Origin of the sequence: Spirosoma aerolatum, from assembly GCF_002056795.1 — a bacterium.
Classification (GTDB): Bacteria; Bacteroidota; Bacteroidia; order Cytophagales; family Spirosomataceae; genus Spirosoma; species Spirosoma aerolatum.
The window spans coordinates 57,672-115,342 of record NZ_CP020104.1 but is presented as its reverse complement, the minus strand read 5'-3'; the positions used below and the strand labels follow the sequence as shown (position 1 = coordinate 115,342).

49 protein-coding genes (2 of these 49 cut by a window edge) are annotated in these 57,671 nt (G+C 47.3%); 32 read left to right on the top strand and 17 right to left on the bottom strand.

Going from position 1 to position 57,671, the window contains the following annotated elements:
• The 4 genes from atpD to udk all read left to right on the top strand — a co-directional run.
• Positions 1-1,254, top strand: the 3' portion of a protein-coding gene (atpD, locus tag B5M13_RS00490) for a F0F1 ATP synthase subunit beta (RefSeq protein WP_080053799.1). 273 nt of this gene lie to the left of the window's left edge; 1,254 of the gene's 1,527 nt are visible here — the last part of the coding sequence; its start codon lies off the left edge, out of view; it ends in the stop codon at positions 1,252-1,254.
• A 114-nt stretch (positions 1,255-1,368) separates the two neighbouring features.
• Positions 1,369-2,004 (top strand): hypothetical protein, encoded by a 636-nt coding sequence (locus tag B5M13_RS00485; protein WP_080053798.1) that lies wholly within the window; start codon positions 1,369-1,371, stop codon positions 2,002-2,004.
• Between the two features lie 80 nt (positions 2,005-2,084).
• Positions 2,085-2,330, top strand: a complete 246-nt coding sequence (gene atpC / locus B5M13_RS00480) for an ATP synthase F1 subunit epsilon (RefSeq protein WP_080053797.1) — start codon at positions 2,085-2,087, stop codon at positions 2,328-2,330.
• Between the two features lie 152 nt (positions 2,331-2,482).
• On the top strand, positions 2,483-3,100 hold the full coding sequence (gene udk, locus B5M13_RS00475; RefSeq protein ID WP_080053796.1) for a uridine kinase: 618 nt from the start codon (positions 2,483-2,485) through the stop codon (positions 3,098-3,100).
• A 17-nt stretch (positions 3,101-3,117) separates the two neighbouring features.
• On the opposite strand, the gene B5M13_RS00470 is transcribed toward udk, so the two are convergent.
• Positions 3,118-4,173, bottom strand: coding sequence for a 2Fe-2S iron-sulfur cluster-binding protein (locus B5M13_RS00470; RefSeq protein WP_080053795.1), 1,056 nt, complete (start codon positions 4,171-4,173; stop codon positions 3,118-3,120).
• A 182-nt stretch (positions 4,174-4,355) separates the two neighbouring features.
• On the opposite strand from B5M13_RS00470, the gene nadA reads away from it, so the two are divergent.
• The 7 genes from nadA (at position 4,356) to B5M13_RS00435 (ending at position 12,377) form a co-directional block, all read left to right on the top strand.
• Positions 4,356-5,345: a quinolinate synthase NadA gene (gene nadA / locus B5M13_RS00465; RefSeq protein ID WP_080053794.1), complete on the top strand. Its 990-nt coding sequence runs from the start codon at positions 4,356-4,358 to the stop codon at positions 5,343-5,345.
• A gap of 88 nt (positions 5,346-5,433) precedes the next feature.
• Entirely contained in the window at positions 5,434-6,774 is a 1,341-nt protein-coding gene (locus tag B5M13_RS00460) for an AAA family ATPase (protein ID WP_080053793.1), read from the top strand.
• A 2-nt stretch (positions 6,775-6,776) separates the two neighbouring features.
• On the top strand, positions 6,777-7,529 hold the full coding sequence (locus B5M13_RS00455) for an HNH endonuclease family protein (protein ID WP_080053792.1): 753 nt from the start codon (positions 6,777-6,779) through the stop codon (positions 7,527-7,529).
• Between the two features lie 3 nt (positions 7,530-7,532).
• Positions 7,533-9,125: an L-aspartate oxidase gene (nadB, locus tag B5M13_RS00450; RefSeq protein ID WP_080053791.1), complete on the top strand. Its 1,593-nt coding sequence runs from the start codon at positions 7,533-7,535 to the stop codon at positions 9,123-9,125.
• A gap of 42 nt (positions 9,126-9,167) precedes the next feature.
• The gene (locus tag B5M13_RS00445) at positions 9,168-10,541 is read left to right on the top strand and encodes a glutamine synthetase family protein (protein ID WP_080053790.1); all 1,374 of its coding nucleotides are present in this window, start codon (positions 9,168-9,170) and stop codon (positions 10,539-10,541) included.
• 107 nt (positions 10,542-10,648) lie between these two features.
• Positions 10,649-11,689, top strand: coding sequence for an aminoglycoside phosphotransferase/kinase family protein (locus B5M13_RS00440; protein WP_080053789.1), 1,041 nt, complete (start codon positions 10,649-10,651; stop codon positions 11,687-11,689).
• A gap of 100 nt (positions 11,690-11,789) precedes the next feature.
• Positions 11,790-12,377: an RNA polymerase sigma factor gene (locus B5M13_RS00435; protein WP_080053788.1), complete on the top strand. Its 588-nt coding sequence runs from the start codon at positions 11,790-11,792 to the stop codon at positions 12,375-12,377.
• Positions 12,378-12,575: 198 nt separating this feature from the next.
• On the opposite strand, the gene B5M13_RS33205 is transcribed toward B5M13_RS00435, so the two are convergent.
• Positions 12,576-12,740 (bottom strand): hypothetical protein, encoded by a 165-nt coding sequence (locus B5M13_RS33205; protein ID WP_155297150.1) that lies wholly within the window; start codon positions 12,738-12,740, stop codon positions 12,576-12,578.
• Between the two features lie 36 nt (positions 12,741-12,776).
• Here B5M13_RS33205 and B5M13_RS00425 point away from each other — a divergent pair, with 36 nt between their 5' ends.
• The 10 genes from B5M13_RS00425 (at position 12,777) to B5M13_RS00380 (ending at position 21,541) form a co-directional block, all read left to right on the top strand.
• Positions 12,777-13,328: a periplasmic heavy metal sensor gene (locus tag B5M13_RS00425; protein WP_080053786.1), complete on the top strand. Its 552-nt coding sequence runs from the start codon at positions 12,777-12,779 to the stop codon at positions 13,326-13,328.
• Between the two features lie 48 nt (positions 13,329-13,376).
• Entirely contained in the window at positions 13,377-14,201 is an 825-nt protein-coding gene (locus tag B5M13_RS00420; protein WP_080053785.1) for a YHYH protein, read from the top strand.
• Positions 14,202-14,205: 4 nt separating this feature from the next.
• The gene (locus tag B5M13_RS00415) at positions 14,206-14,760 is read left to right on the top strand and encodes a toxin-antitoxin system YwqK family antitoxin (protein WP_170061070.1); all 555 of its coding nucleotides are present in this window, start codon (positions 14,206-14,208) and stop codon (positions 14,758-14,760) included.
• Between the two features lie 208 nt (positions 14,761-14,968).
• The gene (locus tag B5M13_RS00410) at positions 14,969-15,655 is read left to right on the top strand and encodes an SCO family protein (RefSeq protein ID WP_080053783.1); all 687 of its coding nucleotides are present in this window, start codon (positions 14,969-14,971) and stop codon (positions 15,653-15,655) included.
• A gap of 73 nt (positions 15,656-15,728) precedes the next feature.
• Positions 15,729-16,577, top strand: a complete 849-nt coding sequence (locus tag B5M13_RS00405) for a TIGR01459 family HAD-type hydrolase (protein WP_080053782.1) — start codon at positions 15,729-15,731, stop codon at positions 16,575-16,577.
• 202 nt (positions 16,578-16,779) lie between these two features.
• Positions 16,780-17,019: an acyl carrier protein gene (locus tag B5M13_RS00400; RefSeq protein ID WP_018617787.1), complete on the top strand. Its 240-nt coding sequence runs from the start codon at positions 16,780-16,782 to the stop codon at positions 17,017-17,019.
• Between the two features lie 93 nt (positions 17,020-17,112).
• Entirely contained in the window at positions 17,113-18,363 is a 1,251-nt protein-coding gene (gene fabF / locus B5M13_RS00395) for a beta-ketoacyl-ACP synthase II (protein WP_080053781.1), read from the top strand.
• 3 nt (positions 18,364-18,366) lie between these two features.
• Positions 18,367-19,128, top strand: coding sequence for a ribonuclease III (gene rnc, locus B5M13_RS00390; protein WP_080053780.1), 762 nt, complete (start codon positions 18,367-18,369; stop codon positions 19,126-19,128).
• A 249-nt stretch (positions 19,129-19,377) separates the two neighbouring features.
• Positions 19,378-19,824, top strand: a complete 447-nt coding sequence (locus tag B5M13_RS00385; RefSeq protein WP_080053779.1) for an Hsp20/alpha crystallin family protein — start codon at positions 19,378-19,380, stop codon at positions 19,822-19,824.
• A 193-nt stretch (positions 19,825-20,017) separates the two neighbouring features.
• The gene (locus B5M13_RS00380) at positions 20,018-21,541 is read left to right on the top strand and encodes a Do family serine endopeptidase (RefSeq protein WP_080053778.1); all 1,524 of its coding nucleotides are present in this window, start codon (positions 20,018-20,020) and stop codon (positions 21,539-21,541) included.
• An 85-nt stretch (positions 21,542-21,626) separates the two neighbouring features.
• On the opposite strand, the gene gmd is transcribed toward B5M13_RS00380, so the two are convergent.
• Together gmd and B5M13_RS00370 are read right to left on the bottom strand one after the other, a co-directional pair.
• The gene (gene gmd, locus B5M13_RS00375) at positions 21,627-22,739 is read right to left on the bottom strand and encodes a GDP-mannose 4,6-dehydratase (protein ID WP_080053777.1); all 1,113 of its coding nucleotides are present in this window, start codon (positions 22,737-22,739) and stop codon (positions 21,627-21,629) included.
• A gap of 83 nt (positions 22,740-22,822) precedes the next feature.
• Positions 22,823-23,410, bottom strand: a complete 588-nt coding sequence (locus tag B5M13_RS00370) for an SPOR domain-containing protein (protein ID WP_245859632.1) — start codon at positions 23,408-23,410, stop codon at positions 22,823-22,825.
• Between the two features lie 120 nt (positions 23,411-23,530).
• Here B5M13_RS00370 and murB point away from each other — a divergent pair, with 120 nt between their 5' ends.
• The gene (gene murB, locus B5M13_RS00365; RefSeq protein WP_080053776.1) at positions 23,531-24,559 is read left to right on the top strand and encodes a UDP-N-acetylmuramate dehydrogenase; all 1,029 of its coding nucleotides are present in this window, start codon (positions 23,531-23,533) and stop codon (positions 24,557-24,559) included.
• A 101-nt stretch (positions 24,560-24,660) separates the two neighbouring features.
• On the opposite strand, the gene B5M13_RS00360 is transcribed toward murB, so the two are convergent.
• Both B5M13_RS00360 and B5M13_RS00355 read right to left on the bottom strand, forming a co-directional pair.
• Positions 24,661-25,575, bottom strand: a complete 915-nt coding sequence (locus tag B5M13_RS00360) for an ROK family protein (protein WP_080053775.1) — start codon at positions 25,573-25,575, stop codon at positions 24,661-24,663.
• A 152-nt stretch (positions 25,576-25,727) separates the two neighbouring features.
• Positions 25,728-26,402 carry an SDR family oxidoreductase gene (locus B5M13_RS00355; protein WP_080059738.1) on the bottom strand — a complete coding sequence of 225 codons (675 nt, stop codon included), beginning with the start codon at positions 26,400-26,402 and terminating at the stop codon, positions 25,728-25,730.
• Between the two features lie 152 nt (positions 26,403-26,554).
• Here B5M13_RS00355 and B5M13_RS00350 point away from each other — a divergent pair, with 152 nt between their 5' ends.
• Positions 26,555-27,286, top strand: coding sequence for an MlaE family ABC transporter permease (locus tag B5M13_RS00350; protein WP_080053774.1), 732 nt, complete (start codon positions 26,555-26,557; stop codon positions 27,284-27,286).
• Positions 27,287-27,387: 101 nt separating this feature from the next.
• On the top strand, positions 27,388-28,134 hold the full coding sequence (locus tag B5M13_RS00345) for an ABC transporter ATP-binding protein (protein WP_080053773.1): 747 nt from the start codon (positions 27,388-27,390) through the stop codon (positions 28,132-28,134).
• A 384-nt stretch (positions 28,135-28,518) separates the two neighbouring features.
• On the opposite strand, the gene B5M13_RS00340 is transcribed toward B5M13_RS00345, so the two are convergent.
• Positions 28,519-30,597: a helix-hairpin-helix domain-containing protein gene (locus B5M13_RS00340; protein ID WP_080053772.1), complete on the bottom strand. Its 2,079-nt coding sequence runs from the start codon at positions 30,595-30,597 to the stop codon at positions 28,519-28,521.
• Positions 30,598-30,750: 153 nt separating this feature from the next.
• Complete coding sequence (locus tag B5M13_RS00335; RefSeq protein ID WP_080059737.1) at positions 30,751-32,013, bottom strand: hypothetical protein; 1,263 nt, start codon at positions 32,011-32,013, stop codon at positions 30,751-30,753.
• A 208-nt stretch (positions 32,014-32,221) separates the two neighbouring features.
• Here B5M13_RS00335 and B5M13_RS00330 point away from each other — a divergent pair, with 208 nt between their 5' ends.
• Positions 32,222-32,851, top strand: coding sequence for a thymidine kinase (locus B5M13_RS00330; RefSeq protein WP_080053771.1), 630 nt, complete (start codon positions 32,222-32,224; stop codon positions 32,849-32,851).
• 17 nt (positions 32,852-32,868) lie between these two features.
• Positions 32,869-35,166, top strand: a complete 2,298-nt coding sequence (gene porZ / locus B5M13_RS00325) for a type IX secretion system anionic LPS delivery protein PorZ (protein WP_080053770.1) — start codon at positions 32,869-32,871, stop codon at positions 35,164-35,166.
• Positions 35,167-35,177: 11 nt separating this feature from the next.
• Here the strand turns inward: porZ and B5M13_RS00320 are convergent, their stop codons facing one another.
• The gene (locus B5M13_RS00320; RefSeq protein ID WP_080053769.1) at positions 35,178-37,610 is read right to left on the bottom strand and encodes an outer membrane beta-barrel family protein; all 2,433 of its coding nucleotides are present in this window, start codon (positions 37,608-37,610) and stop codon (positions 35,178-35,180) included.
• Between the two features lie 489 nt (positions 37,611-38,099).
• Between B5M13_RS00320 and B5M13_RS00315 the strand changes: the two genes are divergently transcribed.
• On the top strand, positions 38,100-39,080 hold the full coding sequence (locus B5M13_RS00315) for a pyruvate dehydrogenase complex E1 component subunit beta (protein ID WP_080053768.1): 981 nt from the start codon (positions 38,100-38,102) through the stop codon (positions 39,078-39,080).
• Positions 39,081-39,322: 242 nt separating this feature from the next.
• Entirely contained in the window at positions 39,323-39,652 is a 330-nt protein-coding gene (locus B5M13_RS00310) for a hypothetical protein (protein WP_080059736.1), read from the top strand.
• Between the two features lie 83 nt (positions 39,653-39,735).
• Here the strand turns inward: B5M13_RS00310 and nadC are convergent, their stop codons facing one another.
• Entirely contained in the window at positions 39,736-40,569 is an 834-nt protein-coding gene (nadC, locus tag B5M13_RS00305) for a carboxylating nicotinate-nucleotide diphosphorylase (protein ID WP_080053767.1), read from the bottom strand.
• A gap of 90 nt (positions 40,570-40,659) precedes the next feature.
• On the opposite strand from nadC, the gene B5M13_RS00300 reads away from it, so the two are divergent.
• The 4 genes from B5M13_RS00300 (at position 40,660) to B5M13_RS00285 (ending at position 46,857) form a co-directional block, all read left to right on the top strand.
• Positions 40,660-41,046: a hypothetical protein gene (locus B5M13_RS00300; protein ID WP_245859628.1), complete on the top strand. Its 387-nt coding sequence runs from the start codon at positions 40,660-40,662 to the stop codon at positions 41,044-41,046.
• A gap of 123 nt (positions 41,047-41,169) precedes the next feature.
• Positions 41,170-44,262: a protein translocase subunit SecDF gene (gene secDF / locus B5M13_RS00295; RefSeq protein ID WP_080053766.1), complete on the top strand. Its 3,093-nt coding sequence runs from the start codon at positions 41,170-41,172 to the stop codon at positions 44,260-44,262.
• A 166-nt stretch (positions 44,263-44,428) separates the two neighbouring features.
• On the top strand, positions 44,429-45,931 hold the full coding sequence (locus B5M13_RS00290; RefSeq protein ID WP_080053765.1) for an APC family permease: 1,503 nt from the start codon (positions 44,429-44,431) through the stop codon (positions 45,929-45,931).
• A gap of 107 nt (positions 45,932-46,038) precedes the next feature.
• Positions 46,039-46,857 (top strand): sulfite exporter TauE/SafE family protein, encoded by an 819-nt coding sequence (locus B5M13_RS00285; protein WP_080053764.1) that lies wholly within the window; start codon positions 46,039-46,041, stop codon positions 46,855-46,857.
• Positions 46,858-46,890: 33 nt separating this feature from the next.
• Here B5M13_RS00285 and B5M13_RS00280 read toward each other — a convergent pair whose 3' ends face one another.
• The 7 genes from B5M13_RS00280 to B5M13_RS00250 all read right to left on the bottom strand — a co-directional run.
• Positions 46,891-49,746, bottom strand: coding sequence for a M16 family metallopeptidase (locus B5M13_RS00280; RefSeq protein ID WP_080053763.1), 2,856 nt, complete (start codon positions 49,744-49,746; stop codon positions 46,891-46,893).
• Between the two features lie 63 nt (positions 49,747-49,809).
• Positions 49,810-50,202: a hypothetical protein gene (locus tag B5M13_RS00275; protein ID WP_080053762.1), complete on the bottom strand. Its 393-nt coding sequence runs from the start codon at positions 50,200-50,202 to the stop codon at positions 49,810-49,812.
• A gap of 68 nt (positions 50,203-50,270) precedes the next feature.
• Complete coding sequence (locus B5M13_RS00270) at positions 50,271-50,747, bottom strand: nitrate reductase associated protein (RefSeq protein WP_080053761.1); 477 nt, start codon at positions 50,745-50,747, stop codon at positions 50,271-50,273.
• 140 nt (positions 50,748-50,887) lie between these two features.
• Positions 50,888-52,342 (bottom strand): rubredoxin, encoded by a 1,455-nt coding sequence (locus B5M13_RS00265; RefSeq protein WP_080053760.1) that lies wholly within the window; start codon positions 52,340-52,342, stop codon positions 50,888-50,890.
• Between the two features lie 87 nt (positions 52,343-52,429).
• On the bottom strand, positions 52,430-55,921 hold the full coding sequence (locus tag B5M13_RS00260) for a nitrate reductase (RefSeq protein ID WP_155297148.1): 3,492 nt from the start codon (positions 55,919-55,921) through the stop codon (positions 52,430-52,432).
• Between the two features lie 68 nt (positions 55,922-55,989).
• Entirely contained in the window at positions 55,990-57,294 is a 1,305-nt protein-coding gene (locus B5M13_RS00255; protein WP_080053759.1) for a NarK family nitrate/nitrite MFS transporter, read from the bottom strand.
• A gap of 110 nt (positions 57,295-57,404) precedes the next feature.
• A protein-coding gene (locus B5M13_RS00250; RefSeq protein WP_080053758.1) for an alginate export family protein crosses the window boundary here: on the bottom strand, positions 57,405-57,671 show its end. 1,284 nt of this gene lie beyond the right edge of the window; 267 of the gene's 1,551 nt are visible here — the last part of the coding sequence; its start codon lies beyond the right edge, outside the window; the stop codon is at positions 57,405-57,407.

Genomic DNA, 57,671 nt, shown 5'->3' with positions numbered 1-57,671 from the left:
GGTATCCGTGGACGGCTGTTCAACGTAGTAGGCGAGGCCATCGACGGTATCCCACAACCTCAGTCGAAAGGCGCTGGTCTGCCTATTCACCGGGGTGCTCCCAAATTTGAGGATCTGGCCACATCGACCGAAGTCCTCTTTACAGGTATCAAAGTAATTGACCTGCTTGAGCCTTACGCCAAAGGGGGTAAAATTGGTCTGTTCGGTGGTGCCGGTGTAGGCAAAACCGTATTGATTCAGGAATTGATTAACAACATCGCGAAAGCGTACTCGGGTCTGTCGGTATTTGCCGGTGTGGGTGAGCGTACCCGCGAAGGAAATGACCTGCTCCGTGAAATGATCGAAGCCGGTATCATTAAATACGGTGAGGCTTTCAAACATTCGATGGAAGAAGGCGGCTGGGACCTGACCAAAGTAGATACCGAAGAACTGACTAAAAGCCAGGCTACTTTCGTATTCGGTCAGATGAACGAACCACCGGGAGCCCGTGCACGGGTGGCTCTGTCGGGTCTGACCATTGCCGAGCACTTCCGCGATGGTGATGGCGAAGGCGCTGGTCGTGATATTCTGTTCTTCGTTGATAACATTTTCCGATTTACCCAGGCTGGTTCGGAAGTATCGGCTCTGCTGGGCCGGATGCCATCGGCCGTAGGCTACCAGCCAACGCTGGCTACCGAAATGGGTGTCATGCAGGAGCGTATCACCTCGACCAAACGGGGTTCGATCACGTCGGTACAGGCCGTTTACGTACCAGCCGATGACTTGACTGACCCAGCTCCAGCTACCACCTTTGCTCACCTGGATGCTACCACCGTATTGAGTCGTAAAATCTCCGAGCTGGGTATCTACCCTGCCGTTGACCCACTCGACTCAACTTCCCGGATTCTGACCGCCGAAATCCTTGGCGACGAACACTACAACACCGCTCAGCGTGTGAAGCAGATTCTGCAACGCTACAAAGAATTGCAGGACATCATCGCCATCCTGGGTCTGGAAGAACTTTCGGAAGAAGATAAACTGGTCGTTGCCCGCGCTCGTCGTGTACAACGCTTCCTGTCGCAGCCGTTCTTCGTGGCTGAACAGTTCACTGGTCTGAAGGGTGTACTGGTTCCGATTGAAGATACCATTAAAGGTTTCAATGAAATCATTGACGGTAAATGGGATCATCTGCCTGAGGCTGCGTTCAACCTTGTCGGTACCATCGAAGATGCAGTAGCGAAAGGTGAACGAATCATGCGGGAAGCTGGTCAGTAACCATAAATTTAATGGTTCGAGCCTACAGTTAATTTAATGGTTAATTAACCGTAGGCTCGAAACGAAAACCTGTTCCTCAAGTCTAATAGTTGCAATCAAACTACATTCTTGATTATGAAAACGATTCGATTGAGCGCAGGTATCGTTCTACTGCCATTAACCCTCTTAACAGTCCAGGTAGCATCGGCTAACGATGGAACACCCATTGCTAAAACAACCTCTGTTATTCTGGTACAGGACAATACTGTGTTGGCCCATCTAGACAATGCAGTAGCCTCACTTACCAAAGGCGATAAGTCAGCTACGACTCAGGAATTACAGGCTGGCATTACCGGGCTGGAATCTCAGGCACAAACGCAGCCGACATCCTTTAAGGATAAGCTATTAGCTCAGGCAAGCAAATTAAAAGCCTTACTTCCATTGATACCGACAGGCGCTTTGGGTAACGGTGTGCTGAGTAAAGCCGTCAGTTTAGCTAAACTTGCGTCGGGCGGCAGTCAACTCGAAGGGATTTTGGCAGCCGGCTCGTTGCTTGGCAAAGGCAGTCAGCTAACCAGTGGGTTGTCCGGTATTGGTGGTGCTCTGTCGGCATTGGGCGGTAGTACTCAATCGTCAGGTCAGTCACTGGTATCCACAGCGCTGGCAACGGTTGGCAAGCTCGATCAGGGCGGTCTGGTAGCCAAAGCCGCTGAACCTGCCGCCAAGACCCAGGTAAGCAGTGTATTGAATTTCGTAAAAGGAGTCTTATAAGAGATGTATGATGTATGAGATATGATGTAAGTTTGTAGCTTATCATATTTCATACATCATACATCATACATCTTTTTTGTATGACATTAGATATCATCACTCCCGACCGTAAGGTCTTTTCTGGTGAAGCGAGTGCCGTTACGTTTCCCGGCAGCGAAGGCCAGTTTCAGGTGCTCAACAACCATGCAGCGATGGTGAGTACGCTGGACCGGGGGCTAATCGTGGTACAGACCACATCCGGGCAGGAAACATTTACTGTCGATGGCGGTGTCGTTGAAGTACTTCAGAATAAAGTGCTTGTACTGGCCGAATCCATTACAGCATAAAACCCATTCTATAAGCGTGCAATAAACCCCGCTTAACCTTCATCGAAAGCGTCCTGTTTGTCATAAACGGGTCGCTTTCTTTGTGTTGATGCCTTCTGGGCTTTTTCGTTTCGCTCATTCCTGTTTTCTTTGTTTGTATTCGTAACTTCATCATGAACTCAAAACCATTTATTGTCGGTATTACGGGCGGCAGCGCTTCCGGCAAAACCTCATTTCTGAAAGACATCCTAAATGCGTTTGACGAAGATGAAATTTGTCTGATTTCACAGGATAATTATTACCTCAGCCGGGATTTGATACCAGTCGATGACCAGGGTATTCATAACTTCGACCTACCCGAAACGATTGACCATCACCTCTACGCACAGCACATCGGCCAGTTGCATAATGGAGAGATTATAACGCAGAAGGAATACACGTTCAATAATCCATCTATTGTTCCTAAGATACTGACCTTCAAACCCGCACCGATTATTATTGTTGAAGGCATTTTTGTCTTTCATTTCCGCGAACTGGCCGACCAGATGGATTTAAAAATCTTCATCGACGCGAAAAACAGCATTAAACTTGAACGGCGAGTAAAACGCGATGCCGAAGAACGCGGTTACGACCTCGATGATGTAATGTACCGCTGGAAGTATCACGTAAAGCCAACCTACCGGCAATTCATCAAACCCTACCGCGCCGAAGCCGACATTGTTATTCCCAATAACCATCATTACAAAAAAGGGCTTGACGTAGTCATTGCCTATTTGAAAACAAAGGTATAAGGTGGTGCCTCACCACCTTATACCTCAATCACAACTCCATCACTCTCAGGATACCCCGTACAGGTCAGTACCCAGCCATCGGCCAGGTCGTGGTCAGTGAGTACGTCATTGATCGTCATGTGGACCCGTCCCGACAGGCAATGAGCTGCACAGGTCGAACAGCGCCCGCCCCGACAGCTATAGGGCAACATAACCCCTTCGTCTAAGGCCGCCTGTAAGATCGACTTGTAGGCAGGCACCTGAATTTCTATCTCTCTTCCATGAAAACGAAGCAATACCGTTCGGTCTTCTGCCACAATGGGCGGTGGGGCAATAACAACCGGCTCAACCAAGAAATTTTCGCGTCGGATCTGGCTTAGCTGAAATCCGCTGAAGATGAGCGTAAACTGCACCATACGCATATAATCGCCGGGGCCACAGATATAAAATCGGAGGGTATCGGGATTGGAACCGCCAAGTAATGTCGGAAGCAGTCGCTCAAGCATGACATTATTCAATCGACCACGGAGCCCTTCCCAATTGTCTGTCGGATTGCTCAGCAGGTGAAATATCCGAAATCGCTCAGGAAATGTTTGCTGTAAACCTGCTAAGGCTTCGTTGAAAATAATTCGTCGCTCGGTCGAGTTGCTATAGAGCAACGTTACCCTTCGGCCGGGCTCATTATACAATGCTTGTTTCAGCAAGGCAAAGAGCGGTGTGATACCACTGCCAGCACCAATTAACACCAGATCGCCACGCTGATTCGCATCCAGCGTAAATCGACCGGCCGGATGCAGACTCGTCAGCGCATCGCCAACCCGAAGTGTATCATGCAGATAGCGTGAGATTTCACCGTTTTCTACCCGCTTAATGGTCAGTTGCAACGGTTCGCCCGGAATCGAACTCAGCGAATACGACCGACGGACTTCGTGAGTATTCGTTCCTCTATCGCGGTGCGTAAGTAACAACGTCAGAAACTGTCCAGGCTGATAGTCAACCGATCGGCCGTCGACAGATTCAAGTATATAACTTCGGGTATCGTCCGTTTCGGAAATGATACGAACAATGCGAAGTTGCAACAAATCGTCAGTCATATAGTCTTAATCCTATACGTCAAAACTAATCAAATCAGGACGATTGTTTGAAAGCCCAAACGATTTCCTGAAATTCGTCGGCCAGTCCGCCGTTGCAGTGGATTCGGCATTGTTATGGTTTCACGCAGTGACATTTTCAATCCAACCGTTGTTTAGATTAAAAAACCGAGCATACACTACCAATGGAAGCACTCCTGGAAGAAGTTCAACGAGTCGGGTACGTCAATAAGCCCGTTGCTGAAGATATAGATTTAGTGGCCGAAATCAATCGGCTAAAAAAAGAGAAGAATGCCGTCATTCTCGCCCACTACTACGTTGATGGCGCCATTCAGGATTTAGCCGATTACATTGGTGATAGCCTGGGACTAAGCCAGCAGGCAGCGGCCACTCCTGCCGACATGATTGTGTTCTGCGGAGTCCATTTCATGGGCGAAACGGCGAAGATTCTTTCTCCCCAAAAGAAAGTCGTCATTCCCGATCTCAATGCCGGTTGCTCCCTGGCCGATTCCGCCCCAGCTGATAAATTTGCCGCCTTCAAAGCGCAATACCCCGACCACATCGTTCTGTCGTACATCAACTGCTCAGCCGACATCAAGGCGCTATCCGACATTATCGTCACCTCGTCGAATGCGCTGAAAATTGTGGAAAGCCTGCCGAAAGATCAAAAAATTATTTTCGCTCCCGATGCCAATCTGGGCCGCTACATCTCGAAAAAAACGGGCCGCGATATGGTACTTTGGGATGGTGCCTGCATCGTTCATATTGATATTTCACTCGAAAAACTTCATAGGCTACGGACTGAGTATCCAGACGCTAAATTTATCGCCCATCCCGAATGCCAGGAGCATATTTTGAGCGAAGCCGATTATGTGGGTTCTACGACGGCCCTGTTGAAATACGTAGTCGATAGTCCAGAGCAGACCTTCATTGTCGGAACGGAAGCGGGTATTCTGCACAAGATGAAACAGGCCGTACCGCATAAGAAAATTATTCCAGCTCCTGCCAGCCAGAACAATACCTGCGCCTGTTCCGAATGCCCATACATGAAGATGAATACGCTCGAAAAAGTGTACAATTGCATGCTCTATGAACAACCGGAAATCATTGTACCGGAAGATGTTCGCCTGAAAGCCTATGAATCCGTAGCGCGGATGCTGGAACTGAGCAAGTGAACAAATGTCAACTAGCATAATAAGGAGATTGAAAACTAATTGCCACAATTAGTTTTCAATCTCCTATTCTAAGCTTTAATAAACAGATATGGCTAATGAACAAAATATAACATCTGTGTATTTTAGATCATTATCGCTACGAGACATAAAATGTTTCAAAGGTGACAGTCTAATAAAGCTATCTAACAGGCAAGGTGAGCCTTCCCTTTGGACAGTCTTACTGGGGAATAATAACACAGGGAAAACTACGGCTATCAAAATTTTTGCAGCATTATCATACCCAGAAATACTTGCAGAATATCTAAGCAAATATAATTTAAAAAAATACAGCAGTCTGTTAAGAAGGAACGGGAATTTCAATTTCAATACACAAGTATTTTATAATTGGCTATCTAATAGTCAGAATAGACCTATGATAGGTCCTAACTTATTCTTTCCTTTTTTCGATTATAGCCTTTATATAAAAAGGATAAAAGAAAGAATAGATTTGAATAGTTTTGATTTAAAGAAAAATATAGCAGTCACTGATTATATTTTGAACAGTTTATTAAATTATCAAAACAATTTGACCATATATGCCTATGGCATTCAAAGAAGAATATCAGATATAAGCTTATCTGAAGCTTCACACGTTCACCCGACGGCTAACTTATTTGAGAGTGCAGAATTATTAAATGTTGAGGAGTGGATATTGCAGACGGATTACGCCACAAAGATTGGTAATGAAATAAATCGTAAAAAAGCCAAAACTCAATTTGCTAGGATTAAACATTTAATAGTCGACAGTCAAATATTGCCTGATATAAAAAATATAAGAATAAATTCCTCTGAAGACTTACAATCCTATGTTGAAGTAAATGTCAGTCAAAGTTGGGTGAAATTAAAAGATTTAGGGTACGGTTATCAAGCAACTATGGCTTGGGTAACAGACCTTGCCAAGCGAATGTTCGACCGTTATCCTGATCTTGAAAACCCTCTTCATGGGCCTGCTATTGTACTCGTTGATGAAATTGATCTTCACCTTCATCCAGAGTGGCAACGTAAGATTATCAAATATCTCAGTGATTTATTCCCCAATACCCAATTTATTGTCACGGCACATAGTCCATTAATTGTCCAGTCGGCCGAGAATGTCAATCTGATAATGCTGGAAAAAGACGACGAAACGGGTAGCATCAACATTCGTCAGCAATTTGGTTCCTTTCAGGGTTGGACAGTTGAAGAGATTCTGCGAGAATTGATGGATATGGGTGAGAAAACGCGGTCGGATCGTTATCTGGAGTTGATGCGGCAGTTTGAAGATGGACTATTAGCAGAGGATTACAACATCGTCAAGACCGCTTATGATGAATTAGATAAAATACTGTCGCCTTCGAGCCATCAGCGAAAAGTTTTGCAAATCCAAATGTCATCGCTGATTCCAGTCTGAAAATGATTCGATTAAAGCGTACAGACCCGCCGATAGAAATGACAGCAGACTGGATTATAGATCAGACTGCTAGATTTATTGCGAACAAAGAAATAAGAGTCTGGAATGTCGACTTTTTAAAGAAAGCTTTGCTTGACATGTCAGGTAATAAGTGCGCTTATTCAGAAATTCGATTACAGGAAGAAGGGAAGCTTATGGAAGTTGAGCACTTCCTCCCTAAAGCTTTGTATCCTGATCAGGTTTTAGACTGGAATAACCTTCTACCGTCCAGTCGTCATTGTAACAATGCAAAACGTGAACGAGACCCAAGTAGCATTCCGATTGTAAACCCAATCGATGACGAGCCTAAAGAGCATTTTTATATGCTTGACTATACGCTATTTGGTCGGACTCAAAAAGGTAAAAACGCCGTCATTGTCCTAAAATTAAACGACGACGAACACCTAGTCACCCCTCGCCGGGAAATTGGAATGGCTGTGCGAACAGAATTGTACCGACAATATGAACAAGTACATCGGCTGGCTGCTGATGGCCTTACCCCAAGCGAAGGTTTACGAATTACCGCTTCTCTCGAAAATTTAATGAAGCAGGGCATGCCCAAAGAACCTTACAGCGCTACAGTGGCAACCACAGTACTTGACGATCCACATTATCAATATATTAAAGACTTTTTAGCGACTAACAACTTGTGGTCTGAAGACTTACCCGCTTTAGAAGCAGAACTTGTTCGTTTACGACTAGACACCAAACTTTAATCAATGCCCCATCAATTTGATTTTCTGGTTATCGGCTCCGGTATTGCGGGCCTTAGTTATGCCACCAAGCTGGCAATGCATTTTGAAAAGGTAGAACAGCCCGTTCGCATCGGTGTTATCACCAAAGTACAGGCTGAAGAAACAAATACGAAGTATGCTCAGGGCGGCATTGCGGCCGTTTGGTCGGAAGATGACTCGTTCGAGAAACACATCGAAGACACAATGATAGCGGGCGATTTTCTGAGCAACCGCCACATTGTTGAGATTGTGGTACGCGAAGCACCCGGCCGTATTCAGGAGCTGATCGACTACGGCACCCGCTTCGACAAAGAGCACGGCGGTACCGATTACGATCTTGCCAAAGAAGGCGGTCATTCTGATTTTCGGATTCTTCATTTCAAAGACATTACCGGTGCCGAAATTGAACGGGCTCTGCTCGAAAAAGCGGCCTCGCTGAAATCAATTGAAATCTTCACGCATTTCTATGCCGTTGAGCTCATTACACGACATCAACTGGGCGAAACGGTTCACCGCTACGATACCGACAACAAATGCTTTGGCGCTTATGTACTGAACACCCAAACGGGTAAAGTCGAGCGGTTTCTGGCTAAAACTACCTTGCTGGCAACGGGTGGCATTGGCAACATTTACCAAAGTACCACCAACCCCAGCATCGCCACCGGCGACGGCATTGCGATGGCTTACCGGGCGAAAGGCATTTGTAAAGACATGGAGTTCATCCAGTTCCATCCGACGGCTCTGTATGAACCAGGCAAAAAACCGAACTTCCTGATTTCAGAAGCCGTACGGGGTTTTGGCGGAGTTCTCCGTAACAAAAAGGGTGAAACGTTCATGGAAAACTACGACCCTCGCCTGTCGCTGGCACCGCGCGATATTGTGGCCCGGGCCATTGACTCCGAAATGAAAAAAGCAGGGGATTCGCACGTTTATCTGGATGTGACCCATTGCGACTATGAGAAGTTTATTGAGCATTTCCCAACCATCACCGCCTATTGCCGTGATCGCCTGGGTCTCGATTTACGAAAAGATTATATCCCCGTTGTTCCGGCCCAGCATTACCTGTGTGGCGGTATTCGTGTGAACGAATGGGGCCAAACCAACATCCAGTTTCTGTACGCAGTCGGTGAATGTTCCTGCACAGGTTTGCATGGCGCTAACCGTCTGGCATCCAATTCATTGCTGGAGGCAGTTGTCTTTGGGCACCGTGCCTACGAAAAAACGGTCGAAATGCTTAGTCAGGCTGTTACACCAAATACGATTCCTGAATGGAACGATGCAGGTACAACCCATCCTGAAGAACTGGTTCTGGTCACTGAGATGAAAAAAGAGCTGGAATCCATCATGTCGAACTATGTAGGTATTGTTCGCTCAAACCGCCGTTTAAAACGGGCTATGGATCGCCTGGAGCTAATCTATCTCGAACACGAAGAACTATACCGTCAATCGAAAGTGTCGGTTCCGATCTGCGAGCTTCGAAATATGATTGAGGTGGCTTATCTCGTAATCAAAATGGCGATGGCTCGTCGCGAAAATACCGGACTACATTTTAATCTGGACAATGTAAAAGCGGAATAAGAATTGCCTTATAGGTAACAATTTGCCGAATTTCCCACATTCATGGACCAGCAAGCCATCATCGACTTCATCAAGCAAAGTGAAAGCCCCAAAATTAAGTATGCCTTTACAGACATCGACGGCGTACTCCGGGGCAAAATTATTCATCGACAAAAATTTCTGGACGGGCTGGACGATGGCTTCGGCTTTTGCGACGTAGTTTGGGGGTGGGATTCGTCTGATACCCCTTACGACAATGGCCATACCACAGGCTGGCATTCGGGCTATCCCGATGCGCCGGTTCGGATTGATGTATCGACATTTCGGCAACTCCCCTGGCAGGATAATATTCCGTTTTTCCTGGCCGATTTCAGTTCTAAAGCTGGGCAGGAACCAAACGCATATGCCTTAGCATCCTGCCCTCGCAGTTTACTAAAACGAATTGCTGAGCAATGCCAGCAAATGGGCTTTCATGCCCGATTTGCACAGGAGTTCGAATGGTTCAATTTTCGCGAAACGCCCCGCAGCCTACAGGAAAAATCGTTCCTGAACCTGGAGCCCCTTACGCCCGGTATGTTTGGTTACTCCATCCTGCGTCCTTCGCTCGAAAGCGCTTTTTATCATGACCTGTTCGACTTATTAGCCCGTTTCGACATTCCGCTGGAAGGGCTGCATACCGAAACCGGGCCTGGCGTTTACGAAGCGGCTATTATGCACGATGAGGTTGTTCGGGCGGCCGATAAAGCGGTACTATTTAAAACGGCAGTTAAAGAAATTGCCTATCGACATGGCATTGTCGCTACGTTCATGGCAAAATGGAACGCCGATCTACCGGGTTGTAGCGGCCACATTCACCAAAGCCTCTGGAGTCTGGATCAGAGCCGAAACCTATTTTTTGATGCCAGCCAGCCGAATCAGATGAGTGAATTGATGCAACAGTTCATGGCTGGTCAATTGTATTGTTTGCCCCATATTACACCCATGTTTGCCCCGACCATCAATAGCTACAAACGGCTGGTGGAGGGGGCCTGGGCACCAACGACCATTACCTGGTCGGTAGATAATCGAACAACGGCACTTCGGGTATTAAACCACAAGGAAGCTTACACACGCGTAGAACATCGGGTGTCGGGATCGGATACGAATCCCTATCTGGCAATTGCGGCTTCGCTGGCTTCCGGTTTGTACGGTATTCGACATAAGTTAACGCTCGACATCCCCGCTTCGGTTGGCAATGGCTACGCAGATAAACGAAATGGTATCCTGCCGACAAATCTGGACGAAGCGACTCAGGCGATGGCCCGCTCGCCCGTGGCAGCTGAACTGTTTGGAGCTGAATTTGTTGACCACTTTACACGCACCCGAAACTGGGAATGGCGACAATATCTTCGCCAGGTCAGCGATTGGGAGCTGAAGCGGTATTTTGAAATAATTTAATCTGTAGAGACGCATGCTTGGCGTCTCCTGTGCGTCAGCCTGAGCCGTCTGGCAAGTAAGCCGTTCGGTCAGGAGACGCCAAGTATGGCGTCTCTACAACCATTACAATGCGTCTCGTAGATTATCATTCTATTATAAAAAAAGCCTGGGCTGATTTCGACCCATCGGTGCAGATTCATACCATTGAGGACATCAGCGCCCGCGTTTCGACCAACCACGTTTTTAGGGTACGGTTTGAAGATGGTGGGCATATTATTGCCAAACTGTCTTATTTCGGTAAGCACGAACACTTTCTGGAAGATCACCGGATCATTCACGCACTGGCCAATAACTTACTCTACCCGTTCGAAAATGTGCTAGCCAAATCATTAGTGCGCGACGGTCAGGTTTATACGTATCGGTACAAAAACGGCTATATAGATGCCTGGGTTGTTTTTTATAATCCTATTCGTATTCAGCAAAAGCTTCCCCGACGCCTGGAAGAGCATCAAATTCAGATGCTGGGTCGTCAAATTGCCAAATTTCACAAAGCCTGTTCACGAGTTAGCCCGGTTTTGCCCAAATCCAGCAAAACGCTTCGCTCCGATATTTGGGACTTGCTGGACTTATTGGACACAGAAGCCGGGCAGTTTGAGCACCGAATGCACGTTGAGGAGCTAAAACGGCAGGGTAACCTTTTTCTGGAAAATCGTCAGAAGCTCGTAGCCGGTATTGTTGAAACTATGCCCGTGTTTGTGGACTGGAACATTGGGAATTTTTCGGTAACCCCCAACTTCGAATTATATTCACGCTGGGATTACGACTGGTTCAGAGTGAGTTACCGGGTTATGGATTTTTATTTTTTCAGCCGGGTTGTCTCCAATGTCGGTGACCGAACTGTATTTAGTTACGTCATAGGTCCATTGATGGAAGAACGGTTCCTGCTATTTTTAAAGGAGTATCATGCCGTATATCCGCTGACGGAGAACGAAATTCGTTTCCTGCCCGAAGCTTATCGGTTTTTTATACTCAACTACGTCATAAAATACGGTCGCTACTTCTTCCATCGAACGTATGCCACCAAATTGCAGCGCGAAGCATACCAGACCTATTTCCCATCCATCGAAACCTTCGACGCGGAAAAAATTCTGAAAGCGCTGGGCATTTAAGATCATTTAGTTGTCATTGATGGTCATTTATTGGATGCACAACGAATGACAAACAATGGCTATCAATGACAACTAAATGGCTATCGCTCTCTAACGCTCAATGCCTGCTCTGACCGACCTTTCAGCCTTGATTGAATCGATCCGGCAAGGGGACGAAACGGCTTTCCGGCAGCTATACGAACTTACCAAAAGTCGTATATTCAATACCGCCCTCAGTTACGTTCGTTCCCGTGAAGATGCCGAAGAGATCACGCAGGACGTTTTCGTCGATGTATTCCGCTCAGCAAGCCAGTTCAAAGGAGATGCAACGGTTACAACCTGGCTTTATCGAATAACGATTAACAAGTCCCTCGATTTTCAGAAGCGAAAAAAGCGGCAGAAACGGTTTGCCTTTCTGACTAGTTTGTTCGATAGCACTACGGGCGAAGCCCTCCACCACCCTACCGACTTTTTTCATCCCGGTATTGCTCTGGAAAATCAGGAAAATGCCTCCCGGCTATTTCAGGCCATTGATCAATTGCCCGACAAACAAAAAACGGCGTACATTCTGACCCGTATTGAGGGATTAACGAATATTGAAGCAGCCAGCGTTATGACCGTAACTGTTGGAGCTGTTGAATCACTGCTCCAGCGAGCCAATGAAAATCTGAGAAAACGGCTGGCCAGCTGGTATTTATCGAGCCCGTGAAGCAGGTTTTCAACGCCCCTGCCGAAACTTACTCTATAACTCTACTATTTTTACTCAGTAGGCGTAGGAATCAAAACGCTTTGTCGTCTGTCTTCGTATGAAACCAGAAAAAGATAAATGGATCAATAGTGTACTGAATAGCCTGGAAGGTATGCAACGGGCGGAGCCCAGTCCGTTTTTGTTCGCTAAAATTCAACATCAACTAGCGTCCAGAAAGAGCCCGGTATACATACCTGCCCGAACGGTGTGGCTCACGATAGCTTCTTTCGCCTTACTACTACTACTCAACTGGCGAATCATCGACAGTCGTTCAATGCCAAAAACAAACGATACATCCGATTTGAATACTGTTGTATCAGGCATGCAATTGTATCCGTCTACCAATCAACCGTATGATTTATGGAGCGGACAAAACTACTAACCTTCTCCGTTATTGCTCTACTTCTACTCAATTTGCTGACTATTGGCTTTGTCGTGCTTAAATCAGGCCAATTTTTTCCGTCTGAGCAACCTCGAGGTCCATTTCCCCGTCGGGAAGAGCCAGCACGTATTATTATTGAGCGACTCCATTTCGACGAAGCGCAACAGGAGCAATACCGGGAAATGATAAGGCAGCATCAGCAGCAAACCCAGCAGTTGAACGATAAGTCCGCTCAGCTATTCCAGGCCTATTACGACTTATTGACCACATCGCAGCCCGATTCGGCAAAGCAGCAAGTGTTGGCTCAACAGATTGCCGACAACCAGCGACACCTGGCAGAACTCAATTTCGCCCATTTTAAGCAAATCAAAGCCTTGTGTCGGCCCGACCAGCAAGCTGACTTTCTACAACTGGTCGATGAACTTGCCCGGCTTTTTGGCCGGCAGCAGCGCCCACCAAGAGGCCCTGACCACGAGCCGCCGGGCGGTCGTCCTGATGGGCCTCCTGAAAATTTTCCGCCCCGGCCGTAGGAATGCATGAAATGTATCGTCTAAGCTGGTAATTAACGACTAATTACCATGAACAGAGCCAACGCATTTACTACCCTGATTCTATCTTTTGGTATACTGACATTCATTAGCTGTACTAAGAACGACGACTCCGTCAGCCCAACTAACTCAGGTTCTACGTCGGGAACCAGTAGTACCACAACAGCCACGGGTAGTACAACTACGTCGATAGGTACGGGTGTACCCGATGTATTCAAAAAGATTTATGGAGCCACCAGCATTACAACCGATGGCACGTATGTCTACATAAAAACATCTGGTACGCCCGATCACAAGAGTATTTATTACACTACGTCAAGCAGCCTGTACGAAAATTTTACCGGGACTACCTTCGGCGGGAACAAGTTTTCCAAAAATCCGAATTCTATTGCCGCTCAGAATTACACCTTTAAAATTCCGCTGAATCCTAAAGTAGCCTCTTCGCATTCGGCGACCAATCTAGGGCCTATTGGGGTGTCGTTGAATGGAGTGGCCTTTTTCAACCAATATGCTGGCCCTAACCAGCCCCTGACGAATGAAGTTGTCTCGTTTGATCAATGGTGGGGGCATCCTTCGCCAAGCAGTGAATACCACTACCACGTAGAGCCATTATATCTAACTACCGTTAAAGGGACTAAATCGGCACTATTAGGCTTTTTACTGGATGGCTTTCCGGTTTACGGGCCAGAAGAAAACGGAGCTACGGTAGCTGCTTCCTCATTAGATGCCTACCATGGACATACACATGCTACGGCCGATTACCCGAACGGCATCTATCACTATCACATTACCTCAAGCGATCCGTACATCAACGGCAGTGGCTATTATGGTACGCCCGGAACAGTTTCTAAATAAGTTAATGTGTATTGCTCTTCTGTGGCTGGCTTCCTGTTCGGGACATGTAGCATCCGACAAGTTGCCAGCCTTTGAAGCAACCACTGTACATGTGCACTGGCAAAATGGCCTGGCCGTTGAAAATAATCATCCCTTTACGGGCATGGTTTATACGCTTGCGGAGAACAAAAAAGACACCGTTGAGATCGTTGGGTTTCGAGATGGGAAAGAACAGGGTGAATGGAAACGCTTCTACGAGAATGGCAAACTAGCCGAAAAGCGATTCTTCAATAAAGGTCAAAAAGTGGGTGACTTAACCGCCTGGTGGCCAGATGGTAGCCTGAGAATGGCTTACCACTTCGCAAACGGTGAATACAACGGAGTTTGCCGGGAATGGGGCTCAACAGGCTTATTGCTTAAAGAAATGACTTACAAAGATGGCTATGAAGAAGGCTCCCAAAAGCAGTTTTACGACAACGGAAAAATAAAGGCCAACTATGTCATGATTGCTGGGAAACGATACGGTTTATTGGGTACCAAAAACTGCGTAAACGCGACGGATAGTCTGTTCAAGCTATAACCTATACTTTTTTTTCGGCTTTCGTCAAAGTGAACTAGACTAATCTATCAGAACGACATGTTTGAAGGCAGCTACAAAGAGTGGTTTCCCAACGAGAAATTATTCAGGAACATGCACTACAAAAAAGGGCAGGAATCAGGCCTTCAGTAAAGTTGGTATACCACTGGCAAAATAAAAACCAATTACATCATCAAAGACGACAGGCGTTATGGCTTATTGGGCACCAAAAACTGTAAAAACGTTTCGGACAGCATTTTCAAAAAATAGCCTGATTGTGGTAGCTATTCTAACGGTAGCCTGCCAGAGTGATCCGGTTCAGCACCTGCCGTACTACAACACCCCCGACTTCAGCCCAATTTTCCTCGATTCCCAGCAGGATACGGCTCGAAAAGTGCCACACACGATTGGTAACTTTTCATTCACCGACCAGAACGGAGCCACTACTACCCAGAAAGTGATTGAAGGTAAAATTCACGTAGCCGACTTTTTCTTCACATCCTGCGGAGCCATATGCCCCAAAATGACCAGACACATGCAGCTAGTCGAAAAGGCATTCCCAAATGATGATAATCTGATTTTGTTGTCTTACAGCGTTACCCCCTGGATTGATAGCGTTGCCCGGCTAAAAACCTACTGCCAGACAAATGGCATCCAGGCTAAAAACTGGCATTTCTTAACCGGTAACAAATCGGAAATATATCAGCTTGCCCGTCAGTCGTATTTTGCCGAGGAAGAGCTGGGTTTTAGTAAAGACAGTACGAATTTTCTGCATACCGAACATTTCTTACTGGTCGATAAGTACAAACGCATTCGGGGTATTTACAATGGCACGCTTGAGCTTGAAATGCAGCAACTTATAGCCGACATTAGGACGTTGAAAAAAGAAACAGATTGAAAATTCGGCTTGTATTGTATTTTTACGAATAATATATAGGTGGCTTGGGGCTACACTATTATTTTATTCCTTTATGCAACTTACTGATTTCAAGACCGTAGCGGCTAACTATAAAGTTATTTTCTTCGATGCGTTCGGCGTTTTGAAAAACTCAGAAGGGATTTTACCAGGCATTGAAAAAACCTTCGACTGGCTTCGGGAAACCGGTAAAGATTTTTACGTTCTGACCAACGATGCGTCACGAGGGCCTCACGAACTGGCCGAATCCTACTATCGGCAAGGATTCTACGCCATTACCCCTGAGCGCATTATCTCGTCGGGGATGCTTGCCCGCGAATACCTCGATCTGAAAGTACATAATGGAACTGTTGCCTACCTAGGCACTGAAAAATCAGCCCATTATCTGCAAACAACGGGGTTAACCACACTCCCTATCAGCCACCTTGACCTGAAAGACATCGACGATATTAATGCGCTTGTTCTGCTCGACGACGAGGGTTTCGACTGGAATACCGATCTGACTAAAACCGTCAATCTGCTCCGAAAGCGAAACATTCCCGTTATTGTAGCTAATACGGATGCAACTTATCCTGTTTCAAAAAACCGCATTTCCATAGCCATTGGCGCAGTAGCCAAAATGATTGAAGGTATAGTAGGCAAGCAATTCATTCGATTCGGCAAGCCCGACGCGCAACTGTTTATGTTCGCCTATGAACGGCTCGACAATGCAGCCAATATTAGTAAACGGGATATTCTGATGGTAGGCGACACCTTAAAAACGGATATTCTGGGCGGTAATAAATTTGGACTTGATACCGCTTTGGTCTTAACTGGAAACACGCAACCACAGGATGTTGAAGTACAGATTAGGAGTACAGGAATTATTCCTACTTACGTCTGCAAATCGGTAGTTATACGGTAAACTTTGCTAGATTTTGTCGATTTATGGCTTTTTATGATAGACAGTTCATTGACCATTTTTTCACTAATAACGAACTGTTTATCAAAAACATAGAATAATTAGAGCCGCTATACGAAACGATTTACATCCTAAAAAATTGTTTGATAATACCAAGGTAAATACGTTTCTTTGCGCAGTTTTTTAACTAGAACAGACTACGAAAATGTCGGACATTGCACAAAAAGTTAAGAATATCATTGTTGAGAAACTAGGTGTTGAAGAATCAGAAGTTACGCCGGAAGCAAGCTTCACCAACGATCTTGGTGCCGATTCGCTTGATACGGTTGAGCTGATCATGGAATTTGAAAAAGAGTTCAATCTCCCTATCCCAGACGATGAGGCTGAAAAAATCTCTACGGTTGGTTTAGCTATCGAATATCTCGAAAAACACATCGGCAAATAAGTCGTAGCCGAAAGCAATTTAGTTCCTGAAAGCCAGCGCCAACATAAACCAGCTTGGCGTTGTTTTTCTTTTTCATTACGCAGTCTAATCTGTATGACATTCAAGCGAGTAGTAGTGACCGGCCTCGGTGCGTTGACACCCATTGGCAATGATGTAACCACTTATTGGAACAACTTGGCCGCCGGTGTAAGCGGGGCCGGTCCCATTACGAAGTTTGACGCCAGCAAGTTTCGTACGCAATTCGCCTGCGAAGTAAAAGGACTGGACGTTTCTCAATACATTCCGCGGCAGGAAGCCCGTAAGATGGATGCATTTACGCATTATGCACTCATCGCTACCGATGAAGCTGTTCGGGATGCCGGATTAAATCTCGATACGCTTGATAAAAATAAAGTCGGTGTTATCTGGGGATCAGGTATTGGCGGTCTTAAGTCCTTCGAGGATGAGATGATTGACTACGCCAAAGGCGACGGTACGCCCCGCATCAACCCCTTCTTTATTGTCCGCATGATTGCCGACAGTGCATCGGGGCAAATTTCGATGCGCTACGGATTCCGGGGAACCAACTATGTAACTGTTTCGGCCTGCGCGTCAACCAATAATGCCATCATTGACGCCTTCAACTACATCCGGTTGGGTCGGCTCAATATGTGTGTAGTTGGTGGCTCAGAAGCGGCCGTTACAAAAGCTGGTATTGGTGGCTTCAATGCCAATCGGGCTTTATCAGAACGAAACGATTCCCCTCAAACAGCTTCACGCCCTTATGACAAAGATCGCGACGGGTTTGTCATGGGCGAAGGCGCAGGGTCCATCATTCTGGAAGAGTATGAACATGCTCAGGCTCGGGGCGCTAAAATTTATGCAGAGTTAATTGGTGGTGGTATGTCGTCGGACGCTTATCATATTACCGCTCCGCACCCTGAAGGATTAGGCGCATTTCTGGGCATGCAGGATGCCTTGAATGATGCGGGTATTGCACCAGAAGAGATTGACTACATCAATACGCACGGTACGTCAACCCCTATTGGCGACCCGCAGGAATTGAAAGCGATTCATCAACTGTTTGGTGAGCATTCATTCAAATTGAATATTAGCTCAACTAAATCTATGACTGGTCACCTGCTAGGTGCTGCCGGGGCCGTTGAAGCAATCGCGTGTATTAAAGCATTGGAACACCAAATCGTTCCGCCGACAATTAATCACTTCACCAACGACGATGAAATTGATCCGCGCTTCAATTTAACCTTCAATGTGGCTCAGGCTCGTCCGATGACGACCGTTATGAGCAATGCATTTGGATTTGGAGGCCACAATGCCATCGTCATTTTCCGTAAACTTAGCTGAGTCGTGCAACTCGCTTTGCCACGTAGTTTATTCAATCCCCTCGCGTGGTTCCGATCTGGCCACAAAGATCCGCGTAAAAATTTACGCCGGTCCATTGGTCATATCATTGGGGCTCGTCCGTCCAATCTAGGGCTATATCAACTGGCACTGCGTCATACATCTGCTTCAAAAGCCACAGCGATTGAAGGGTTTCGAGAATCGAATGAACGATTAGAGTATTTAGGCGATGCCGTTCTGGGGATGGTTATTGCTGAGTTTCTATTCAAAAAATACCCCTACAAAGACGAAGGCTTCCTCACCGAAATTCGCTCTCGGATTGTCAACCGCGAGACGCTGAACGGAATTTCCCGCAAGATCGGCCTCGACCAGCTCATCGAATACGACGGAAGCCGCACACGAAGTCTTCCCGCCCGTACGTCTATGTATGGCGACGCGCTCGAAGCGTTGGTTGGTGCTATTTACCTGGATAAAGGCTTCCGCTTTTCCCGTCGGTTTATCCTCAAAAACTTACTATCTCATTACGACATTGAGTCGGTCGTTCAGAACAACGGAAATTTTAAAAGCCGTCTGATCGAATGGGCGCAACGCGAAGGTAAAGAGATCCGCTTTGAGATTGTCTCCGAAAAAGGTAATAGCCACTTCCGCGAATTTATTGCTCAGGTACTTGTTGATGATGAGCCATTCTCGACAGGTAGCGGCTACAGCAAGAAAAAAGCTGAACAGGCAGCCGCTGAAAAAGCATTTGAGCTGCTGGCCATCAAATAAAGTCATCTTGACTCCCCAATTTGTCTTGATTCGCTAACTCGAAAGGTGGGCGCTGTCTGAGTAAGCCAACCGACGTTGATTTGGCAATTCTGTCATTTTTCTGGTCAACTTGTCTGGAAATAACTTCCGTTGATCGCCCAGAAAATGTCAAAATGACCGGATTTGTTATGATTTTTCTATTGGCATGTCGTTTGAAAAAGGTTAACTGAATCAGTTAATATATCGTCTAACACAAAACCAAAGAAAGTCATGAGTACGTTAGTGCGCACGAACAGCAACTTTCCGTCGTTGATCGAAAACTTTTTTGGCCGCGATGTGAACGACTTTTTTAACACAAGCCACTCTGCCTTCACCTATGTTCCGGCAGTAAACGTAGCCGAGCATCCGGATGGTTTTCGAATTGAGGTAGCAGCACCTGGTTTAAAGAAAGAAAACTTTAAGCTGCACCTAAACCACAATAACCTGACTATTTCAGGGTCGCAGGAAACCAAAACGGAAGATTCGGAGAAGCCTGCTGAAAAGTATACGCGTCGGGAATTTAGCTATTCTTCGTTTCAGCGGACGTTCACCCTACCGACCTCCGTTGATGCTGATAGGATTCAGGCAACCTACACGGATGGTATTTTGAAAATTGACATTCCGAAACGCGAAGAGGCCAAAGTAAAACCACCTCGTCAAATTGAAATCGGTGGTTAATCCAACTTTAATAAAAAGCCTGTGGGAAAATCTTACAGGCTTTTTACTAACTTAAAGGCCCTTTAACAAAGCCCTGTTAAATTTTGTTAAGGACACACATTACCCGGATTTTTCAGAAGCCCTTTCCGTTATACAGGCAGAGTAAACAATAATTCTAACACAAAAAGAAAGCAATTAGATTTCCCAATCAATCATGAAAAGCAACTGGAAATTAATAGCGTTAATAGCTCTATTTTCGAGTGGCATAACGCTGGCCGCTTACCACCTGTTGGGTTTCAACAACCGGGACGTGATTTTTAACGAATCGTCGCCTATTCAGGCGATCACGGGTCGTCTGGCATCGATGCCAGGGGGACCTACCGCAGCTCCGGGCGATTTCTCGACTGCTGCTGAAGCTGTAACACCAACGGTTGTACACATTCGGACTACAATGACCCGCACTGTACGTCAGCAACAAGTTCCTGATATTTTCCGGGAGTTCTTTGGCGACGACGCATTTGGTGGTGGTCAGCGGCAACCTCGCCGACAACAAGGACAGGCTTCGGGCTCAGGGGTAATCATCAGTAAAGATGGTTATATCGTTACGAACAACCACGTAGTACAGGATGCCGACGAGGTCGAAGTAATTATGACCGACAAGCGCAGCTTTAAAGCGAAAGTTATTGGTACTGACCCACTTACCGATCTAGCAGTCATTAAAGTAGACGCTAACAACCTGCCTGCCATTACGCTGGGCGATTCAGACGCTCTAAAATTGGGCGAATGGGTACTGGCAGTTGGTTACCCTCTTGATCTGGAATCGACGGTAACGGCTGGTATCGTGAGCGCTAAAGGACGTCGGATTGGTATCCTGGATCAGAACATCAATAAAAATGATGCAAAACCTGATTCGCCGGTTGAAGCGTTTATCCAGACGGATGCCGCTATCAACCCTGGTAATTCGGGTGGTGCTTTGGTAAACCTGCGTGGTGAACTGGTTGGTATTAACTCAGCGATTGCTTCGGCAACAGGTTATTACAGCGGCTATGGCTTCGCCGTTCCTGTATCGCTGGTTAAGAAAGTATCAGCCGACTTGCTGAAATACGGCAACGTGCAACGCGGTTATATTGGTATAATGCCAATTGAGCTGAACAGCACGGTCGCTAAAGAGAAAAACGTTAAAGTTGGCCGTGGTATCTATGTTGATCAGGTTGTTGACAATGGTGCTGCTGAAGCTGCTGGCCTGAAAAAAGGTGACGTTATTACCAAAATGGAAGGTCAGCCATTGGATTCAGATGCTCAGATGCGCGAAATCATCGGTCGTCGTCGTCCAGGTGATGTTCTGACTGTAACTGTTAACCGTGATGGCACCGAGCGTGACTTTAAAGTAGAGCTTCGCAACCGGAATGGTGGTCGTGACATTATCAAGAAAACCGATATTACGCCATCGGCCACTTCGCTGAACTCGCTGGGCGCTCAATTTGAAGATCTGTCGGCTCAGGATGCCAAACAGTTAGGTATTAGTGGTGGTGTTCGGGTGAAGAAAATCACCGATGGTAAACTAGCCGAAACGGATGTAGAAGAAGGGTTCATTATCGTAAAAGCAAACGGTAAAAACGTTAAAACGACAAAAGACCTTCAATCCATCATGTCGACTGTAAAAGAAGGGGAAGGCTTAATGCTGATTGGCATGTATCCCAACAGTTCGCGGATGTACTACTACGCAGTGCCTGTATAAATAAAAGCATAAACGGCGTAAAGGAAAACGGGCAAAAGGATTAACAACCCTTTTGCCCGTTTTCCTTTACGCCGTTTATTTAATTCTACTCGTAATAATTCAGAATCTGGTGCCCGCTTCTGGCAAGAAGCTGATCGCGACGGAAGAGGTCAATATCAGCCGTCATCATATCTTTCACAAGAGCAGGTAAATCATATTTAGGCTGCCAGTTCAATTTTGTCATTGCCTTGGTTGGATCGCCAAGCAGCAGATCCACTTCGGTTGGCCGGTAATAGCGAGGATCAATGCAAACAACAGCTTTACCGATTTCAACCGGGAAGTCAGGATTCGTTGAACTAACCACAGTACCAACTTCAGCATCGCCTTCACCGGAAAAAGCTAGCTCAACACCAATTTCGGCGAACGCCATCCGAATAAAATCTCGAACGCTGGTCGTTACACCCGTAGCGATAACGTAATCTTCGGGTTTGTCCTGTTGCAGAATCAGATACATGGCCTCTACGTAATCCTTGGCATGACCCCAGTCACGCAGCGAATCCAGATTTCCCATATATACTTTATCCTGCAAGCCTAAACCAATACGGGCAACGGCACGGGTGATTTTACGCGTCACGAAGGTTTCACCCCGTAGTGGCGATTCGTGGTTAAACAGAATTCCGTTGCAGGCAAACATATCGTACGCTTCCCGATAGTTAACCGTAATCCAGTAGCCATATAGTTTAGCAACTGCATAGGGAGAGCGAGGATAGAATGGTGTTGTTTCTGATTGAGCGTGTCCCTGAACCCCACCATACAACTCAGATGTAGAAGCCTGATAAATGCGTGTCTTTTGGGTTAAGCCCAGCAAACGAACAGCTTCCAGAATCCGTAGCGTTCCGATACCATCCACCTGAGCCGTATATTCGGGCTCATCGAAACTTACCCGCACGTGCGACATAGCGCCGAGGTTGTAAATCTCGTCAGGTTGTACCTCCTGAATAATTCGAATGACATTGGTCGAATCAGAAAGATCACCGTAATGGAGTTTCAGGTGTACTTTCTTCTCATGCGGATCTTCATACAGGTGGTCGATCCGTTGCGTATTGAATAACGAGCTACGGCGTTTGATACCATGTACTTCATATCCTTTTGCTAACAATAACTCTGTTAAATAGGCACCGTCCTGCCCTGTAATCCCGGTAATTAACGCTTTTTTCATAAATTCTTACAATCTAGGTTGAAGCACGTGCAAAAGTTTACACATTAGCTTCTAAGTTAACATCTATTTATCTAAATCTTAAATTACTTTATTAATAGGCTACGCCGAATATCCACTTTGTCGGGTTGTAACTGGGCTGATGACACAAATCTGTGAATCGATGAATAATATCGCTCCGCATCTAAGCGACGCATAAAGTCGCCTACTTTTAGTTTATAAGTTGGCTGATTATACGTAAGGTAAGGGCTAAGTTCTGGAAAATTCTGAGAGATCAGCAACTTGGCTGCTTCTGCTTCCTGTCGCTGATTACCCACATAAACCTGAATCCGATAACCAGGCGCATAACGAATCGACCGATTTTGAGTGGCTATTGTATCCATAACCAGGTCAAGTTTACGATTTATATGCAAGGCTTCGATAGGTGCATTCGGCTTCCGGGCGTCTGTTCGTCGGGGCGTATTGGTCGGATTAGTTACTGGGGTAGTAGAACGATTAGTTGATGGGTTAGAGGTAGCCGGATTCGGATTATACACAGGTCGTACGGATGCCAGATCTTCATTGTAGCTGTTGTAATCGACTGTCGAACTGCCTGACGAGACCGAACGACTACTGGCACAACCGGATATTGTCAGTACAACAAGTACCGATAATACTCCTAATTTACAAGGCATACTCTTATTCCGCATGACGCAAAAATAGCATTTTGTTGCTTCGATTGCTTAACCCTTTATATTCCGGTATAAACCCATGCTGGATTTTAGCTAATTTTGGGCTCTTATCAAGTCGAACACATGCTGAGTATACAGAGCCACGTGTCGCTAAAACCGTATAATACGTTTCGGATTGATGCCAGCGCACGCTATTGGGTCGATATTAGTAACGAAGACGACCTCCAAACGTTACTTCAACTAGCTGAATTTTTGGATACTCCTAAATTAATTCTCGGTGGAGGCAGTAATGTCCTTCTCTGCCAGAATTTCGACGGATTGGCCGTTAAAGTAAGCTTTCAGGGTATCGATGTAGTGCGAGAAGATGATACGCATGTGTATGTAAAAGCGGGTGGGGGTGTAAACTGGCACCAACTGGTTATGCACTGTGTCGATCAGGATTATGCAGGGATTGAAAACCTATCGCTTATTCCGGGTACAGTTGGCGCTGCTCCCATGCAAAATATTGGCGCTTACGGCGTTGAACTCGAACAGGTATTCGACTCATTAACGGCCGTACATATTCAGACAGGTCATACCCGAACCTTTGGCCATGCCGATTGTGCATTTGGCTATCGCGAGAGCGTTTTTAAACGTGAACTCAAAGGCCAGTATATAATCACCAGTGTTACACTACGACTCGATAAGGTTCCAACGTTTCATACACGCTATGGTGCCATTCAGGAGACACTAGCTGACATGGGTGTTTCGGAAGATAACCTGTCGATAAAAGCCATCAGTGAGGCTGTGATACATATCCGACGAAGCAAGCTTCCCGATCCGGCCCAAATCGGGAATGCCGGTAGTTTCTTTAAAAATCCGGAAATCCCCAAGGCTCAGTTCAACCAGCTAAAAGCAAACTACCCAACCTTACCAGGCTATCCTGTCGGCGATGACTTTGTGAAGGTTCCGGCTGGCTGGCTTATTGAGCAGGCTGGTTGGAAGGGCTACCGATCGGGCGATGCAGGTGTCCATGCTAAACAGGCACTTGTCCTGGTCAATTACGACAAAGCGACGGGGAACCAGATTCTGGCTCTTGCTAAGCAGGTGCAGGAGTCCGTTCAGAAAAAATATGGTATTACAATCACACCTGAAGTCAATATTATCAGGTAAGGAACCATCGATTTCATATAAGTAGAGCAGTGAGTGAAAGTAGCATGAAAACTACTTCATTCACTGCTCTACTTGTTTTACGCACATGTTTCAGCATCAACTTATTCAAAACAAAGCGATGCAGCACCCAGTAAACCTGCATCGTTACCAAGCGTGGCCCGTTTGATGCTTAGGCCGTTTTTATAGTACGGATTCAGCCAGTAATCGAGCGTTTTATTTACAGCAGGTAAAATATAATCGAAGGAAGCTGATAACCCTCCACCAATTAGTACCTGTTTAATATCCAGAATCTTGATCAGAGCCGCTAAGCCTTCGCCTAACATTTCGCCTACTTCCGTCCAGATTTGCAGGGCCAGTTCGTCGCCTTCAGCGGCAGCCGCTACTAATCCAGTGGTCGAAATATTACCATCGTCAGGCAAATGCGTTTCGCCGGTATAGCTTTTCCGGCGCTCATTAGCCAGTTGGAGCAATTCTACCTTTCCGATGTTACGTTCCAGTACCCGACCATTCCGCGAAGGAATGTGGCCAGGCTCCATAGCATTCCCATCGCCCCCGGTAAAAATTTTCTTATTAATGATAGCAGCTCCACCAACACCCGTGCCCAGTGTGATGAAGATGTAGTTTTCGGTAATACGCTCTTCGGCAAAATAATACTCGCCTAAAGCCGCAGCGTTGGCATCGTTCGCCAGAAAAAACTGAATGCCCGGAAAGCGCTTAGTTAGCAACTCGACCATCGGCTCCCCATTGATTTCTGGAATCGCCGTGATTTCGAGCGGAATCGTACGTTCACGATTCAGCATACCGGGCAGACCGATACCTACTTTTTTTACGTCTTTGTTATTTAACAGCTGAAGGGCAACGGCATCGCCAAAGCGCTCGATAAAGTGGCCCGATTCGCGCCAACTGATGGTGTCGTGGCTGTAGAAATTTGAAATTTTACCCGTATTGGCATCGACAATGCCCATTTTGACGTTTGTGCCGCCAACGTCAATACCTAAATACTCAACGGAAGCCATTCGTAGCAATAATCAGTTTAACAATGAATAATGGTCAGTGTACAAGAGCGATGAAGAGCGTGCAAGTTACGAAAGAGTGGTCAGTAATAGCCATTAAGCTCAAGGAGTTTAAGACTACTTTGTCCCCAATGCGTCATAATTAACCTCAATTCCTAAATATCGCCAAGTTGGGGGCGGATTAGAATCTCCTCAACCACAGCATTTTTTGACAACGAATAAGCCGCCCAGGCGCTGTTAGCGACATCTTCAGCTTTCATAAATCGCTCTTCAGGCAAATCGGTCCCCTGCCAGCTAGCCGTAAGCGTTGCACCCGGCAAAATAGCCGTAACTTTCACATCGTGGGGTTTCAATTCCTCGCGCAAAACCCGGCTCATGCCCAGCAGAGCAAATTTTGAAATGCAGTAAGACCCACCATTCGTATAGGCTGTAATGCTGGCTGTAGAGCACATCATAAAAATATGTCCCTGCCGACGCGAAATCATATCCCCAACCAGCCCCCGCGTCAGGTGGTAAGCGCTGGCCACGTTCGTATTCATCAGCGTCTCAAAGGTTCCTTCGGCCTCCTGGTGAATTTCGCCCGGTAAAAATATCCCGGCATTATTTACTAACACATCGACTGGGCGACCTAACGATTGAATGTAAGTCAACAAGGCATTTACACCCGAACGATTCGATAGATCAGCGGCAACAGGCAGCAGGCCCGGACCTTCTATCCCTTCAACTGATCGGGCACAGACGATCGTATCGAACCCTTCTGTTATAAATCGATCGGCAATAGCCCGACCAATCCCTTTGGTTCCTCCCGTAACAACAAGTAGTGGATTCATGTAAAAAACAGCTATGTCAGGCATTTTCCGGTGCAGAAAACACGCGGTTTAGCCTACGGCGCAAGTTACGTCAGAAACCATTCTATCTTTACGAGGGTTCTTTCGAATGACTATCATTCACTGTATTCCTCTACAGTTCTGGCTACTGATTTATGTCACGATTAGGCAGTTATTTTATCTTTTTGGGTACCCTATTCCGTAACCCGGAGAAATTTCGCGTTTATGTGGGCCTCATTCTCAACGAATGTACCAATATTGGCGTTGGGTCAATTTTTATTGTAGCGCTCGTTAACTCGTTTATTGGTGCGGTCACCTGTGTACAAACGGCCTATAATCTCACAAATCCGTTTGTTCCGAAAAATATTATTGCACTGATTGTCCGCGACAGTTCGATTCTGGAATTAGCGCCCACCTTATCCTGCATAGTACTAGCCGGAAAAGTGGGGTCGAATATTGCCAGTGAGCTAGGTACAATGCGCATTACGGAGCAGATCGACGCCCTGGAGGTGATGGGGATCAATTCCAGTTCCTATCTTGTACTACCCAAAGTGATTGCTTCCGTTCTGATGTTTCCCCTGCTGGTTATTATGGCTGGTTTTCTGGCAATACTAGGTGGATACATTGCCGGAACGCTGGCTGGGGTTATTTCTTCAGAAGATTATATATCGGGACTCCGCTTCGAGTACAAGCCCTTTGGTGTTACGTTCGCTCTTATCAAAACCGTAGTCTTTGCCTTTTTAATCTCTACGATTTCGGCCTATAGAGGCTACAACGTACGCGGAGGAGCGCTCGAAGTTGGCGCAGCCTCTACGGCAGCCGTAACCAACAGTTGCGTAGCGATCGTAGCCGCCGATTTTATTCTAACGCAGATGTTACTCACGTAATGTTGAATGCCTGAATGATTGAATGATTGAATTAAGAGGGCTGAATAAAGCCATTCAATCATTCAATCATTCAATCATTCAGGCATTCAATCATTGAACCGATGATTGAAATCAAAAATATAGCGAAATCCTTTGGGGGGCGTCAGATTCTGGCGGGCGTCAGCGGTACATTCAAACAGGGCGATACCAGTCTGGTCATTGGCAGTAGCGGTACGGGTAAAAGCGTATTATTAAAGTGTATGATTGGGTTGGTAAAGCCCGATTCAGGTGAGGTTCTCTACGACGGGCGTAATTTTTTGAAAAGTGACCTGAATCAGCAAAAAGCCATCCGCCGGGAGATGGGCGTTCTGTTTCAGGGATCTGCTCTGTTCGATTCGAAGACTGTGCTGGAAAACGTTCGGTTCCCGCTCGATATGCTTACAGAACAGGCCGAAAGTGAAAAACTGGATCGTGCTCACGAATGCCTGCGCCGGGTAGGTCTTGCCGAAGCTGCCGATCGGATGCCTTCTGAAATCAGTGGCGGCATGAAGAAACGGGTTGGCATTGCCAGAGCGATTGTCCTGAACCCCAAATACTTATTCTGCGACGAACCCAACTCTGGCCTTGATCCACTCACCTCTATCAAGATAGATCAGCTCATCTCTGAAATCACCGATGAGTTTAAGATCACAACCGTCGTCATTACGCACGACATGAACTCGATGATGGAAATCGGTGAGAAAATCATGTTTCTGTACCAGGGCGAAAAATTGTGGGAAGGCAATAGTACAACCCTTACGCAATCGCACGTTCCCGAACTAAACGAGTTTATCAACGCCAACAAGCTGATTCGGGAAATGGAAAAATGACAGGCTGGTTCTGGTCAGTTTATTTTTCAAAATCGATGATTTCAACAGAGAATGTCGGTAGGCTGTACATTGATTCACAGATCAATACAGGTAAATTGCTCAATATCTAATAACAAGTTTGTCCCAATAGCCCATGCAGATAAGGCTTATGCCGCTTGTCTTTGGATGGCTTCATTCAATGCCCACCAACTTTCGCTACCTTTTGGCTCTGCTCGGCGATACGTTTGATTTGCTCGGGTGACATCGAGGGCTACTCAGATACTTTCCTGATTAATCGCTTGTTCAGCACTTTGTGGAAGTTGTTCAATTCGATTTCTTTGACTTTCTTCATTGTCGTAAAGATTGGTCATTTAGATAAAGATAAGCGTTTTATTGGTGAGTCAATCAAAACCGCCATCGGGCCTGTAGTTTCACCTCGGTTTTATGCGGAGCATTAATCTGCTCCAAATCGGAACCAACGGCAGTCTGATTGGTGTAGTCCGTTCTGGCCCAGCGCACCCATATATCCAGATGGCGACTCAGGTTATACTGCGCCAGGAAATAATGGCGAACACCCCGATTAAAGTAAGCAGGAAACGAAAATGCGTAGAGCACATCACGCTCGTACACATATTGTCGACTGTCGTAATCGTCCGTTCCGAATAAAGCGATCCGGCCGCTAAGGCTGAAACGTCGGTAGTCCCACGTAGCATCCTGCGCCAAGGTGAATCCATTAGAAGCAGGTTGCCCTGCATACACAAAACTGCCCCATTGTATGCGCGACCGCAATGAAAAACCCCGCATCAATGTGTATTCGGCATTCAGTGCGTAGCTTCTACGGGCAGTACCAACTACATCTTTCTGTTTATCTACCGTCAGATTCTTTTGCTTATGCTCTTCGTGATAAACGCCATAAAACGTGGTTTGTCGGTTGGGGGTGTACCGAACCTGAAGCAAATAATCGAATCCGTTTGAGGGCTTATCGACCAGATACTTCAGCCAGGGGAAATTGAAATAATCCACAAAGCCGCCTACGGACAGCTTCCGGTAAATGGTATACTTTAACCCCAGATAGGCTCCTTCTTCGTTGCTATTCCGGCTTCCTTCGCTAAAAGCATTCCCATAAAAGCTATGAAAATTTGGGTCGTAGTGCCGCAGAACAACCGCCATATCCAATTTTTTAGTCAGGCTAGCCAAAGCTCCACCTACAAACCCTATACCCCCTGAATTTGTAGCCGAGCCACTACTGCGGGCCAATTCAGCGAACAGATTCCAGTTTCGCCAGATATATCCTCCGTGCACACCTACAACCAGGTTATGCGTACCCGTAAACTCATACGCATTGTAGGCCTGATCGCGCTTCTGGAAAAACGTATCATAGGTGGTGCGTAATACCGTAAGCCCAAGCTGCAGTTGATGGCGATTTTGGTAAAGCAGATGGGCGCCCAGATTAGTTTCCATCAAACTACCCTGATCGGCTCGTTCAGACTGTGTTCGGTGAAGGCCAGAGGTTTGCAGTGAAGTAGCCACAAGACCGGTACCCGAGCTATCGGTATTAGCGTCCCGGCGGATTCGGGAAGCCAGCAAGGTTATAGTAAGACGTTGATGCAAAGCATAGGTCGCCGTTATACCCCGAAAATACCCAAATTCCGTCAAGGATGTATACGGGCGAGACCCCAACGTTGGACGACGAACGGTTTGAACTGTTTCGGCACTTTTTCCAAGCACAAAACCTGCCGATAGAATCAAACCTTGCCCTACCTGCAATTGATAGTCACCCAACAGGATGCTTTTCCAGCGCCCTCGATTTTGAAGCTGTGCATGGAATGAAAGATAATCGGCGCCATAACGTCGGCTTTCGGGATGCCAATCGATCCGCTCACCGGGGTCCTTTTCCAGGGTTAGTCCGAAACTAAAAGCACGGGGCCGACTGTAGCGATATCGTAGATACCACTGGCTGGCATCACCTACATAACGCGTAGGAAAATTCCCTTTTTTATCGGGCGTTGCTTCTGAAAAGCCTTTTTGTTCTTCCAGTATACGTTCATAACGGACAATCAGGTAATTATCGGTGGGAGTAGGCAAAGCCCCTAACAGACCCCGACTGCCTGCTACGGTTATGAAAGGGAGTAAACGCCGGATCGTCGCCAGGTCGAAGTTGGGCACCGCCTGAAGTTCATAGATTGACAATAAATCCCCGAATCCAGCCCGATAAGTCGCTAAACTGGTTAGCTGACGTTCTGAGAGCAGATTCGTAGCTTCAAGCTCGTCGCGAGTAGCCGTGTTGAGATCAATTGGATTGGCATATAGCTGTGTGAGCGCATCATAGATAGCCTGATAATCAACCCCTTCTGTTTGTACAGGAAATAGGTCTTGTAGATACTGGCTTATATCAGCATCTCGGCGCAGCGGTGTATTAGTTTGTGAAAAAGCAGCCGATGAAGCTAACCATCCGGCTATACAGAGCAGGTAAACTGTTCGCAAAATCGTTTGGGAGTCCGGTTCAATAATCGTAATAAACTACCAATGCTAATGAGTTCGGGAGATAAACAGCCCCCATGAGCACTGTAGTCTATTGGACGAATGGACGCCCCAAAAGATACATTAGTCAACAAAAAAGATACTTGTAGCTAGAGACTAGGCGAACCGCCGTTTTAAAATTTCGACCAATTCGCTAACTTCATCACTGCTCATATCCCACATGTACTGCGAAGCATAGCGATATGAAATCAGATCAAGTGCTTCACCATAATTGCTCAGCTTATCGATCTCGTCAACGGCCTGATTATAGGCATTGGAATTTCCATTGAAAAGCTGATTGATAAACCGAAACTTCTGGTTCAGCGATATACTTCGGGCTACACTTTCGATAGGTGCCCGGTGGAATGTCTCGGCAACTGTAGCTGGTTCCGTCGTTGCTGTTTCCCGTAAAGTATCATTGAGTGTTGCGGGTCCATCATTCGGCACAACAACGGGTTTAACTTCAGGGGCTACAGGGGTACTGATTGCCCCAGTTTCTAACTGCGAGGGTTGGCTGATGGGTGCCACTGGTTCAGGGCCAGACGAACCAGAGAGAAACATAGGTCCAGCAGTACTACCTGTTTCTGAGCGCTCAGTAGCAGGGACAGGATCAGGCTGTGGCGCTACAGCAGGTGGAGCTTCACTTTCAGGAACCGATTCGACAGGTACCAACGGGGCAGGTGGTATCGACGATTCAGTGGCTGTATCGAAAAACGAACGGGTCGGTGTAGCTAATAGACTATCATGAACATGGCTTCGAAGCAAAGTTGACACGTTCATGGGGAGCTTTTCCGAAAAGAGGGCCACAAACTTATCGTATGGCTCCAGTTCATTTCCTTTCTGAGTCAGAGCTTCATCCAGATAAATCAACGCCTGATTCACATAGATGAACGACTTCCCGTTCATTCGCTGCGTGATATAGGTCGGAATAAACTGGTTAATTTTCGTGTAACGCGTGATTTGCTTCATGGCAGCCGCTGTTACCGTAAAGTCGGGCTGGCTCCGTAGCACATCATCAAAGTAGGCACGAGGATCAAAAATCATGATAATCGTGCGTCGCACAGCATCGGCCAGTAAGGGTTCGAGATGTTCGCGTCGAACACAGATGTATTGCGAAACAACGTTCATGAAGTTTTGCAATGCCTCTTGTACTTCTTCGTTCGTAAAGTCGAAATAAGGGCTTCTGAACTTTTCGGCATCAGCTTGCCATTTATCAGATAAACTACTGATAATAAACAGGTTTATCTGGTTAATAGGCGTTAACGACATGATTTGCTGACCATTGATCGTCGTATGCTGTTGATAAAAATCAGCAGCAATCCGGCGAGCGTAGGACTTGCTATATTCAGAAAGAGCGTTCGCGTTAAACTTGTTCGACATCAGGAAAAGCCTTTGTTTTGTAAATATATAGCTTTCGGCCACAAACCGACTGTTATCACTAAAGAAATCAAATGCTGCGGGCTGTAACCCATAATTCAGTCCGACAACGGGCAACCCGTGAGGATATATGAAGCAATGTCCTTGCCGGGAATTCATATACGTTTAAGGTACAAGTAGGTTATAGTCGTTACGTTTTTATCGTTTACTCATGTTTATTGAACCTTCCCGCCGACGTGACCCACCCCATCTGCGCACTGGCTGGATTGAAGTCATCTGCGGATCGATGTTTTCCGGAAAAACGGAAGAGCTAATCCGACGACTTAATCGTGCCCGGATTGCCAAGCTAAAGGTGCAGATTTTTAAGCCTGCTCTGGACAATCGCTATCACGCAGAAAATATTGTTTCGCACTCGGCTGTTGCGATTCATTCTAGCCCTGTGCAAACAGCGAGCCAAATTTTATTATTGGCCGGTGATTGCGAAGTAGTTGGCATTGATGAAACCCAATTTTTTGACAAAGAAATCGTTTCCATATGCAATGAGCTGGCCAATCAGGGCAAACGAGTCATCGTTGCCGGGCTCGATATGGACTTTGCCGGTAATCCATTTGGCTGCATGCCTCAGCTCATGGGCATAGCCGAGTATGTTACAAAAGTACATGCTATTTGTGTAGTTTGTGGCGACATAGCCCACTACTCTTACCGTCTTGTACCTTCGCAGGAGCGGGTACTCCTGGGCGAGACCGATAGCTACGAAGCTCGTTGTCGCCGGTGTTTTAACCTGGGCGACGATGCCGTACGAAAGGAATGGGCTTACGAAGACGTTAAGAATGATGACTGACCTAGTGGTTATGAATAATGAAAAATGTACAATGGATACGTTATCTGGTTTCGTATAAATGGCCTTCGCGTTCATTATCGCTTTTTCATTGTTCATTATTCATTATCCATTGTACATTTTTCATTGTTCATTATTCATTTGCGCAGATTGGTACCTGGCAAACGCATGTCAGTTATCAATCAGGGCAGTCAGTCGCTGTAGTCGGTAATAAAATTTACGCAGCTACGCAAAACGGCTTGTTCTATTATGACAAGATTACGCAGGAGACAACCAGCTTAACCAAGAATTCTGGGCTTAGTGATGCCGGTGTTAGTCGACTTCTGTATCTGGCTGATCAATCCAAATTACTGATTGCCTATCGGAGTGGGAATCTTGATTTCATGACGCTGACCAATGATGGAGAGCCCGGAGCGGTTAATAATGTCAACACCGTTGTAGCGGCTTCTACCCTACCATCCGCCAGAACGATTTATCACATCAATCGAATTGGTAACAACGCTTACCTTAGTACCGATTTCGGCCTGGTTGTTTTAGACCTGATCAAGTATGAAATCAGGGATACCTATTTCAGTCAACGTACCGACGGCACACCCCTTCCGATTTACCAGACTGTAGCGACTACCGACAGCCTATATGCACTGACAGGACCGATACGGGCTACCGATACGGGTTTTCGCCTACGTGCCATTCGTTTTGCGGCCAATGTAAATATTGCAGATCCAGCCAATTGGCGAAGTGTAACTGAACCATCCACCTTGATGAGTTCATTGATCGTTGATCAGAATCGTCTTTATGTTTCTGTAAATGGCACCGGAATTTATCTGAGAAATAATGGCTCATGGGTGTTGTTCCGTTCCAGTACGGACCCAATCATTCGGTTATTTCCATCGGCAGCAGGCCCAATAGTCGCTACTAGTCAGTCTATTCTTCTTCCGAATCCAGTAACATTTACCGGGGCGCTCCTGGTCAACCCTCGTGAAGTGGTTGCCGATGGTACCAACGTTTGGGTAACCGATACGCAGAGTGGTCTACTTTATGGCACCATAGGTCAATTTCAGCGTATTGCTCCTGAAGGCCCTTCCCGCGATCAGTATGTAGGTCTATACACCTATCCGCAAACGCTCGTAACATTACCCACAGGACCGCTGGATGCAACGAGCCTGTCAACAAACCAGCCTCCCTATGAGGCCTTTTCAGTTACGAATAACCGTTGGGTAGCTCCTTCAACCAATGGCCTGACTCGCGGTTTTAATGCTGCGGCCTACCTCCCATCTGAGCAGCGTCTTTACGTAAGCACGTTTGGTGCCGGGCTATGGAGCCAGTCGAGCGATCAACCACCAATACCCGTTACGCTTCCGGCTACGATTAGCCCATTTATCAGTAGCCTGGCAACCGATTCGAAAGGTAATTTGTGGATAACAACCGGACGGACGACTTCATCACAATCGGCTACGTTGCATGTACGTAAGCCCGACGGAACCTTCCAATCGTTCCCTGTTGTCACCCAAACCAACATTCTTCAGATTGTACCGGATGATAATGGGTTTCTGTGGCTTCGGCCTGATGTCGGCGGAGGCTTACTGGTTGTTGATCCTCAAACCAATCGTAGTCGTTACTTGACGACGCAAACAGGGCAGGGCGGATTACTCACCAACAGCGTTCGTGCTTTGGTAAAAGATCGAAATGGGATTATCTGGGTAGGCACCGACTTAGGCCCGACCCTTTTCGACAATCCAGCCGGAGCGTTCGATGCGGTTATCGATGCCCAGCCACCTATTTTAAACCGGCGTCGACTGTTGGCCAACGAACAGATTACGGCAATCGCAGTCGATGGAGGAAATCGAAAATGGATCGGTACGCAGAAAGGCATTTATCATGTAGCACCCGACGGATCACAGCTACTGGACACATTCACGGCCGACAATAGCCCTTTGCCCAGCAACACCATCCAGGCATTAGCCATTGAACCTACACGTGGGGTACTCTTTGTTCAGACGCCAAATGGCCTAGTATCGTATCAAGCACCAGCTACAGAGCCCACTGATGTACTGAGCAACATCACTATTTTCCCGAATCCCGTCCGACCTGACTTCTCGGGCAACGTGGGCATACAAGGCCTTACGGAGAATGCAACCGTAAAAATTCTTGACGCAGGCGGCAAACTGGTCTATGAGACCCGCTCACAGGGCGGAACAGCTAGCTGGAATCTGATCGACTATCTAGGTCGTCAGGCACAAACGGGCATTTATCTGATTGTTGTCGTTACAAAAGATGGTGCAGAGGGGCTGGCGGGTAAACTTGCCGTGGTTCGCTAGGAAAGGCCATGTTATCGACGGCCATCGTCATTGCTTATTTTTTTGCTTTGTTTGCCTCCTGAACTCATCTGGCCAAACTTATAGCTCAAGGTCAAGCGTACCGAGCGATTGACAAACAGCGACGTATTTTGTGCCGTGAAAGTAGGAGCAAACTGCTCGCCAGTTTGCCGATTACTTCGGTTGAATGGATTATTGAGGTTGAGTGTCAGCGTGATTTTTTTATCCATCAATTCTTTTTTTGCCGACAAGCCGTAATAATACCAGCCCGAATTACGGCTTTGTAGCGAAATCCATCCTGAATTAACGTAGCCATTCGCCTGCAAGGTGAAATCTTTGGGTAATTTATACGACGCATTAGGCCCCACGCTCCATACCCAACCGCTGGTGCGCTGATTAAGCGCTACGCTTGTTAAATCGACGTAAGTAAGTTCGGTATTCAGGCTAATATTGGTCTGTTTGTTAGGCTGAAGCGTAACACTCATGTTAGCACCATAGCTGGCATTTCGCCCAATATTCTGTGGTGCCGACAAGGCCGTTCCCTGCGCATCGACCGTTGTCAGCCATTCGATGGAGTTGTTTGTCTGCCGCCAGAATAAAGCCGCATTGAATGAAGACCCTTCTTTCCCAAATGTGCTGTACGACACTTCTGTAGCATGGGTCAATTCGGGATTTAAAAATGGATTACCTGTCTGGACGTTCTTGGGATCGCTGTAGTTTTTGTATGGATTCAAATACCAGATCATTGGGCGAGAAATCCGTTGGGTATAATTAACCTTCACAGTATGCTTGTTATGGAAGGTTTTCGCCAGCGTAAAACTCGGAATCAGGTTTTGATACTGATTGGAGAATCGACTTTGCGTTGTGACAAAATCGCCTTGTATAGACGTATTTTCAAGCCGGACCCCTGCTGTCAGATTCCACTTTCGTTTTGAGTCCATTTTCATCGACGCATACCCCGACGTAACCCGTTGACTATACGTAAACTCACTGGATCGATTTGGATCAATTCTGTAATCCTGTTCCAGGCCAGTAGTTGCCTGTTCGATAACATACTCGCTACCGATGTTTCGTAAGATTGACTTGGCCCCAGCTTCCAGTTTAAAACTAAGCGTATCGTGTTTCGTTCGAGCCGTCAACGGATGGATGTAATCTGTCTGGAACGTGTATTCATTGTTGCGACTGAGATTTGTACTTCGCTCCAAATACGTCGGTATCGTCGATTCAATTCCGGTTTGCTGGATGGTATAGTAATAGTTGTCGGGCATCCGGGCATATTGTGTTAAGACCGAAAGCTCCCGCCCTGGCTTCTTAAACGATTTGGTCCAGCCAAGATTAAACTCCGTATTACCAAAAGGATTTCGAAACTGAATATCACGGTGATAAGCCTGCACTACATTTCCCTGTATATCAGTCAGGCGGCTATCTAGTGTGCTATTATTGGGGAAAGTCCCACCCCAAGCGTTGGCCGAAAAATTGATTCGGTTCGTCGTATCGGGATCGTAATCAACGCTCAATTCTCCGTAACCGCTCGTTCCCGTGTTATCGCGAAACGTACTCTGCTTTAACATACTGGTCGGGATCCCATTCGTGAGAGCCGTACGCGTGCTGCTGGTTTCGCCAATACCTCGAAACTGGTCGCCATTCAGTGAAATCGCAACGCCCAGCTTTTTACCTTTTACTGTCAGATTCCCGCCAATTGATCGATTTAAATTTCCCCCAGTCAGATTAACAGTACCATTTGTTCCCTGAATAGCCTTCTTCGTAATAATATTGATAACCCCTGCCGATCCTTCAGCATCGTATTTTGCACCAGGACTCGTAATGACTTCCACCGATTTAATAATGTTGGCTGGCATCTGTTTAAGTGCGTCAGCCAGATTACGAGCCATAATACTGGAAGGCTTTCCATTCACCAGCACTTTAATATTGCCGCTACCCCGCATTTTTAAATTTCCATCCAAGTCAACCGTAAGCATCGGTACTTTACGAAGCACATCAGCGGCTGTACCGCCCGTATTGGTTGCATCTTTTTCCGCATTATAAACCAATCGATCACCTTTATCTTCGACCAGGGCTTTCTGCCCCACCACAGCCACTTCTTTCAAATTCCGCGTATCAACTACCAATTTAATTTGCCCTAAATCGATCCATGATTTCTCCGTCGTTATCCTGATAGAGTCCAATAGTTTGGTACGATACCCTACAAAGGAAATTTCCAGTTTATAGGCACCGACAACAATTTTTTCGAACTGGAAGTCGCCATTTTCCTTCGTCGTTACACCCGTAATGAGTTTATTATCTGCGGTTTTAAGCGCTACTGTGGCAAAAGGAATAGGCTTGGTCGTTAGTGAATCAATCAGTACCCCACGAATTTGCCCTATGCCCGACTGGCTAAAGGAAAGAAACGGTGATAAATAAAAAAGAATCAGGCAAAGGTTTTTCATAACTACAGAATCAAACTTCAATGGCTAATTAGCTACTGAGCAAAAGTAATGCGACAAAAACCAGCGGTTGATGATATTAGGATTCGTTAACATTCTTTGACAATCTTTAACAATTGCCGTTGTCTGAACTGCATTAATACACTGTAAAGTAAGCCTTAGACTGTTTTCTGTCATTCCGAGGAACGAGGAAGCTTCGGATAAGTATTGTATTTCTTCCTCACCCGAAGCTTCCTCGTTCCTCGGAATGACAGAAAACAGTCTAAGGCTTAGCTTGGTATGATTACCATTATGGTTATACGGATGTATAAAGACAGACCAAACCAGCTAATTTTTTCCTCGTTATAAGCGTACTGGTTTAAGATCCGGGAAAGCTTTTGATCGGATTTGATGAATCAGGGCATTTTGCCTAATTTTGGCTGATTTTTAGCCCCTGCACCCGATGCAGTAGTGTAATTGGGTAAGTTACTAACCGAAATTAATGCACTCAATATGAGAGAAATACAGTTCCGCGAAGCCCTACGGGAGGCCATGTCGGAAGAAATGCGCCGGGACCCACTAGTCTACCTGATGGGCGAAGAAGTCGCCGAATACAATGGAGCCTATAAAGTTAGCCAGGGTATGCTGGACGAATTCGGAGCAGAACGGGTAATCGATACCCCTATCGCCGAACTTGGTTTCGCAGGCATTGGTGTTGGTTCGGCCATGAATGGTTTACGCCCCATTATTGAGTTTATGACCTTCAACTTCTCGCTGGTGGCGATTGATCAGGTCATCAACTCAGCGGCTAAAGTTATGTCGATGTCGGGCGGGCAGTATTCCTGCCCGATTGTGTTTCGGGGCCCTACCGGAAACGCTGGTATGCTGTCGTCGCAGCACTCGCAGAACTTTGAAAACTGGTTTGCCAATACACCTGGCCTGAAAGTCGTGGTTCCTTCAAACCCCTACGATGCCAAAGGTCTGCTGAAATCAGCCATTCGCGACAATGATCCGGTCATCTTCATGGAATCGGAGTTAATGTATGGCGACAAAGGGCAGGTTCCCGAAGAAGAGTATCTGATTCCGATTGGCCAGGCCAATGTAGTTCGGGAAGGCAACGACGTAACGATTGTCTCGTTCGGTAAGATCATGAAAGTAGCATTAGCGGCTGCTGATGAGCTGGCCAAAAATGGTGTATCGGCTGAAGTAATCGATCTGCGTTCGGTTCGTCCAATCGATTATGCTACCATTATCAACTCGGTGAAGAAAACCAACCGGTGTGTGATTGTCGAAGAAGCCTGGCCGCTAGCAGCCATTTCGTCGGAATTAACCTACAACATTCAGCGAAACGCATTCGATTATCTGGATGCTCCAGTCATTCGGGTCAACAGCATGGATCTGCCCCTTCCTTATGCACCAACGCTTATCGAAGCGATTCTGCCCAACGTAAAACGTACCTTACAGGCCGTTGAATCGGTGATGTATAAGAAGTAGTAATCACACGATATACCAGCAAAGGAGCGATAGCCTGTGTGGTTACCGCTCCTTTGCTTTTTAGACCAATATCAATAAAAAATCCCGGCCGTTTTTCACAGTCGGGAGTTGATTAGCGCAATTGTAAGTAAAACGCCATTAGGCTTCATTTAGTTCGTACTTTGAAAAATAGTTTAATTATTTTTCAATTATTCGACTCATGGATTACTTTTATCAGAAAATTAAATCAAAAGGCAAAAATGATGGCTGACGTAAGGCCTACAGGAAAGACAATTTATGAAGTGACGATCAATTATGTTGGCTCATTGACTACCCTTCGTCAGCGTGAACCAACCGTAATTTTTTTCTCAAACCTACGGAAAGCGGTCGATGCGATTACGGCTGAACTGGCCCTTAACAACTGGCCACCGAAGGTTAACTATACAGCTGTTTATCGGGGTGTAAAACAGCGGGATTTTTATAGCTGTGACTTTACCATGGCAGGTATGCGCGTGTTTCGACTGAAAATTGTTCCGCGTATCCTGAACCCCGCCTTACCTCGCCTGGGCATTGACGAAAACCCGGCAACATAAGAGAGTGTCTAAAATGCTTAAGAAAAGCCATGAGTAGCTAGACGTTGCTCACAATGCCCGCTACTCATGACCAGGCTTGACTCTTAATATGCTTTCAAGCTCAAATCCAGACTTTTGATCTGATGCGTCAGGGCACCGGACGAAATAAAGTCAACCCCCGTTTCGGCGTACGCTCTGAGATTGGTTTCGTCGATACCTCCCGATGCTTCGGTTACATATCGACCATCGATCAGGCGGACCATTTCACGAATGCCTTCAGGGGTGAAATTATCCAGCAATATAACATCGACCTTGCCAACCCGTAAAACCTCTTCCACCTCTGCCCGATTGCGGGTTTCTACTTCGATTCGAAGCGAACGCCCTGTGTCCTTTAAATAGGTAACAGCTTTAGTTATAGCAGCTTCGATGCTACCTGCATAATCGACGTGATTATCTTTTATCAGAATCATGTCGTACAAACCAAAGCGGTGGTTTACAGCCCCACCAATCTTCGTCGCCATTTTCTCGCAGATGCGAAAATTAGGTGTTGTTTTCCGTGTATCCAGCAACTTCGCCCGTGTACCTTCGAGCAGATTGACCAACTCACGTGTATGCGTCGCAATGCCGCTCATACGCTGCACACAATTAAGAACCAATCGCTCGGCCGTCAGGATATTTCGAGCGTTGCCGCTGACAGTCAACACAATATCACCGGGTTTGATGCTGTCTCCATCCTGCATCAGCACATCAATCACAAACGTTGGGTCAACTTCAGCAAATATAGCTTTGGCTACCTCAACGCCCGCCAGAATACCCACTTCTTTCACCAGCAACCGGGCTCGTTTTTGGGCATCGGCCGGAATCGTTGCTAAGGAAGTATGATCGCCATCGCCAACATCTTCGGCTAAGGCCAATTTGATAAATTCATGCAGATTCATGAGTGCAAGGTAGCAGATTATTTTTTCAACCGAAAACTACTTGCATTCCTCCCGAATTGGTACGAAATTTGTCATCCGCTAAGGAAATTTATGAACCAACCGCGAGTCATACAACGCTTTTCGAGCCTGCTGCTGGCTACCCTACTGCTGTTTACAGCCATATGGGGGCATGGCAATACCGCTCAGGCAAAGCAGTTGGTGACGCCCAAGCCGGTTGCCCAACAATCGAAATCGGGCAAAGCGACGGATGCTCCTTCATCCAATGCCCAACTGAGCGCGGCCCAATTTGAAGCGGTCGTTACCCCCGCAATAAAAGTAGGTGAATCGGGCCAGACCGCTTTTCTGCTCCCCGAACCGACGCTTGTGATTCTGCTGCTGCTGAGCGTTGTATTGCTTCAGCACTTTACCCTGCCGCATTTTTATTTCTCGTATTTCAGGCACGTCTTCGGGCACCATATTGCCACCAATGCGCCCTAGTTCTCACCAGGGGCTTCTTCCTTTTTGTCAGTACCCACCCGTTTTTCGGTCAATCTGATTGGCTGAAGCAATTTTTGTTCTAAATCAATTTATGTCAAAACAGGCGTTTGCCTGTGCAAACCAATGCAAAACAAAACCGGAATTCTAATTCTGACTGGGGTTATTGCGGCCATTTGCCTCTACTTCCTGTCATTTACCTTCGTCTCGCGCAGCATTAAGGCGGATGCTGAAGCTTATGCAACCAACAAGCAGGGGCTTGTTGACCGTAACAAAAAACAGCATTATCTGGATTCGCTGTGGAAAGAGCCCGTTTATCTGGGCAGCACGCTCCAGGAAGTAACTGAACGTGAGCTAGGCCTGGGTCTTGACTTACAGGGCGGTATGCACGTTGTTCTGGAAGTGTCGCCTGCCGATATTCTGCGTGGCCTGTCGGGCAATAATCGCGATCCGAAATTCAATCAGGCGCTGAAACTGGCGCAGGAGGATCAGAAAACCAGCACCGCCAAATTTGTGGATCTGTTTGCTGATGAGTTCAAAAAACTGTCTCCAGACACTAAGCTGGCAACCGTTTTCGCAACCAGTGCGAACCGCAGCAAAATCAACTTCCAGTCGTCGGATACGGAAGTTCGGAAGTTGTTGAATACCGAAGTTGAAGACGCCATAACACGAGCTTACCAGATTATTCAGGCACGGGTTGACAAATTTGGGGTAGCCAACCCAAACATTCAGCGTTTGCCAGGTTCTGGTCGTATCCAGATTGAATTACCTGGTGTCGATAATCCAGAGCGTATCCGTCGCCTGCTGACTGGTGCTGCTAAACTAGAGTTTACCGAAGTTTACCGCCTGAACGAACTGGCTCCGGCTATCGAAGGCATTGGTGCTTACCTCTTACGCGAAGAAGCCGCCCGGAAAACCGCACTAAAAACCAGTTCGCCAGCAACTGGCACGGCTACCAAAGGAGCCTCAGGTACATCGAGCCTGGAGTCGCAACTCGCTCAGGGTAACAAATCCGATTCGGCCAGCAAAGCGAAAAACGACACGGCAGCCGCAGCCGCTCAGGGCAATGCACTTACTCAATTGTTCTTGCCAGTTGGCCAAGACCAACTGGGTGTTTACCTAAAAGATACAGCACGGGCCAACGCCGTTCTGAATACGCCTGAGATCCGTAACCTGTTTCCGGCCGACATCGTGTTTGCCTGGGATCGGAAAGCGTTCAAAGCAACGGATGGCAAAGAGATTCTACCACTTTATTTCCTGAAAAAATCAGGTGGACGTGCTCCGCTTGAAGGGGATGTGATCACCGACGCTACCAACGATTACGATGACCGTGGCCGCCCCGAAGTGACCATGAACATGAATGCCGAAGGTGCTCGCAAATGGCGTAACCTGACAGCCGCCAACGTAGGTCGCCCAGTGGCTATTCTGCTGGATAACCTGGTGTATACAGCTCCAAACGTACAGAATGAAATTCCAAATGGTCGTTCAAGCATTTCGGGTAACTTCACCGTTGAAGAAACGAAAGACCTTGCCAACGTACTGAAAGCCGGTAAACTGCCTGCCCCAACCAATATTGTTGAAGAAAGTATTGTGGGCGCCACACTGGGTTCAGAAGCGGTTAGCGCTGGGGTTCTGTCGTCTATTGTCGGTATTCTGCTTGTATTAGGGTTTGTAGTATTCTACTACAACCGAGCTGGCTTTATTGCCGACTTGGCCCTGATTGTCAACCTGTTCTTCCTGCTAGGCGTTATGGCTTCGCTGGGTGCTGTGCTGACCATGCCGGGTATTGCCGGTATCGTACTCTCGATTGGTATGGCCGTGGATGCGAACGTACTGATTTTTGAGCGCATTAAAGAAGAACTCGCTGAAGGTAAGACGTTTAAAGTGTCCGTTGCTGATGGGTTTAAAAACGCCATGTCGTCAATTATCGACTCAAACGTAACGACCTTCCTGACGGGTATTGTCCTCTTCATTTTCGGTACGGGTCTGATTTTGGGCTTTGCTACGACCTTGATTATCGGTATTCTGACGTCGTTGTTCGCAGCTATCTTTATCACCCGCCTGATTCTGGAATACTATATCCGCAACGGTCAGACGCTGACCTTTACTTCGTCGTGGGCTAAAAACCTGTTTAAAGATTCCGACTTCGACTTCGTATCGCGCCGGAAACTGTATTATACGATTTCGTCGGCTATCATCGCAGCCGGTATTATCTCGGTTATCTTCAAAGGGTTCGGACTAGGAGTAGATTTCAAAGGTGGACGTTCGTACGTAATCCGTTTTGAGAAATCGGTCAGCACCGACGACGTTCGGAACTCGCTGGAAGGTGTATTGGGCGCATCGCCCGAGGTAAAAACCTACGGCGGTACGGGTATTGGAGCCAATCAGGTAAAAGTTACAACGCCTTATCTGGTTGATGATAACTCGCAGGGCGCTGACAAGAAAGCCGAAGCCGCTATCTACAAAGGCCTAAGCAGCCTGAAAGGTAATCCAGCAAAAATCGAAAGCTCGCAGAAGGTGGGGCCAACTATTGCCAACGATATTATGACCTCGGCTGTATGGTCAATTCTGCTGGCGGTAGCGGTCGTGTTCGTTTACATTCTGATCCGATTCAAGCGGTTGGCGTTTGGTTACGGCGCTGTGGTTGCGATGTTCCACGACGTATTGATTATTTTGGCTATCTTCTCGATTTTCAATGGCTTATTACCCTTCTCGCTGGATGTTGACCAGGCGTTTGTGGGTGCTTTGCTGACGATTATGGGGTATTCGATGAATGACACAGTTGTGGTGTTCGACCGGGTTCGTGAATACCTGAACGAAAACCGGGGTAAGAAAGAAAGCATTCCGACCATCATCAACAACGCGCTGAACAGTACCCTGAGTCGCACGGCCGTAACGGGTTTCTCAACGATTCTGGTCCTTTTGGTCCTCTTCATTTTCGGGGGCGAAACCATTCGGGGCTTTTCGTTTGCTATGCTGATTGGTGTTGTTGTCGGTACCTATTCATCACTGTTCGTTGCTACGCCAATTGTGGTTGATGCCCTGAGCCGCGATCAGGATAAAGATACGGCTGCCTCAGCCATCGCTGAGAAGAAAACAGGCTTCGACGCTATTCCAGCCGACTTCACCACGAAAGCGGCTGCTACGCCCGAAGAGTTTACGGCTACGAAAAAAGAAAAGAAAGACAAAAAGCCGCTGATTCGCCCTTCACAATCGTAAGGTAAAGAGCGAAAGAGCGAAAGAGTGAAAGAGCGAAAGCCATTTGGCAATTTTATTCGCTCTTTCACTCTTTCGCTCTTTCGCTCTTTTTTTTCGTATCTTTCCCAACCGTTTCACCCAAGAATCTTTTTCCAAACGACACAATCACCAAACTCTATTTCCCTACATGGAGACTAAACTAAAAACAGTTGATACCAGCGTCATGCGTAAGAAGCCGCTTTCGGCTTATGCGGCAGATGCCCAGAAAAGTGAACTAAAACGTGTACTAACCCGCTGGGGACTAACGTCTCTAGGTATTGGAGCCGTTATTGGTGGTGGCATTTTCGTATTGACTGGGATTGCTGCCCGCGAATGGGCAGGCCCCGCACTGGCATTAGCCTTCGTTATTGCAGGGGTTGCCTGTACGTTTGCCGCCTTATGTTATGCTGAATTTGCATCAATCCTGCCCGTTGAAGGTTCGGCCTATGCATACTCTTACGGCACTGTTGGTGAATTGTTTGCCTGGCTCATCGGCTGGAACCTTATTCTGGAGTACATGATGGGCGCTACTACTGTAGCGGTGAGCTGGTCGGGATATTTTGAGAAATTCCTCCATTTATTCCATATAGAACCGCCCTTATGGCTTATGAACGACCCGGTTACCGCCCATGAAAAAGCCGATGCACTGCGGGCTGCCGGTACTGCTGTCCCCGATTTTACATTTGCCATCAACCTGCCCGCCCTACTGATTGTATGGGTCGTGACCTACATCCTTGTGAAGGGTATTAAAGAAGCTGCCAGCACCAATAACCTGATTGTGATGCTAAAAGTAGCAACAGTCATTTTTGTGATCATTGCCGGGGCTTTCTTTGTCGATACTGCCAACTGGACCCCATTTATTCCGAATGCCGTTACCGACGATACAGGCCAAACCCATTTTGGTGTTCCCGGTATCGTTACGGCAGCTGGTATCGTTTTCTTTGCTTATATCGGCTTTGATGCCGTTTCGACACAAGCTGGTGAAGCCATCAATCCAAAGAAAGACGTTCCATTCGCTATCATTGCATCGCTTCTGATTTGTACGGCTCTATACATTTTGGTTTCGCTGGTACTGACAGGTATGGTTAAGTACGACACACTGGACCTGAAAGCGCCTGTTGCGCAGGCCTTTGCCGATGCTGGCTTAACCTGGGCGGTGTACCTGATTACGATTGCTGCTATTGCCGGTCTAACCTCTGTAATGCTGGTGATGATGCTGGGACAAACCCGCGTTTTTCTGGGCATGGCCAAAGATGGTCTTTTACCCAAAGGGCTATTCGCGTCGATTCACCCTACCTTTAAAACCCCTTGGAAGAGTACCATCTTTGTCGGGACCATCGTTTCGATTGTAGCAGCCGTTACTCCGATCGATAAAGTATCGCAGTTAACCAGTTCGGGGACCCTGTTCGCGTTTGCCATGATTTGTGGAGCCGTTTGGCTGCTACGCGTTCGGGAGCCAAATCTGGAACGCCCCTATCGTACACCAGTCCTGCCTGTCATTGCTACCTGTGGCATTTTGGCGAATCTGTACCTGATGTGGAACCTGCGTACCGATACAAAAATCACCTTCGTTGTTTGGTGTATCATCGGCCTTATCGTGTATTTCGCCTATAGCCGCAAGCACAGTAATTTGAATAACCCAGAAGAGTAAACCGATTTTACTTCGATTAGTAAATGCCCCCTGGTCATGGATCAGGGGGCATTTTTCATTACTCTATAGACTACATATCTGGTCTAAGGAGCGTACTTTTGCGTTGCATGCATACACAGGAAGCTATCGGCTATGCGTCAGCCCTCATTATCGGAATTGTACTTGGCTTGACCGGAGGAGGGGGATCGATTCTGACGGTTCCTATTTTTGTGTACGTTTTCCAGATTCCTCCTGTACTAGCGACGACATATTCACTATTTGTAGTAGGCTCTACTTCATTAGTCGGCTCGGTCAATCATATCTGGAAAGGTCAGGTCGACTTACGGGTGACGTCTGCCTTTGCATTGCCCTCATTTATTTCTGTCTACCTTACCCGACGATTTCTGGTCCCTACATTACCCGACCCTTTGTTTCAGTTTGAGCACTTTCGGCTCTCGAAAAGTGATGCCATCCTTTATTTTTTCGCGATTGTTATGATTTTGGCCGCTCGGTCTATGATTCGGAGCGAACGGCCCGAACAGGGGGAGGCTGCTGATGGAAAGCCCCGTTACGGTAATCTGGCCCTCGATGGCCTGTCGGTAGGGCTACTGACAGGTACGATTGGAGCCGGTGGCGGTTTTCTGATTGTACCAATGCTCGTTTTGCTGGCCGGACTGACCATGCATCGGGCCGTAGCCACCTCCATCCTAATTATTGCGGTTAATTCGTTCGTAGGCTTTCTGGGCGACATTCACCATACCGATCTTAACTGGAATTTTCTGCTGCCCTTTACCGGATTATCCATCATCGGTATTTTTATTGGGATGTATCTAGCCCGCTTTATCCCACCTGACCGTCTAAAAAAAGGTTTTGGCTGGTTCGTGCTGGCGGTAGCAACCTATATAATTCTGAAAGAGATCCTGCAGTTTAAACTAAAAAGCCACTGAATATCAGTGGCTTTTTAGTTTAAACTGCAGCCCTTATTTACGGCTTTTTTCCGGCATCAATACTAACCGGATAAAGTTTTGACCCAGATATTTATTGGCCGAAGCCTTTGTGCTTTCGACGGTTACTTTGTCCAACTGTTCATTTTCGTGCAGGACTTCGTCGGGGGCATCGCCATTGTAATACTGGTTCTGTAAATAGCCGAGCCAGAACTGATTGTCTTTCAACTGGATTTCGGTTTCCCGGCGGGTTTCGGCTTTGAATTTAGCAATGTCGGCGGGTAGGCCTCCTTTCTGCTTCAACTCGTTGATCTGCTCCTGCGTTTTAGCAATCAGTTTTTCGACATTTTCGGGGCCACAACCGAAGTTGATCCGGAAGGTATAACGTGGCACTGGATATTTTGCATAAGCAGCGCTTGCCCCTACCCCATATACGCCACTCTCTTCTTCCCGAAGCTTTTCAATTAATTTGATTTCCAATACTTCGGCCAGCGCGTCGAGTTGTGTTGTTGTTTCAGGCGACCAGGTCAGATCGCCACTGTATACCAGTTGCACCGATGCTTTGGGGTCAAGGCCCTTATACACCGTTTTGCTGATCTGCCCCGATGGAATCCGAATACCCAGGTCGTTGAATTTTTCAGACTTATCGGAAGCCGGTAGACCACCCAGGTATTTTTCGATCAGCGGCTTGATTTGATCTTCTTTAAAATTACCGACAAAGAAAAACCGGAAGTCCCCCCCATTGGCAAAGCGTTCCTGATAAATTTGCAAAGCGCGGTCCAGATCAATTTTGTCCAGATCGTCGGGCGTCAGCGGCTGACGACGGGGATTGTTAGCGCCCAGCGTTACCGATACCGTATCCTGAAATACCTTTTGAGGTGTAGGCGTATTGATCTGATTCTGCAACGCACTGCGCTGATTCGACAGGAAACCTTTTACCACGTCAGGGTCTTTACGAGGCTGGGTAAAATAGCTGTACAGTAATTGCAAAGCCGTTTCCAGGTCTTTCGGGGCCGCACTGCCATTGACACCTTCGCTCAACTCACCCACATACGGAAAGACGCTGACCTGTTTACCCGCCAGAAATTTCCCCAGTTGAATCTGGTTATAAGCCCCCGTTCCACCCATAGCCGTTAGGGTAGAGGAAAACCGGGCTGATTGAAAATCCTTAAGGTTATAGAGAGACGTTCCCCCAAAACTATTAGCCGAAAACAAAATCTGGTCGTTTTTGAAGTCGGTAGGCTTCAGCACCACTTTCACGCCATTTTTCACTGTCCATTCGGTTACGCCAATATCGCTGATCTTTTTTTCGTTTACGACCGGCGAAGCTGTTGGTTGGGTCGCCAGCAAGGGGCTATCGACGGTTTTATCTTCATAAGCCGTCAGCCCTTTACCAGCATCGTCGATATAGCTTAGAATTTGTGCTTCGGTAGGTAACTTATCTTTTTCTTTCTCAGGAGCCATTACAATAACGGCCCGGTTATCGTTGTGGATAAACTGATCGACCAGCGCATTCACTTCGGCTAATTTGATACCCGGCTGTTCTTTTTTCAGGAAGTCATAATAGAATTCGATGCTGGTGTAGGGTTCTTTCTCTGTGAAATTCTGCACGTAGTCGTTCACAAAGCTGGCCGAACGGGTCTTGTTCCGTTCACTATAGGCTTGCTCCACACTGGTCATGAATTCCTGTTTGGCCCGTTCCAGTTCGGTAGCCGTAAAACCGAACTGCTTAACGCGGGCATTTTCGTTGAGTACAGCCCGGATTGCCTGTTCCACATTGCCACCTTTGGCAACGGCAATCGAGGTAAACGCATCCAGATTACCCAGGAAATCGCCATAGTTACTGTAGCCTCCCAAGAAAGGGGGGTTAGCCTGCTGGGTTAATTCCTGAATCCGATTGCCGAGCATGGTATTGAACAGGCCACGCTTAATACTTTCCCGCAAATCGTTCAGCGTTTTCTCCTTAATTTCCGGGCGCTTGTAAATCACCTGAATGACTGTATTAGGCTGCTCGGGATCGGTCACGATAACCACTTTGGTGTCCTTGTGCGACGGAATATCGTACTCGGTGCGTGGTTTTGGATTTTTAACGGCTGGAATCCGGCCAAACTTCTCCCGGATAATGCCTTCTACCTGCTTCACATCAAAATCACCAACGGCCACAACGGCCATCAGGTCGGGACGGTACCAGTCATGGTAGAACTGCCGCAGAGTTTCAGTTTTGAAAGTCGTGAGTACTTGTTCAGTACCAATGGGCAGCCGTTTGGAGTATTGTGAATTATTAAGCAGCGCCGGAAAGTACTTATCGCGCATCCGCTGGCCCGCTCCCCGTCCGAGACGTCGTTCTTCCAGTACGACACCCCGTTCTTTATCTACTTCGGCAGGGTCGATGGTGGCGTTATGCGCCCAGTCTTCCAGAATCTGAAAGGCTTTATTGAACACATTGGCGGAGTCGGTCGGCACAGGAAGCTGGTAAACCGTTTCGTCGAATCCTGTATACGCGTTCAGGTCGGCCCCAAAGCGAATGCCCGCCGATTGCAGGTAATTGACCAGTTCGTTTTTGGGAAAGTTCTTCGTGCCGTTGAATTCCATGTGTTCCATGAAATGGGCCAGCCCCTGCTGGTTATCATTTTCCAGTACCGAACCCACCCGAATCACTAACCGGAGTTCAGCGCGGTTTTTAGGTTCGGCATTCTTACGGATATAATACGTCAGACCATTGGGCAGCTTACCCACTTTTACGGCTGGGTCGACCGGAATTGGACTGTTCAGGTTAAGGCTACCAGCCTGGGACGCTATTGGTTTAGCAACGGTTTTTGGTTTTGGCGCAGGCTGAGCAACGACCAGCGATACACCGCATAGCAGGTTAAGTAATATCGGAAAACGTACCATAGTTGGCCGTAGTAGGCGGGTTGATTGATTACTAAACTATAACGAGTTAGTCGATTGAATCGTTTATCGGTGCCTGATTAACAAAATGGAAACGACTATGGAAGCAATCGCTGATAACCAGCAGATAATAATAATCCACCGCGTTGGAATTTCCCAACTACGGGCATGAAATGCATCGGGCCTGACTGGAACCATTTCGCTGACCTGGTTCCGATGGCAGAAATCACCCCAGCCTTCGTACTCAATAAAATGGGTAAGGGTATCTAAAAACGCTATTGACGGAATCTCTGAGACCTGCCAGAAAGCCTGCAAATCGTCCACGTTCAACTCCTGATTAGTCTGGCTGAACACGAGATCACGTAGGTGTACGAAGTCTCGCAATCGCCAGTGTGACGAGGGTTCCCAATGCAGAATGCGTTCGATTTGTCGTTTTAGCTCCTGTGTCTGCTGATCCACAGATTAATACTACACATTTTTATTGAGCGAATGAGTGATTGAGTGAAAAGTATGCGTCAGCTTTTCACTTAATCACTCAATAAAAGAAACTCCCGCATTGCCCTTGGGAAATTTGCTCCTTCGTGGCCTGATCGACTCAACTTTACTAGCGCAAAACGCTGTAATACATCGAGTTGAAGCCATTGTTGTAGGGTTAGAGGTGTACATTCCCATTCCTGTGCTTTTAGCTGTACTTCGTCTGGGACTTCACCCAGATATGCCCAGGTTGGATTCACCTCGCCCAACTCGCTAACGGTATGGTGGCAACGACGTTGAACCAGATCGATTAAATCCTGTCGATACTGCGCGATCTCGGCAGAGTTATAACAAGGTTGTTCGGCCAGACGGGCTTTCTCGACAACGGTGAGCTTTACCCACTCGGGCAGTTTTAGTTTGATGCCGCAGGTATCGAGTTTATACCGGACAATCATGGGAATGCAACGAAGCGAATCGACAAAATCGCTTTCAAATTCGAAGAAAGTTGGTACTACGGCAACTGGTTTCATAACGGGTAAACATTTCAAATCAAGCATGATAAAAAAGCCCTTGTAACATACGACAAACAATTGGCGCTTGAGTACTTACGTAATAGATTCGTTGCATTCAAATTGACCCCTAGAGGCAGAAATCCAAACTTATTTTCTAACTATACAGCTTCCAGCACTACCTCACACATCTCACATTTTGGGGCATCGCAGGTAGGGCAAACATAATCGCCTGGGAGGTTATCGAAGGTTGTTCCAGCGGGTATTCCCTGCCGTTCATCGCCGTACTGAGCATCGTACATGGTGAAGCAATGAGGGCACTGATGAACAACGTACTCATTTAGCGAGGTCTGTTCCGACTTTTCGGTTTCGACACGATCGATTTCCCGCTTTTCCTCCGATCGTCCAGCATTGAATTTCCGACATAGGCGGTTTAACTGGTTGGGCAGATGAACTTTGAAGAGTCCTTTTTCGAACCGACGGTATACCCGGCTGTTGGGGTTAAAATTCTCGGTATAATAAATGTCGTACAGGCTGAATAAAGCCAATTGCCCAATCTGGAATAGAGGCCGTCTGCGAATCAGTACGGACCCAAATACTTCTGACTTAGGACGGGTCTGGATACCAAAACACAGCCCGAACGTGCGTGTATCCTGTTTTTCAAAATAGCCCAGAATGTATTTTTTCAAGGCTGTCCCTTCGTCTGAATGGTCTTCTGTTTGCCAGGCCAGTTCGTTGGCAGCATGGCGCACGTTGATGTTATGCTTACCCAATATATACGACCAGCCAGCCCGACCTTTTTCCTCGATACCCTTTATAATGAGAGACTTCCAGGGTGTAACGCATAATTCGCCGATGCGCGTTTTCAAACACAAAGCACAAACATCCAGTAGGAACTGGATAGAAAACTCTTCGTCTCGCCGATACAATCCTAGCCACGATCGCTGGCCATATCGGTTGAATCCTTCATAGTACGGCAATGAAAATTCGGGAAGTTCAACCTCCTGCGTAGCCCGCTGCGTAATAAATGATTGCCCGTCGGTAACAGCCGGATAGAGTGATGACTCGTCGCGGTATCCCTGATCAAGCATCGCTTCTTCCACGGCCTTGGCAAGTCGGCCAATATCGTTGGTATAAATTAATTCTGGCCAGCGGAATAGCGTATTGGTTTGCTTCGGACGTATATATAAAAACCAGAAATGCGGCTCCGGCGACGCAATAAAATTGAGGTTGCCCGTAAAAAAAGGCGTAAAGCTCTGATTCGAATCCGACAGATTTACCTTGAGCCGGGGCTGGTAGTCAAACTGATCCAGTACGGTATGGTATTCGCTTTCATGCAGCCACGCTCCCGTCCGAAACACCTCTTCGCCACAATAGGAACTGATAATGTTCGGGAACTGCTCCGTATTAACCTCATAAGCAATGGCCTGTTGTTTGAGGTCTTTTTCCAAAAAGCGCATATCCTCATAATGCACCGTCATCAACAGTTGCTGACGCGCCCCAAACCGTACCGTTCGTACGTGAGCTTTGTAAGCCAGCGTCAACACATTCTGCAACGACGCTGGCGATACGATCCCGGCGGGCCAATTGATTTTCAGAGTATAATAGTCGCGCATGGGTTAATTTTGAATGATTGAATTAGTGAATGATTGAATAGCTGAAAATGATAGGCTACTCTATCCCTCAATCATTCACTAATTCGGTCATTGACAATAGAATGCTCCGCACTTCGGGCGGCACGAGCCACAGCCTGTTCCGGCACCCGTTTTCTGGCAAAGCTGCTGAAAATCCGTGCAGCCTGTCCGAATGGCTCGCTCCAGATTACCCTGCCCAACGGTATTACAGGAACACACCAGTTTACCTTCGACGGGATCTACTTTTTTGCTCGCCCGCAGCAGTTGGAGCCGTTTTTCAGATAGCTCAATACCATTGGCAATCAGTTCACGGAACTCCGCAAATTCATTTTTATCACCCACCAGGATGGCACCTACCAACTTATCTTGATGGACAATACACTTTTTATAATAGCGTTTTGCCTTATCGATAAAGACGATTTCTTCATACTCATTTTCGGCATTGGCAGGTACCTCGGTCATACCCATGCTACACAGATGCAGGCCTTCCATTTTCAGGATGCTGATAGCCAGACTACCCCGATAAGGCTGCGCAATATCACCAGCTATGAATCGGGCTGCGGCTTCGGCCTGTTGCTCGGCAGCCAGGGTTATTCCCCACATCTGTCCATTCCACTGAGCCACTTCACCAGCCGCAAAAATGTCGGGGTCGGAGGTTTGCAGGTAATCGTTTACCACCACACCCCGATTGCAGACGAGTCCGGCTTCGCGAGCCAGATCAATGCTGGGAACTGTACCGATTGCGATAACTACGGCCTGACAATTGATCCGTTTTCCAGAATTCAACTGAACGCCTTTGACCCGATCAGTTCCCATGAAGGTTTGAACCTCTTCGTTGAAATAGACGTCAATGCCCCGGTCAAGTAGTTCCAGATAGAGCAATTCGCTGGCCAGTGGGTCGAGTTGTCGCTCCATGAAACGCCCTGCCCGCTGAATGACTGTTACCCGAACGCCAATTTGTCGTAACGAAGCGGCTAATTCAAGCCCCAGCAATCCTCCGCCCACAATAACCGTATGCGGGTCTTTCTGATTGAGGAACGGCATCAGCGAATCGGCATCGAGCCGGGAACGCATATTGAAAATACCCGGCAACCGAGGAATTCCTTTCGGCATGAAGGCACTGCTTCCCGTACCCAAAACGAGTTTGTCGTACGAATGCTCAACGCCGTTGGTGTCGATCACAACTTTCGCTTTCCGGTCGATATGGCCGATGCCTACGCCTTTATGGACGATGATATTCGCTTCGGCAAACTGATCTTCGCGCAATTTGACAAGCTGCTCCCAGGGTTGCGCTCCGCTGATGTAATCGGGTAGAAGAACGCGGTTGTAGAACGGGTAAATTTCCTTGGAGAAGACATGAATTTCGTCTTTGACCGTCAACGTCCGATAGGCATTGATAAAACCCAATCCAGCCGAACCTGCACCAATAATGATGATTTTCTCCGTTGGCTTCCGATAGGGAACAACCTCCACAGCCGTAAACTTAAAATCGGGTTCTTTCGAACGCGGATCTACAAGCGTATTGGTGAGGTTATTTGCCCGATTCAGGCTGCTGTTTAAGAGTTTACCCCAGTGCATGGGCAGAAAGCATAATCCTGGCCGGACATCGTCGGTGAGTTGCGCTTTTACACGAACCTCCCCCCGCCGACCACGAACCTCTACCAATTGCCCATCCTGGATACCCCGACTGCGCGCATCATCGGGATGGATTTGTAGAAACAACTGCGGACTATGTTGATTCAGTTTGGCTACCCGACCCGTTTTGGTCATGGTATGCCACTGGTCGCGAATACGACCCGTCGTTAGCACCAGCGGAAAATCTGAATCGACCGGTTCAGAAGCATTACCATCAGGTACGGCATGGATTTGCGCCCGCTGGTTTGCCGTATAAAACTGTTGATCCGTAAACAGACGCCTTGTACCCCCTGCCCCTTGTTCCGTGCTCCCCGCCGGATAAGGCCACTGCACGGTTCGCACCTGTTTCAACAATTCATGACTAACGCCGGTAATATCGACATTGGTATTGGCCGTCAGTTGGGCGTATTCATCATATACCTCCGATACGTTTTTATAAGCAAAAGCATCCGTAAAGCCCATTTTTCGGGCAAATCGCCAGATGATTTCCGAGTCGGGCAGAGCTTCGCCGGGTGCATCGAGTACGTTGGGCAGATAGGCAATCCGGCGCTCGGCATTGGTCATTGTCCCTTCTTTTTCAAGCCAGGCAGCCGCCGGAAGCACCACATCAGCCAATTGAACGGTATCTGCCCGATTCGATACATCCTGTACCACCACAAACCGGGCCTTTTTCAACGCCTGTTCAACGGTATGTACATCTGGCATACTTACCATCGGATTGGTATTGATAATCCAGATGGCTTTTAATTTATCGTTGGCCAATGCCTCGAACATCTCGGTAGCCGTTAGGCCGGGTTTATCGGCAATCTTGACGGGGCCATTCCAGAACGCTTCAATTTCAGCGCGGTGAGTGGCATTGGTGACGTCGCGGTGGGCGGGTAATATGTTGGCTAGTCCACCTGTTTCGCGGCCACCCATGGCATTGGGTTGCCCCGTTAGCGAAAAAGGCCCATTTCCCGGTTTACCGATGCGACCCGTAATCAGGTGTAAATTAATGAGCGACAGGTTTTTGTTTACGCCAACGACCGATTGATTCAGGCCCATGGTCCAGAGCGACAGAAACCCTTTCGACCGACCAATCCAGTCGGCAACGGTTTGAATCTGACCGGACGAAATGCCACAGATTTCAGCCGCTTCCTCAACTGTCCGTTGCATTACCTGCTCCCGGTAGGCACTGAATCCGTCGGCATGGTTGCTAATAAAATCAATATCGATATCCCCATTCTCGATCAATAATCGACCAATAGCGTTGTTCAGGACAATATCGGTGCCGGGTCGGATAGCCAGGTGCAGATCGGACGACCGGGCGGTGTCGGTCTTACGTGGATCAACGCAGATGATTTTAACGTTCGGATTGGCGGCTTTATGGGCTTCAATCCGTCGCCAGATGATTGGATGGCACCAGGCCGGATTCGCCCCTTCGACTAGAAATACATCAGCCTCCTCAATGTCATCGTAACAGACCGGCACCGAATCTTCGCCCAGCGATAGTTTATAGCCGACTACGGCCGAACTCATGCACAACCGCGAATTGGTGTCGATATTGTTGGAGCCGATAAACCCCTTGATGAGTTTGTTGACCAGGTAATATTCTTCCGTGAGGCACTGCCCCGACACATAAAACGCTACCGAATCGGGACCGTATTTCTGGATCAGTGTCTTGAAAACGGCGGCTGTTCGCTCCAGCGCAGCATCCCAACTCACCCGCTGCATAGGCATTGCCCGGTTGAACCGCATCTGCGGATACAGCAGCCGATCCGACTGGTCCATAACCGTATAATGCAGATTCATACCCTTGGAGCAAAGCATGCCCCGGTTTGAGGGGTGTTGTTTATCGCCCTCAACGGTCAGTCGTCCGTTCGGTTCCTGTTTGACCACTACTCCGCAGCCAACACCACAATAACAACAGGTCGTTTGATGAGTCATGAGGTTAGATAATGGATAATAAATTATTACGACCACATAATTCAATCATTATGCATTATCCATTAAGTTTAAGCTGTTTGAAATTCGACTTCCCGGGCTTCTTCGACCACGACGGCTTTATTGAAATTCACCAGAAACAGAGCAGCACCGATAACGGCTACCACGCAACCGATGTACAGGAACGCCTGCCCATAGGAGATCGATTGCGACTTGAACAGGAAGCCCATCAGCATACCGCCGAGGTTTCCCCCTGCCCCCACAACACCCGAAATCACCCCAACGGCTTTCGGATTGACGAATGGCACAATGGCATAAGTACCTCCGTTCGACATTTTCAGGAATAGCGCGAAGGTCAGCATCGACGCAATAGCCAACGGCAAGCTACCAGCCTGGGCAAACAGAATAATACCCAACCCTTCGAGCAGAAGCATACCGGCCAGCAAAACGCCTTTACCTCGCATGCCGTATTTCTTCCCGACTCTATCGGCAACGATACCACCCAGCGCACGGGCGAAAATGTTCATGAAGCCAAACAACATAGCCCAAAAGCCCGCTTCGGTCTGCTCCATCTTGAAATTATCGAAGAAGTAGAGCGCTGCTACCCCATCGAACGTAATCTCCATGCCGAAGCAACAGGCATAAGCCAGCGCCAACGCCCATACACGAATATCGGCACAGGCTTTCCAGAAACTCACTTTTTCACCCGATGAAATGGACCGTTCAATCTGATCGACATTGCCTGCTGGCGTATCCTGCGTAAAGCGGTAATACACGTAGGCCATAATGAGCATCAGCACACCGGGCACCACCATAGCCAACCGCCAGGCTTCGGGCTTCGTATAACCAAACCCAACGATAGTTGCCATAATCAACGGCATCGCCAATTGGGTAATACCACCGCCCAGATTACCCCATCCACCCGCTACCGCATTAGCCGTACCTTTGATACTGGGCGCAAACATCACCGATGTATGATACTGCGTGATTACGAACGAGGCTCCAATAATCCCAATCGCCAGCCGAAACAGCAAAAACGTGGTATAATCATGCGCCAGGCCCACCAGCATAACGGGCAACGAGCCAACGACCAGCAAGGCCGTATAGGTTTTACGCGGTCCCCACGTATCGCATAGGCGACCAATAATGAGTCGGGCCAGAATAGTAGCGGATACAGCCGCAATAATGGTGTTACCTACCTGTGGTTTTGTCAGTCCCAGATCTTCGCGGATGGCAGGCATCAGCGGAGCCAGACCGAACCAGCCAAAGAAGCAGACAAAGAACGTAAACCAGGTGATGTGGAACGTCCGCATCTGAACCCCTTTAAAATTCAGTACATTCAGAGAGCTGAGTGGCTTATTCGTGATTGTATTCATGGTTATATATGTCTTAAGATTTAGAGTTGTGAGTAGTGTAGTAACGCGGGTGGAAACCCGCGATTTGCAACCAGATAGCGCGGGTTTCCACCCGCGTTACAAATAGTCTATTACTTTTTGGGAGCGAGGAAATCCGGGCGGACGTTGATCATCAGATACGACCAGGAACCCAGCTTATTTTTTTCGTCCATAGTGCCCTGCTTGGTGTACTCAAGGGTATTGGTACCATTCATGATCGAATAGCCAAATTCAAGCGTGGTAAACTTGTTGAGCGCATAGGTCGCTACAAAGTCATATTCCATACCCAGTTTCGACGGCAACAGCGTACCAGCCGGAACGTCGGGCATTTTGTTATAAGTCGCATTGGCAAGGGCGAA

Coding starts and splice junctions, on each gene's coding strand:
- B5M13_RS00445 (WP_080053790.1), top strand. CDS start 9,168: ATGGACCAGCAAGCCATCATCGACTTCATCAAGCAAAGTGAAAGCCCC.
- secDF (WP_080053766.1), top strand. CDS start 41,170: ATGCAAAACAAAACCGGAATTCTAATTCTGACTGGGGTTATTGCGGCC.
- nadC (WP_080053767.1), bottom strand. CDS start 40,569: ATGAATCTGCATGAATTTATCAAATTGGCCTTAGCCGAAGATGTTGGC.
- B5M13_RS00355 (WP_080059738.1), bottom strand. CDS start 26,402: ATGAATCCACTACTTGTTGTTACGGGAGGAACCAAAGGGATTGGTCGG.
- B5M13_RS00345 (WP_080053773.1), top strand. CDS start 27,388: ATGATTGAAATCAAAAATATAGCGAAATCCTTTGGGGGGCGTCAGATT.
- B5M13_RS00435 (WP_080053788.1), top strand. CDS start 11,790: ATGCCTGCTCTGACCGACCTTTCAGCCTTGATTGAATCGATCCGGCAA.
- B5M13_RS00300 (WP_245859628.1), top strand. CDS start 40,660: ATGAACCAACCGCGAGTCATACAACGCTTTTCGAGCCTGCTGCTGGCT.
- B5M13_RS33205 (WP_155297150.1), bottom strand. CDS start 12,740: ATGCCTGATACAACAGTATTCAAATCGGATGTATCGTTTGTTTTTGGC.
- B5M13_RS00420 (WP_080053785.1), top strand. CDS start 13,377: ATGAACAGAGCCAACGCATTTACTACCCTGATTCTATCTTTTGGTATA.
- B5M13_RS00455 (WP_080053792.1), top strand. CDS start 6,777: ATGATTCGATTAAAGCGTACAGACCCGCCGATAGAAATGACAGCAGAC.
- B5M13_RS00460 (WP_080053793.1), top strand. CDS start 5,434: ATGGCTAATGAACAAAATATAACATCTGTGTATTTTAGATCATTATCG.
- B5M13_RS00310 (WP_080059736.1), top strand. CDS start 39,323: ATGGCTGACGTAAGGCCTACAGGAAAGACAATTTATGAAGTGACGATC.
- B5M13_RS00425 (WP_080053786.1), top strand. CDS start 12,777: ATGGAGCGGACAAAACTACTAACCTTCTCCGTTATTGCTCTACTTCTA.
- B5M13_RS00385 (WP_080053779.1), top strand. CDS start 19,378: ATGAGTACGTTAGTGCGCACGAACAGCAACTTTCCGTCGTTGATCGAA.
- B5M13_RS00415 (WP_170061070.1), top strand. CDS start 14,206: ATGTGTATTGCTCTTCTGTGGCTGGCTTCCTGTTCGGGACATGTAGCA.
- fabF (WP_080053781.1), top strand. CDS start 17,113: ATGACATTCAAGCGAGTAGTAGTGACCGGCCTCGGTGCGTTGACACCC.
- atpC (WP_080053797.1), top strand. CDS start 2,085: ATGACATTAGATATCATCACTCCCGACCGTAAGGTCTTTTCTGGTGAA.
- B5M13_RS00440 (WP_080053789.1), top strand. CDS start 10,649: ATGCGTCTCGTAGATTATCATTCTATTATAAAAAAAGCCTGGGCTGAT.
- B5M13_RS00400 (WP_018617787.1), top strand. CDS start 16,780: ATGTCGGACATTGCACAAAAAGTTAAGAATATCATTGTTGAGAAACTA.
- B5M13_RS00380 (WP_080053778.1), top strand. CDS start 20,018: ATGAAAAGCAACTGGAAATTAATAGCGTTAATAGCTCTATTTTCGAGT.
- B5M13_RS00255 (WP_080053759.1), bottom strand. CDS start 57,294: ATGAATACAATCACGAATAAGCCACTCAGCTCTCTGAATGTACTGAAT.
- B5M13_RS00350 (WP_080053774.1), top strand. CDS start 26,555: ATGTCACGATTAGGCAGTTATTTTATCTTTTTGGGTACCCTATTCCGT.
- B5M13_RS00360 (WP_080053775.1), bottom strand. CDS start 25,575: ATGGCTTCCGTTGAGTATTTAGGTATTGACGTTGGCGGCACAAACGTC.
- B5M13_RS00470 (WP_080053795.1), bottom strand. CDS start 4,173: ATGACTGACGATTTGTTGCAACTTCGCATTGTTCGTATCATTTCCGAA.
- gmd (WP_080053777.1), bottom strand. CDS start 22,739: ATGAAAAAAGCGTTAATTACCGGGATTACAGGGCAGGACGGTGCCTAT.
- murB (WP_080053776.1), top strand. CDS start 23,531: ATGCTGAGTATACAGAGCCACGTGTCGCTAAAACCGTATAATACGTTT.
- B5M13_RS00280 (WP_080053763.1), bottom strand. CDS start 49,746: ATGGTACGTTTTCCGATATTACTTAACCTGCTATGCGGTGTATCGCTG.
- B5M13_RS00405 (WP_080053782.1), top strand. CDS start 15,729: ATGCAACTTACTGATTTCAAGACCGTAGCGGCTAACTATAAAGTTATT.
- B5M13_RS00265 (WP_080053760.1), bottom strand. CDS start 52,342: ATGCGCGACTATTATACTCTGAAAATCAATTGGCCCGCCGGGATCGTA.
- nadB (WP_080053791.1), top strand. CDS start 7,533: ATGCCCCATCAATTTGATTTTCTGGTTATCGGCTCCGGTATTGCGGGC.
- B5M13_RS00285 (WP_080053764.1), top strand. CDS start 46,039: ATGCATACACAGGAAGCTATCGGCTATGCGTCAGCCCTCATTATCGGA.
- B5M13_RS00315 (WP_080053768.1), top strand. CDS start 38,100: ATGAGAGAAATACAGTTCCGCGAAGCCCTACGGGAGGCCATGTCGGAA.
- B5M13_RS00485 (WP_080053798.1), top strand. CDS start 1,369: ATGAAAACGATTCGATTGAGCGCAGGTATCGTTCTACTGCCATTAACC.
- B5M13_RS00320 (WP_080053769.1), bottom strand. CDS start 37,610: ATGAAAAACCTTTGCCTGATTCTTTTTTATTTATCACCGTTTCTTTCC.
- B5M13_RS00330 (WP_080053771.1), top strand. CDS start 32,222: ATGTTTATTGAACCTTCCCGCCGACGTGACCCACCCCATCTGCGCACT.
- B5M13_RS00270 (WP_080053761.1), bottom strand. CDS start 50,747: ATGAAACCAGTTGCCGTAGTACCAACTTTCTTCGAATTTGAAAGCGAT.
- porZ (WP_080053770.1), top strand. CDS start 32,869: ATGAAAAATGTACAATGGATACGTTATCTGGTTTCGTATAAATGGCCT.
- nadA (WP_080053794.1), top strand. CDS start 4,356: ATGGAAGCACTCCTGGAAGAAGTTCAACGAGTCGGGTACGTCAATAAG.
- B5M13_RS00370 (WP_245859632.1), bottom strand. CDS start 23,410: ATGCCTTGTAAATTAGGAGTATTATCGGTACTTGTTGTACTGACAATA.
- B5M13_RS00260 (WP_155297148.1), bottom strand. CDS start 55,921: ATGACTCATCAAACGACCTGTTGTTATTGTGGTGTTGGCTGCGGAGTA.
- B5M13_RS00335 (WP_080059737.1), bottom strand. CDS start 32,013: ATGTCGAACAAGTTTAACGCGAACGCTCTTTCTGAATATAGCAAGTCC.
- udk (WP_080053796.1), top strand. CDS start 2,483: ATGAACTCAAAACCATTTATTGTCGGTATTACGGGCGGCAGCGCTTCC.
- B5M13_RS00290 (WP_080053765.1), top strand. CDS start 44,429: ATGGAGACTAAACTAAAAACAGTTGATACCAGCGTCATGCGTAAGAAG.
- B5M13_RS00410 (WP_080053783.1), top strand. CDS start 14,969: ATGGCTTATTGGGCACCAAAAACTGTAAAAACGTTTCGGACAGCATTT.